The organism is Bacteroides finegoldii DSM 17565, from assembly GCF_000156195.1.
Lineage (GTDB): Bacteria > Bacteroidota > Bacteroidia > Bacteroidales > Bacteroidaceae > Bacteroides > Bacteroides finegoldii.
The window spans coordinates 45,161-102,831 of sequence record NZ_GG688333.1; the positions used below are offsets into that span (position 1 = coordinate 45,161).

The following is a 57,671-nucleotide window of genomic DNA, read 5'->3' on the forward strand; positions in this document are numbered from 1 at the left end:
GACGGACCTTCTTTTGCCATCTTGTTCAATTGTTCTACGACAACAGCAGACAATTTATCTTTCTTGGCAGGGTCTGTTTGGAATATAATCTGAAGAATGAGTTCTTCTTTCGGATATTTTCCGAGACTTCCGTTACAGCTTACTCCATAAGTTCCACCCTCTTTTTCGCGGATCTCTGCTGTATAAACCATATCTAGAGCCTGGTCAAGGAAGCTGAGCAGGATATTGTTGCGTAGATCGTATTTGCAAGTGCCGCTATATAAGAACATGATGGTAGCCATCGGAGTTTCCTGTTTCTTGGCAAACTCATTCTTGTATTTTCCCTTGCGGATATACATCTTGTTATCTTTGAAAGTCTCTTTGCGGTTGATAGTCGGCAGGCTTCCCAGATACTTGGCAATCATTGGTTTTATTTTTTCCAAATCCACATTTCCTACCAGGTAGAAAGTAAAGTCGCTGGCATCTTTGTAACGGTCTTTGTACATATCAATAATGCGGTCATAGTTGATTTTGTCTACCATGTTTTCTTTCATCTTGATAGCACGCGGATGATTGTTGTATAATGCGCTTGTAATCGTGTCGCTGAAAGCACTCATCGGATTGGCGTCCGCATTCTGAAGTTCAGCTTTCAGTCGGTTCTTATAAGATTCAAAAGCTTCATTATCCTTGCGTGGAGAAGTGAATGTCAGGTAAGTAAGCTGCATCATTGTTTCGAAATCTTTCGGAGAACAGCTACCTGAAATCGTTTCTGTCGTATTGCCGATACCAGCTCCTACGGATGCGCGTTTACCGGCAAGAGCCTTGCTTAAATCTACTTTGCTGAAGTTTCCGATACCGCCTACTAAAGCTACTCCGTTCAATTGGGCAATATCGATGATTTCATCGTTCGGGAATACACTGGTTCCACCGAGGCTTACACCTTTCATTACAATCTGATCAGCTTTGAAGTCAGTCGGTTTCACATATACGGTCACACCGTTGGAAAGTACTAACTTGGTAGACCCATAAATTTCTCCGGCTTTTTCGGATACGATTTTTCCACCTTTAAGATCTTCGGAGATTAACGGTTCATTAGAAACTTTGTCTTCATACGGCTTCAAGTCGAATGACTTCATTTGTTTCAATAAAGCGGTGATTTCGTCTTTAGTAGGATATTTTACTCCTTCTTTTTCCGGACCGGCCAACAGAACCACTTGATTGTTGTCTGTGATAAGTTGTTGCATCATCTTATTGATGGCTTCTACCGGAATATTCGGAGCCATTTGCTTGGTGAGCATATACTCGAATTCAATTCCCGGAATCGGTTCCTTATCAAGGAAGTTGTTTACATATTCGTTAACGTATGAACCGCTTTTTGTCTTTTCACGTTCATTGTAAGCAGATTCTACGCCTTGCATATAATTGGCACGTGCGCGTTCGTATTCAGTAGCGGTGAATCCGAAACGGCGTGCGCGTTCAGCTTCTTCCAATACGGTTTTCATTGCCAGGTCGATACCGTCTACCTTGCTTCTCGCATCCAGACTGAATGCTTCTTTTGTTTTGGCAAGGAAAAATTCTCCATATCCTGCACTTGCGTTGGTGAAAGGAGGGTTGGCTGTCTGGCGAAGTTCATTCAAACGGTTGTTCAACATAGTCATAGCCATGCTGAGCATGTATTGGCTAGCGTAATAGCTAATTGTATTTTTTAAAGAATCCGGGGTAGCTTCATGTTTGAAGAAGATGTTTACAGAAGGATTCTTCACCTCTTTATCAGTTCCGATATAAATAAGCGGTTCCTGGTTGTCTGATACCGGATAGTAGATACGTTCGGCAGGATTTACAGGAGCCTTCACATCTTCGAATACTTTTTTCAATTTGGCTTCCATCTCTTCCGCATTGATATCACCGACAATGACGATTCCCTGTAGGTCCGGACGATACCATTTGGCATAATAATCGCGGATGGCCTGATAAGGGAAGTTATTGATTACGTCAATGCTTCCGATGGGCATACAGTCAGCATATTTGGAATCCGGATATAGCGTGGGCTGTGCATCTGTCATGATGCGGAGTATACCACTGTTACGGCTTCTCCATTCTTCACGGATCACACCACGCTCTTTGTCGATTTCCTTGTCGGCAAGGTTGATGGCATTTGACCAGTCATGAAGGATGAGCAGACAAGAGTCTACTACATTGGGGTTTTCTGTAGGAACGTTACTGATATTGTAAACTGTCTGGTCCACACTGGTATATGCGTTCAGGTTTGTTCCGAATTTGATACCTTTTGTTTCGCACCAAGGCACAATGCCCAATCCGGTTTCATCGCCGGGAAAATTCTTTGTTCCGTTGAATGCCATGTGTTCCAGGAAATGGGCAAGACCACGTTGTTGCGGCTCTTCAAGTATTGAACCCACTTTCTGTGCGATGTAGAATTCTACACGCTTCTCCGGAAGTGCGTTATGGCGAATGTAATAAGTCAGTCCGTTGTCTAACTTGCCAATACGGACATTTTTGTCCACAGGCAGTTGTTGCATCGGTTGTGCAAGTACGGACTGGAAATTGCAGCATATCAGAAGAACTGCAATAAATAATCCACGTAATAAATGTTTCATGTTCTATTTAATTTAAATAAATGTTTCTGAGTAATTTGTCGCAGTGTTTGACGTGAAATCACAAATTGACAGCAAAATAGTTATTTTATAGCTTCTCTTATGCGGACCAGCTTGGTCAACAGACCTTCCAAAAGGTCCAGTCTGAGCATATTGGCACCATCACTTTTGGCTATGGCAGGATTCTCGTGTGTCTCGATAAATAGTCCGTCCGCTCCTACGGCTATACCTGCTTTGGCAACGGTTTCTATCAGTTGCGGCATACCACCGGTAACGCCACTGGTCTGGTTGGGTTGTTGCAAAGAGTGGGTGACATCCAGAATGACCGGATATCCGAATGACTGCATTTCAGGGATACCACGATAGTCTACTACTAAATCCTGGTAACCGAAAGTCGTACCGCGTTCGGTCAACATCACGTTTTTGTTGCCAACTTCCACCACTTTGTCGGCGGCAAACTGCATAGCCAAAGGAGAAAGGAACTGCCCTTTTTTGATGTTAATTGTCTTTCCTGTTTTAGCTGCTGCGACCAATAAGTCTGTCTGACGGCAGAGAAAAGCCGGTATTTGGAGAATATCCACATATTCGGCTGCCATTTCGGCCTCGTCTGCACTATGGATATCCGTTACGGTAGGAACCCCGAACGTGTCGCGTACCTTTTGTAGTATTTTTAGTGCCTTCTCGTCACCGATACCCATGAATGAGTCAAGCCGCGAACGGTTGGCTTTGCGGTAAGAGCCTTTGAATACGTATGGAATTTGCAATGTTTCGGTGATTTTTACTACTCGTTCGGCAATGCGCATTGCCATCTCTTCTCCTTCTATCACACACGGACCGGCCAATAGGAAAAAGTTACCGGCAGGATTGTTCTTAAGTTCTATCATTTTGTTATTTAATGAATTACAGGTTGTCAATCAATATTAGTTCGGAATAATAAGCGTTGTTTTTTCCGGAAGTACTCCCACCTCTAAAGGAAAGTGCTTGGGAAGCAGACGGCCATCTAAATCTACGGATGCGTTTTGTGCCCGAAGTACTTTTACCTTTTTGGTACGGTAGCTTTTCACTACCTTATGATTTAAGATTCTTCCTTGAATCAACATCCATAGTCCGGAAATAATCTGTAGAAATTCCGGACGATAGATTACGGAAACGTCCAACCATCCATTGTAGGGTACGGCACTTGGCGTTTGTCCCCATCCCCATGCACTACCCACACATACGGTCATGATACGTCCGCGGATATGCTCGTCGTTGATGCGTAAATGCATTCTGTATAGTTTTCGTTCGAATATCAAAGAAAACAGGGCTGCAACGTATGACAGGAACTTTACTCCCCAGAAACGTTTGGTCTGGTCGGTGATCTTTACGATTCGTGCACCCAATCCGATATTGACGGCATTGAGGAAATAACGGCGATGGTGTTCTTTGCCGTCATAGAAGTTGCAGTAGCCTACGTCTATTTTCTTCAGCCGATGATTGATGATGCAATCCACTGCCGGTTTGTATTCAGTGCTGAGTCCCCAATATTTAGCGAAGTCGTTTCCGATTCCGTTCGGAATCAGGCCAAGTGCGATATTTTCTTTGTCTTCGGCGTCGGATAGCATAATACCGTTGATGGCGTCATTCAATGCTCCATCACCGCCTACAACGACAATAGTACGATAACCATTGTTGGCTAGAATCTTTGCGAGACGTTCTACTGAACCGAAACCTTCGGATTGTACATAGTCATAATCAACACCTTTGTTGTCCATGTACTCCTTGATCTCTTTCCAGCGCTTTTTTACCTTTCGGGTACCAGCTTTCGGGTTGTAAATCACACCCCATTTGTTCGGTTCTACACTCATATTCGTATTCCTATCCTACTGTATTAAAATCTCACTTTAATAACCGACAAAGATACTAAATCTCTTTCAGTTTTTCTTTTACAAAAGCTATCTTTTCTTCCATTGGAAGTGTCGCATTCACCCAATGAATGTTAAATCCTCTTCTTTCCATGCCTCTGAACCAAGTCATTTGCCGCTTGGCAAACTGGTGGATGGCTATTTCCAAACCGTTGAACATCTCTTCATAGCTCAACTTGCCTATGACGTACAATGTCAGGTATTTGTATTCCAACCCGTAATAGATCAAATCATCCGGTGAAATGCCTTGTTCAATCAAACGTCGTACTTCATCTACCATTCCTTCTTCCAACCGTTGTTTCAATCGGCGGGTAATCTTCTCGCGACGTAGCTCCCGGTCGATATCTACTCCGATAATAAGGCTGTTCAGTGCCGGAAACTCGCGTTCGGGAACCGGATGGATGGCGTAATATTCCTCGATTTCTATGGCGCGAATGGCACGCTTTACTGTATCCACATCGGTAGAGTTATGCAATATTTTGTAGCGGCTTAATATTTCTGTCAGTTCCTCAAGGGAATGATTCGCCAAGCGGGTACGCAGTTCCGGATTTTCCGGTACGGGCATTAGTTTGTATCCTTTCAGTATGGATTCCAGATACATACCTGTTCCTCCACATAAAACGGGGAGACGGCCTTTTTGTTTAATTGATTCGTAAGAAATAAGGAAATCGCGTTGATATTCAAATACATTATATTTATATCCGGGCTCGACAATATCAATCAGATGATAGGGAATCGTATATCCGTTTATTGTATAGTCGGCAAGGTCTTTCCCTGTGCCAAGATCCATTCCCTTGTATATCTGGCGGGAGTCGGCACTGATAATTTCTGTGTTGAGTTCATAGGCCAAAGCAGCAGCAAAAGGAGTCTTGCCTGATGCGGTAGGTCCGAGTATGGTGATTAAATCATAGTCCGGCATAGCTTCATTCTTTATATATCCGCAAAATTACGAAATAAATTTAACCTATCCTGTATACAATTACTTTTTTATGAAGATTAGAGCTTGGGAAATTTGCAGAAAAGGGAGGAATACGTATTTTACTTTAAAGCGAACTATATAGCGTTTGAACAGGAATTTAAATCTGATTATATGATAAAACTATACTTCTTGTCTTTTTTTATTTCTCTGCTACTATGTTTTTTTATTCAGTTTTTATTGTCAATCTGTCAGGATAACAATTAATCCGCTGATTATCAGTGAAAATATAGCTGACAATAGAAACTGATAATAGGCTGACAATAGGAGATGAGACTTTTATTGTCAGCCTGCTTTTTGTCTCTTTCCCAGGTGAATTGTTTGATAAATACGTGGTTATGCGCTTTTGAAATACTGGAAGAATAAGGCTAAGCTGACGGTAAAGTGGTGTTGAAATGCCGGTATTATTCAGTTAGGGTGTCTTTATCTTTAACTCTCCACGACCGTGACGACTTCTCTCCACAGCCGTGGTAGCTTCTCTTCACAGCCGTGAGAAGATCTCTCCACGGCCGTGGTGAATTAACAATGTCGGTGTTTTAATGGAACAATACCGGTATGGTAGAACAAAGATAAAGGCACCTTAACACAGTAGTGCTTGCTTGATAGGGCAAGGATACCCTAATATAAAAGCTATTGAGGAGCTTGAACTGCTATCAATTGTTGATTGTTTGAACTATCCGGCATACCTTTCCGTTTTTATCCACTCCCTCTATGATTATATCTTCCGGTGCGGTACTGTCCGGAGTATAATATTCAATGGTTGCTTTTCCTTCTGCATTCAGTTGCAGTGCTGGATTCCAATAAATCGTACTTCTTAAATCCGAACGCTGCGCATTTTTCTTTTCAGGAGTATCGTAAGTGGGTTGATAGAATTCGACAGAATCGCTGTAGCCTAGCGGAGTGTATGTAATAATGCCTCGCGCGGGTCTTGCAGGAAGATCTTTGCCCTCTTTCAGTGTGATAACAATGGCGCCTGCCGCACCACGAGAACCTAATATGGCAGCGTCCGCTCCACGAAGAAGGCTCAGACTGGACATATCGCTAGTCTGTATCATAGTCAGGATATCATTGTCGTCTTCATACACAACGTCATCAATAACAATGACGGGTTGTTCGGGATTGTTCCGGATATGTATCTCATTGCCGTTTGTCACACTGACTCCCGGAAGTCTGCTGACTGCATCGAAGGCTGTCTGTGCACCATAATTCTCCAATTTATCCCCTTCGATAGTGTAAGTGTTGATACCTCCTGTGTATATACTCTCCGAACCGGGCTTTTTACGACTTCCCGTGACAAGTACTTCTTTCAGGTTATACACCCTCATACCTCCTTCCATATAGTATTGGTCACGTGTGTTGAGCAAATAGTCTTCCATAAAGGTTGCTGCTTCATTACGGAAAGGTGACTTTGGGGAGGTTGCCGGATATTTAGGAGTATCGATTTCTATGTCTACTCCGGCAAATCCCCTTTTGGTACGTGCCTGTACGAGGAAAGTTGTACTATCTTTGAATGATGTATTCACGATAAATTCTCCTTTTTCGTCCGTAGTAGTGGTAGCAACAATCTTTTGTTTGGGAGCTAAGACGCAGATAGGACCTTTTTTCACATTACCTCCAAAGAACCCTTTGATTCGTCCACTGATCGTTTGCCCCTTTTCTATGTAGTTGGCTAGATTCAAAGAAGGTGGAGTTACTACATTTTTGATATGATGTCTGCGCCACCCGTGTGTCATCATTAAGAAGTCCAGGGTACGTAGAGTTCTGAGATCTTGGTGGAGAAAATAATATCCGGGATTTTCCACATAACCTTTCAGATCGGAAGTCAGGAGAAGGTTTGATACGATATTATCTGCAAGGGAATCCGGCCGGATACTTCTCCGATCGGTAATGCTGATAGAAAAACTTCCTTCTATAGGATTGCCGTTATGATCTTTAGCTGCGATTTGCAGAGATACCTTTTCTCTTTTTCCGTATGTCGGTTTGTCGGGAAGGATTTGCCACTGATGTGGATTACGGTCGGGGATGAAAACCAACCGCTCACTAAGCGCATTGCCCTGTTGGTCGATAAGCATAAAATGAGTGATGCCGACATGAAACAGACTGTCATTCATTCTTCCGAAAGGCCTGTTCGCATTGATTGGTTGCAGAATAGCTAATTTGCCACGAGTATGTGCTATTAAGAATAACCTTTCAGGCCATTCGGTTGTACTTGTTTTCTGAATTTCATAACGTATTTCCTTTTTGTGGTGCGTCATAGAGAGGGTAATTCCTTGCTGTTCGACAGCGGGAAGATTGAATCGCTTGCTGATACCATCACCGGATTTGGCAATTACATAGTAGGAATTTCCATCACTTGGATTTAAGGTGAAAACTCCCATGCCATCGTGCTCGGAACGAAAAACGGTCAAGGTGTCTCCTTGTGAGTTGAACAGGAAACCTTCTATTTCTTTTGACAGACCGTCCGCTCCCTGCGCTTTGAAAGCTATATTCTGGTGGGGGACAGCTAATAATGCACCGCCTTCCGGGAAGAATTTGATATCAAAATCTTTTGTGAATGAAGGCAGGTAGAAGGTTTTCTTATAGATGTATTGGGGATCGTCAAATTCTACTATGATCTGTCGGGTGGCGGCAAGTTTTAAATCCGGCAGGGAAATAGAAATAAGACCATTCTCGTCTGTCTTCCTTTTTCCTTTGTCTTCCACTTTGCCATTTTCGATATAACGGTAACGAATCGTTGTATTGTTGAACGTTTCCTGAGTATTGCTGGTAAATTTTATTTTAGCGGTGTAATGTGTTTCATCTTCCTGTTGATATTCAATGGTGGAAACGATTGTATTATCAATCGAATTACCGATCTTCAGATTGTGAGAATAAAAGAATTCCGGTTCTTGGTTAAGCATCCAATTACTGTATCCTCGCAGGTAATAATCGCCTGCAGGGAGCGTGGGAGGAAGTGAGAAGGCATTATGGAATCCTAAGGAATCTCTGCGGATCTTTCTCCGTTCTATGATCGAGTCGGAACGATTGACAAGTTCTGTAATGATGAAGTTACTTTGTGTATTATCCTGATGTGTGACAGCATTTACCAAATACCCTTTAAACCATATTTTCTCCCCTGCTCCATAGAAAGGTTTATCCAGGTGCAGATATAGTTTCTCCTGAGGTACTTTTTCCAACAGATTAAAATGGGCTATGATGGTATCTTGCATGTTTTGTGCAGATACGGTTATCGATACTGAGGAAATACACAACAGCATTCCGATGAGGAATGCCATTGAACTTTGATTGATAGAAAACGTAGTCTTGCTTTTCATACTGTGTGCTTTACATTTACGACTTATGTGTCCAAATGGAAAAAATCTTCTTTCTGACTGTGAGTATATTGATTACAGATACAACGAGGAATAACAGAATTCCCATACTGACGGCTACCCATAATGAACCTGTTTCCAATTGCGGGAAAAGTAATTGGATACTGTTGAGGTAATAGCCACGTAACCAGTAAACTAGTCCGATGGATAGGACAAGTACGACAATATTTAAACCTACCGTGAGTAATTGATAAGGCAATGCCACTCTGTTGGGACTATAACCGATTAATAATAAGCTTTCCAATTTTGTGGTGTTTTTCTGTAATAACAAGAAGATACTTAGCATTAATATATAGAATGAGAGAATGCTGATAAATAAACCTACTCCCAATACTATTCCTACAATGAGGCGGAGAAAATAAGTGGTCTTTCCTGCATCTAGTTTTCCGTCTTCTGTTTCATATCCCTTTTTCTGGAAGTAACCGGCAATGGAAGAGTCGGCAGGGTTGTTGACTTCTATGATTAGTCGCGAAGGTTGTGCCTCTGCACCCGGAGCGAAGTTTTCATTAGCCCATTTCATAAATGATTGCGGCACGAGAATGGTGTTCAGACGATTGGAAAAGCCGACAATGTTTCCTTTGTATTGTTCTACCCGTCCGTTGCCTCGCATCATTATGTCCATTTGGATAAGGCTCATCAATCCTTCCGAGAGCTTGGGCAGATTGCGGCTTTGGGCAAATCCGAAATTATACAGGTTCAGATAATTGCGGGGAATAATGATAGGGATTGTATGAGTGGATTCGTCAAAATGCCATTTGTCGAGTTTGATGTCGACAAACTCGTCAGGAACTGATTCGAAAAACATATCTGTGGAAAGGTGGATTCCTGCTTCCTGCATTCCTAATCCGGCTGATACCTTGAATTGTGAAGGAGTGAAAGCTCCTATTGTTTTAGTAAACGGCTGTTTTTTCAGGTCGGTGATGTCTTCGGCTGTGAATGTATTGCTTTTTCCTGCGAAAGACCCCAGCGTGCTGATCTTCTTTGTAGCTATGATGAAATCTTTTTTCATAAAGCTGTCTCCTTCGGTGAATACCGGAATCACATCCTTATAGAATTGCACACTAAGCAATACAATCATCATTCCGAATAGGTTGGCCAAGAAGAAACCGGCCAGCTGGCCGATACTGATATGTTGGCGGAGGAGTTTCCAGACAAGAGCAGACATTTTATTTACGATTTTACAGATTACAATTAACGGTTCGAAAGAGTGTGATAGTATTTTCTTATGAGACAGCCGGTCATAGTTGGAAGATGTGGTCGTAAGGTAAATCAATATGCTTACCAATGGAAGTTGCGATGACTCCGGCTCCTTGCCTTTCAACTTCGGCTGTGATAATTTCTCCCATGATACGGCTGTTCTCATTGTCCAGATGGCTGATCGGCTCATCCAGGAAAAGAAAATCGAACGGTTGGCAGAGTGCACGGATAAAAGCAACGCGTTGCTGCTGTCCGAAAGATAGTTTACCGACTTTTACATTGATTTTATCTGCAATACCCAACTGCTCGAAGTATGCGAGAACTTCCTTCTTCTTTTTATATCCGGTAAGGTTGTTTTTCAGTTGTACGTTTTCGAGAGCGGTAAGTTCGGTAAAGATGCGCAAGTCTTGAAAAAGCATACTCAATGAATGTTTTCTCAAGTCTACCCATTGTTTCACGGAGTATGCTTTGATATTTGTTTCATCGAAATTGATAATCCCTTGATAATCGTTTCGATAGCCATAGATGTAACTGCACAACGAGGACTTACCGGTGCCGGAAGCTGCTTCAATCAGATACATTTTTCCTTTTCGGAAGAAAAGATCCTGATGCCATATATCCGAGACTATCGAATTACGGTCAGCAAACACTTGGGGAAGTGTTTGCTGTAAGTGAATACTATTCATACCGTTTGTTTACAGATTATATGCCGGCAAATTGCTTGGCAAAGTCAACGATTTGTTTAAGAGCATTGACATCTTTATCTTTCAGGCAAAGGTCGATTTCGCTGGTTTCACCTTCTGAACTGATAGATAGATAAGATACTTTGTTGGCTAATTCAAGGTAAGTCTTTACTTCCTTGCCTCCGAAACCTGTTATCATTTTAACAACGGGCAGGTCGAGTATCGCTTCGGCATTGATAGCCATAAATACGGTTTTACCCTTCATGTCAGAAGCATAAGGAGTATCTTTGATGGACTTGTCTACTGCTTTGCCGACATTTTTGTAGAGTAACTCATCATTCGTCGCATACATTTGTTTGTCCTTGATTCCATAGAATATATTCATGCTTTTTGTTTTGTAGACATATTCATCTTTTCCAAGTTCCAGAATGTCTTCACCTCTTTTCAGTCCCAACGACTGCTTGTTCTTATAAAGAGTTTCAAGCGCATTTCCATTTTTGACATCAGCGTATACCATAAAGGTCGGAGCGCTGCTCATCGTGAAATTGATAAGGCCTCCGGAAACATCTCCATTGAATGAACTGAATAATTCTTTCACTTCGTCGGCTTTGGCAATGGATACCGTGTTGCGGAATTCTTTATTTTCGCTTAGCAGATTATAAAGTCCTTCTCCTTTCACTCCTATATTGCAAAACATTAGTGTGGAAGCAGGGAAATATTTGACAAAAGTATTGTTGGCTTTCCCGAAAGATTCCATTTGCTTTTTCAGTAAAGCTTTTACAGCGTCGTTCTCGGTATAGTTCTCTGTCTTGAGGGCAATCTTGCCTTTCTCAAAATTCAATCCTCCCACAAGAGTAATATCTTCTGGTTTTACTTCGGCAGGTAGCCCCATGCTTACTTGATTGCGGTAATTGGAAGGAATGGCTGTCATGGATGCGAAGAAATTAATGTCGTTTTTCTGCTTTTCCATTTTCTGGAAAGCTCCGGATTTTGCGATACTGTTCTCTGCTGTCTGTTTCATTAGAGTAACAATGCCTTCTTGGGCTTTTTCGGTCTGGGAAGCTCCGTTTACGTCGATGATCATCACAGTGAGGTTATTGAATACAAGCAAATCTCCGTTTGTTGTCGTAAAACTGTATCCATCGGCTTCGCTCACCGGCTGGCAGATCTGTTCTTTTGCCATTACATCCAATGAAGCATGCAAATTGTCTTCGTTGCTCACTTTTCCTACGATAGTGGGGTATGGGAAAGAAGAGGAAGAGAATACATAGACCGGAGATTCCACGTCAATTCCCGATTCACTGGGGTTTTTCATAATCTTCTCCAATTGTTGGAAAGTAGCGGCGTTCATTCCACTCTTCAGTGCTTCCAATATTTTTTGTTTGGCAGCTTCATTTTCTTTATCGTCCAATCCGGCTTTGCTTGCGAGGGATTTGAGGTTGATAGAAGCAACTACCGAAGCATCAGCCGGTATCACATTTGTGTACTCTGATGTCTTGGAGCATGCTGCCAGAAAAACAATCAGTACTGCCAGTACCGAGAGTCGTGAAATCATTTTCTTTACCATACTTATGTTATTTAAAAGTTGTATAATCATCTATTCAGTCGATTGCTGTGTTATTGGTTTTGAAGATTCAATATATGACAGGCTGCCAAAGCGGCTGTCTCCGTACGAAGCCGTGATTTGCCCAGACTGATTGGGACAAATCCTTGTTCAATGGCTTTCTTTACTTCCTCTTCGCTGAAGTCTCCTTCGGGACCTATCAGGACAAGCGCGTCTTCTCCGGGTTTGAGAATGTTTTTCAATAAAGGTTTGTCGCCTTCATAGCAATGTGCGATAAACTTCTGTCCTTTGAACTCACGGGTAATGAACTTGTCAAAATCGGTCATTTCATTCAGCTTCGGCAATCGTGCTTTGAGTGATTGTTTGATGGCCGATATGAGAATCTTTTCGATTCGTTCGGTCTTGATAACCTTACGTTCCGAGAAACGGCAGTTGAGGAAGGTTAATTCGTCAAAACCTATCTCGGTGGCTTTTTCTGCAAACCATTCGTTACGGTCCATATTCTTTGTTGGTGCCATGCCAATGTGAAGATGACAAGGCCAGAGCGGCTCCTGAAATACGGTTTCTTTGATAGCCACCAGACAACGCTTGTTGGTCGCTGCCGTAATCTCTGCTTTGTAGAAGTTCCCTTTACCATCCGTAAGGGTGATTTCATCTCCGATATTCAACCGTAAAACACGGATGCAATGTTGTGCTTCCTCATCGGGCAGTTCGTTACTTTTCTGTATATCGGGAGTATAAAAAACGTGCATAATGTTAATTACTGATTATTGTTTCTTGAATTAATCTGGTCCCGTATCCGGGCAGCCAGCTCGTAGTTTTCCTCTTTAATGGCCTGTTGCAATGCTTCTTCATCCGATATTCCCTCATCATTTATCTGTCCGGAACGAGTTCTTTCTTCTCCCGACAGGTGCAGGCATTCTTGTTCAAGAATGGATTCATAGATAAGAATCGGGCAATCAGCACGTACAGCCAATGCTATCGCATCCGAAGTACGTGCGTCGATTCGTATAATCTCGTTGTCTTTTTTAAGATAAATATAGGAGTAGAAAATACCGTCTTTGGCTTTATAAATCAATACACGTATCAAGCTTGCCCCTAGTACGGTGAGGCTTGTAATGAATAAATCGTGTGTCAACGGACGGGGAGTTTTCACTCCTTTCAGGTATAAAGCGGTGGCTTGGGCTTCTGCCGGACCGATGATGATAGGCAATTGCCGCTCACCGTCCACTTCGCCTAACAGCATGGCAAATGCGCCTATCTGTGCCTGACTGTTTGTAATATTTATAACTTGTAATTCTACCTTTTTATCCATTGTTTTTTCTTACTTAATTAGTTTTGACTTTCTCGCTGGTGTTTGTATTTGAATACTAAAGCAAACAAAACACCTATAACGAGTGCATAAGCTGCAAATATCAGCCAAATATCTGTCCACTCGCGGCTTACCAGCCTGCCATCGGCATATACGGAGAATGCGTCCACCACAGCGCCGCTGGCATATCCGCCGATAATCGCTCCCAATCCGTTGGTCATCATAAAGAACAGTCCTTGTGCGCTGGCACGAATGGAAGAATTGGTTTCTTGTTCAACAAACAATGAACCGGAAATGTTGAAGAAATCAAAGGCCATACCGTAAACAATCATAGAAAGGATGAGCATCCAAAGTCCGGAACCCGGATCTCCGAACCCGAACAGTCCAAACCGGAACACCCAAGCGAACATACTGATCAGCATTACCTGTTTGATTCCGAAATGTCTCAGGAAGAAGGGGATAGCGAGAATGAATAATGTCTCGGACATTTGTGATATGGATAACAATATAACCGAATGTTTCACTCCAAAAGAGTCGGCAAATTCCGGAATGCCGGCAAAACTACTCAGGAAGAGATCTCCATAAGTGTTGGTGATCTGTAGTGCAGCCCCCAAGAGCATGGAGAATAGGAAGAAAATAGCCATTTTCTTTCTTTTGAACAACACCAATGCATCCAGTCCGAAAGCTGAAAGCCATGATTTGTTTTCAGATTTGGTAGGTCGGCAAGCCGGTAGGGTGAATGAATAAAGGCCGAGCAATAGCGCGGAAGCACCACCTACATAAAGCTGCGCGCTCGAATTCTTGAAACCGGTAAGGTCTACCGCCCACATGGCACAGATAAAACCGATAGTTCCCCATACACGGATAGGAGGGAAGTCTTTGATCAGATCGCATTTATATTGTTCTAATGCATTGTATGAAACAGTATTGGCGAGTGATAGGGTAGGCATATATACCAGCAGATTAAGTAACATCGCCCAATACATATGATCGTAGTCCGTTGCTGTAGAGGCGTAGAAAAGGCAAGCGGCTCCTATGATATGGCAAAGTCCGTATAACCGTTCTGCATTAAACCATTTATCGGCTATGATACCGATGATACCGGGCATTACTAAAGAAGCGATTCCCATAGTGGCGAAAATGGCACCGATCTGTCCTCCTTCGAAGTGGAGTTCTCTGCCCATATAACCACCTAATGATATTAACCATGACCCCCATACAAAGAATTGCAGGAAGTTCATAATAATCAAACGAACTTTTATACTCATGACTTTTTAAATTTGTGTTTCTCTTTCTCGTTGATAGTTGATAATAGATGCAAATATAATATTTTCATTGGATAGGTGAACTAGTAATCGGAGAAAAAGGTACAAAAAAAAGAAGGCTATCTATCCCAGGTAGCTTATTTTGCTCTATAACTTTCTGAATATCAAATGCAAACTAAGGTAGCTGAGTCGAAAAATCGCATATTAGCCTACATGAATACAATTAATAATCAAATTTTCGCAAAGACGGATGTATATAGTTTACAACTTCTAAAAGGTTAGAAATGAATTATTTTTGAAAATCCCCCCCCCCTATACAGAGCAAATTTCCTTCCTTGCCACTTCTGCAAAAAAACTACATAATCTATTAATATTGAGCATTTCATCTCTATGTAATAGTTTTATGGTGAAAGTCCAATAGCTGTACTATACCTCGAAAATAGACTGTACAATCAAACGTAATCAATCATAATAACATCACAACTTCCTGTCGAAAGCAGGTATGATGTAATTGGTGATCCTACCCTAGCTGACGCAATACTGGACAGAATTGTACACTCTGCACACAAGATTGAACTTACTGGAGATTCTGTAAGAAAAATAAATGCCAAAAAGAAGTAACATCTGTGGTAGATAATTATAACTAAAACTGACCCGGGTTAAAATGCATTTTTCTTTTCATAAATCCAATGTTTTTTTTGATGGATCAATTGGGAATATAATAGTGGGTCAACGGGCTTTATATTTTCCAGGGGGCATATCTATTTTGAAGGACAAATTCATGAAGTGACACGCTCCATCAGCGGTTACCGTAAACCATCAACAGCCATTTATTAGGAAGAGTGTTCCGATGCCAATATCAGTGTGACACAGGTGGTAAATTACTCCCTGTTCGGTACTTACTATCTGGGTGATAAGATCAGTCATAATGGGGTTTTCTATACCTGTCTTTTGGAGAATGGATACAAGTTCAACGACATACGTATCCCGCTAGTCAATGGCTGGAAGGAAATAGAAACGCCATCATGGCAGCCCGTGGAATATCCATTATGGAGCGTGGTCGAATATAGCGGAGAGTTTTACACGTTGACGACACTTGACAGCTTTGACAGCAACCTCGACCCAATAGTTTCCGACAATTGGGGTGCCGTCGCAGATTATGATCCGGCATACAACACATATGAACTTTCGGATCACGAGTATGTAGTCTACAAAGGACGGGTGTTCAGTCCAGAAACAGACGTAAACGCAGATATTCCACAAGCAGGACAACATTTTGTGTTACATGACCCACGTAATTCTAACCTTAAGAGGCACATGGTAAGACTGGCTGTTTATGAACTTACAAAACTCATAGCTCCCAATAATGTAAGTGTTGTACGGATACGGGATTATGAGGACAGCATGAAATGGCTTAACGATACGGTCCGCTTGCGGCTCAGCCCACAAATTCTCCGTAAGCTTGATGAAATCAAAAAGCCAGTTACCGATTGGCAACTGGCTACATTGCAGACTGACTATAATCCGCATCGCAATCCATGGTTTATATGAAATCTTTAACATTCATGCATCTTGCAGATGATGCTGTGGATTGTATGGAACCATAGTCCCGGATATTATTTATTTTCCTGCAAGGTACAGATACTGACCCTGTTCCAGTCAGGTTCAGAGAACATATCCCCTATGCCTTGTCCTTCCGCAGTAATGCGTGAGGCGGCTATCCGGTATTTCTTCGTAAGAATGGATTTGACTGACTCCGCACGGGCACGGGCTATTCTTTCGTTCACCTCGATACTTCCTTCCGGTGAAGAGTATCCTTTGATCACAACCTTGGATTCAGGATGCCTGTTCATATAGGAGGCAATCCGTTCCACATTGGGGAGTTGTGAGACGTCAACCTTGGAACTACCCTGGCGGAAAGTTACAATAGACTCCAGTGTCTTGGCTTTTTCAATAACAGTTTCAATGACCGGTTTCTTGTTCTGACATTCAGCCAGCTGCTTCTGGAGCATGTCCGCACGGCCAACTGCTTCCTCTGTCTGTTTACGGCTGTCCGAAAGTTGGCCACGCAGACTGTTTACACTTGCATTCAGGTTGTCCACCTCTGTCTGATTATATTCCTTTACGAGGGTGGCATGGTGCCTGCCGGAACTTCCCTTTATATAATAAGTAATCCCTGCGAGCAGTTCAACACGTGCATTATTGGCATTGAAACGGCTCTTGTGTCGGTTAAAGTCACCTTCCATATCATATACCAATGATGGTTTCAGACTGATTGCCCACGCTTTTTCCTTCCCTATATTAAAGTTGAAGTCCATTCCCAGCCGTGTACCCCAGGAATTATCATCCCCCGTACCGTTGACGTAGCCATGAAGCCAGCCTACTCCAACTACGGCTTCCATTTCAAATGTCCGGGGTGTTCCAGGATAACCACCGAAAAGATTCATCATATTAAACTTGCTTAAAAGCTCAACATTCGAAGCGTCAAAAGCCGTTTTACTACTGCTTGTATTGATATACCCCATGACTGAAGTCCCCAGGCTCAGAACTGGTGTTATCCGTTTTGATAATTCAATGCCCATAGCAGGGCGGGAGTTCTTCCAAAAAGAGCAGTGTGTCATCGGAGTGGTCACGCCACCATTAATTCCGACAGACCAGTTGTCCGTAAATTTAATACCTTTCAATAATGTCTGTCCATTTGCAGCCAGGGCAGATGCTCCAAGCATACATAAAATCAAGATGTTTTTTTTCATCAATTCTAGTTTTTAATTAAACATAGGGGAATTATCCCGTTTTATCAGTATATCTATTCGTTTTAAAAATAAAGACAAGATATCAATTATATCCATAGTCATTTCAAATGTCTGAATATAGTTCCTGTATTCTTTATGTATTTTACACAAAAAGGTAGCGGAACAGCATACAAGTTTCCTTATCTTCCAGAATTTTCCTCTCTTTTAAATTCTTGTACAACTGCTCAACAGATTTCATTCCTATACCGGGTATTCGGCACAGCGCATCAAATCCGTTATATTTTATAAAGCGTAAAAGATCCTCAAGCTGATAGATATTGTATTTTCTAAGCGCACGTAACACCCTGAAATTTATATCCAAATTTCCTAAAGGTGTAATCAACAGGTCTACACATTCCGACGGAATATCCTGTTCCCTTACAACTATCACTACATTCTTGAAATTCTGTCCGCCACACTCTTGGGAATGTGTCAGGAGTGCCGCATAATTCCGGCATCTGATATATACACGGTCCAACTCTTGTTTCCATTCAGAATAAGGTTTCCATTCCAAATGAACCTGCCTGCTCGCTTTTTTATACATATATGCCAGATTCCTGGGGGCAACACCTGTTTTCTTGGAAACTGTCTGTACATCTATCCCGGTAGAAAGAGAGTAAAAAACATCCCGCATCTGAGAGTCCTTTATCACTTCTGCCATTTCCTTGACAACCTCTCTGTAGACTGGTATACAGATCTTCGGCAACTCCACACAGGAAAGCCCTGACTGCTCACAGACCAGACCGGTATTTAAATATTTCATAGTTTCTCCGTTAAAATGTAATTATAAAAATCCGTTCATTTCTTATTTTTTTCTCTCAATAGGGTGGGAGGCATCCCGTACATTCTGCGGCAATATGCCGTAAAATGGGAAGGTGAACTGAAACCTAACCTGTCGGATATTTCCTGAAAGGAAAACTCCGGATCACAAATCATTTCCAACATTTGTTCCGCCCTTTTCTTCTGCATCCATTTATAAGGACTTTCCCCGAAACAGGAGTGGAACTTCCGGCTGAAGGAGCGTTCGGAAACATAGTATAAATCAGCGAATTCCTTGACAGAGTTCACTTTCTTATAGTTTTCCATGACAAATTTCTCAAAACGTTGTCTGATGCCGGTCGATGCGGAAAAGAACGCTGTCAGTTCTTTCTTTGTATAAAAGCCCTTCAACACCAAAAGCAGTTCCTGCTGCTTCAGCAAATGCATATGTTTACAAAGCAACCTTGCCTCCAGATACATTCCGACAGAATCCAGCACTTCAGCAAGAGGCTTCCTGACGGGAAGAATAAAATTATCAGCCGTTCGGTCCTCCCCTCTGGCAGACAACGAGCCCAAAAACAATTTGTCACATACACTCATGTTCCTGTCCCAAAATAAAAGCATACATTTCGAACCGGTTATAGACTTCATCCGGGTTCCTATGTTTTGTGGAATGAACACCATCTGGTTCTGTAAAATTCGTAAACCTTTATATTTACCCAGATCAAAAATCACATCACCTTCAATCATAAAAAGAGTACACGACGACTTGCTATTATCAATCCGGTATACCTCATCCTTCTCCAGTTGCTGACAAGTAAATCCTACATCCGAATTCATCTGGTAATTCAGACAGGATAAATGTTCATTCAGATATAGTAATTTCATATTTCTTATTTTTTATTACAACAAAAATCAAGACATAGCTGTTTTTGTGAAAACAGACAATTTCTCAACTAAAACAGACAAATTAAATACACAAAACATATACTGGTCAATCAATCGGTCTTTGATAGGTCATTGGGACATAAAGAGTTTTGGAGGTTATAAGACCATGCATTTTTATGACTGACTACCATCCGATGGTATACCGATTCCTAAAACAGTATTCATAAAATATGTCTCTGAGTTACCAAACGCTCGTGTAAAAGTGATATGAAACAAAGTTCTCACAATATTTATTTCGTGAATATATGACTATAAAAAGACACCAAAATATGATACGTTACAGAAAAATACAACAAGATTTTTTACTCCGTGCAAGCAAAAGCTCACACGGAGTATGACTTATTCTGGCAAATACTTTTTGTAGTCTTCCTGCACATCCGGATCAATGACCGGACGTACGGAATAGGTCATGCAACGCCTGTAAACAGCGCTTGTATTGGAAGTAGGCGCCCAACCGGCAGGACCTCCAGTGGAATTAAGCAGATAACGCCCTGCATGAGTATCGCTTCTGGCTTGTGCCACGGCGAAAATGACTTCATTACCCCCAGACTTGCCATCTGTAAAACTGCCGTCATAAATACTTCCAGGCAGCGGTGTGTTAAGGCCGGAACGACTTGCATAATAATATGCGTATCTCAAAGTCACGGCCTCTTTCTGTGACATAATCCGGAATCCGTAAGGAGAAGGGTCAAATACGGTTTTCCCGCCTACATCCTCCGGACTCCCTGTCTGGGAAGGCCGGTTCCATGGATACAGGAACACCCAACGGTCTTTGAAATAACTAACCAGCCCATGCGGGAAACATTCATACTGCCAGAAACTTTGATGAGAGACGATAGCGTTTGGATGTTCGATGCTCTGTTTCATCGTAAGAGCAGCCCCTCTCGCCTGCTGAGCATCTGTTTTTCCATAATCCACATCATTTCCTCTCTGTTCCCAAAGGAAATCAAATAGCTTGCCACTGCCGTCATAAAAGTTTTTATTGACACGAACATCATGTGCCGGGAACGGGTCTTTCCTGCCCCATTGATATTGCATACCAAATTCCCTATATGCATCTGCACTATACTGTGATTGGACCCTTTCGTACGCTCCCAACAGATGCGACATCAATTGAACCGTTTTCGGACCATCACCTCCCTGACTCGCAACATCCAAGACTGTCGGATAGTTGTCAACAATCCAGATATGCCAGGACCAGAGTGTCGGATTCCCCTTGATCCTGCCAGATTTAATTTCTATCAACACATTTCCCGGAGTCTGCCCTGGCTTGACATAAATATATGATCCCGGACCGGAACCTCCCTGTTCGGACAATTCACTGAGTCCCGCTTTTTCTATATCATTATGTCCGCCAGCCTCTTTAATGTCCGTCCACACGATATTGACTCTCCAATCATCATCTGCATCCAACTTATTCAACATAAAATCCTCTTTGCTACCGGGAAGTCCCTGCTTACCACTCAAAACAGCGTCATGGTCCAGAAGCTTTTTGTAATACTCATAGGCAGTATTTACCCGGGAAACAGGAATAAAGATCCCTTGCTTTGCTCCCGCTTTAAGCATATATGTATTCGCTTCAGGCTGTACAATTCCGGAAACCAGCTCCAACTCAAATTCTCTTTCCGGAAAAAGACCATCAGGGGAATAAATCTTGAATTTCGCCTTACCGGAGTAAAGACGCGGAGACGTCATATCGTCAACAGCTATGAAAGGCACAGGTTTTCCAGAAAGGGAAGGATCCTTCTCATAGAAAAGCGTAAAGTCTTCTATCACATTACCAGCATTGTTGTCAGACAAAGCCGAAACCAACTCAATTTTGTATTCGCTGTTGGCTTTGACATAATATTGCTTCTGTTTGCCATCCATCAGATAGATACTGTTATTGGATACCAGCAATGACTGATGCAGGAATTTGTCAAAAAAGGGGATAGCATTATATTCTTTCTGCAAGAGGCTGAGTTTCCCCGACGCACTTCTACCGGTTTCCGCATGTGTGACGGTGAAAGTATAAGTGGTATTGAAATTATCGAAATACTCCGTATTTCCTGTAATGTCGGGAGCCGTCACCGTGTACTTCCATATTCCCCCGGCAAGTTGACCCGCTTTCTCTATCTTGAATGGATTGGCGGCTTCAGCATGGAATACGGGTTCCAAATCATGCGGTTCTGTCTTTACATAGAAAGTAACCCTGGCACCTGCCTCTTCCGCCGTAAGCGTCCGCCCGTCTTTCGTTGTCACCTTATCCGCCTGCCCATAGCTCTCGCCATACTGATTGACCTCAATAAACTCCAGCGGTCGGCTGCAGGCCTCGTCCGCAAAAATCTGTAAGGTGACATTGATATCCTTAGACTGCTCAAAGCCAAGAAACCATTTCATACGCCCCGCCTTCACATAAGCGGCTTTCAACGTATTCTGAGCATCTTCCGGCTTTTCCGGCCACCTTCGGGATGCATCCACATGCTCTGTGACCGTAAAGGTCACGGTTTTCTCATCCGTCGGTGCGGTCTTATCCGGATCCGAAGGTTTTATAGAATAACTGATCCATGCAGGCAGTCCCTCTACCGTAAATCCTTCCGGCCAGGAAGTCTGCACTTTCGCCGTCAGGCTGCCTCCCTCCCTATAAAAAGTGAAATGGTCGGCACTGACCCCCAGCATATATTGCCCATCATACAATACATCAGACATAGTGGACTCGTTCCATACCACAACATTGTACATAATGTTGGCGGCCGGTCCTTTCCTAGCATCCTCTTCCGTATCGAATCCCGGACCACCTACAGCCTTGATATTCACCAGATAACGGTAGTTACGCAGCAAGGGAAGGTACTCGTATGTCGCATCAGCCTCGGCTCCGGTACGTTTCAGGTAGTCTATCCGGAAGAAAGTTTCCTTGTCAGGACGGCTCTTATCTGCACCGGTCAGTCCGACAATGATATAAGGACGTTTCAAGTAATTTTCCGTATTATTCTCAGGAAGAGTCTCTCCGTTGGCTCCTTGCGTGGCAGCCGTCGGCACATTGACCGCCTCCGGAACATATACCTCACGTAACAAGATTTTCTCATCCACTATGGAAGATGTTTTATCAATCTTTCCTGTCACAGCCGGAGCAGGATCAGGAATAGAAGGCTGTTTCGCCTTTCTATTGGCCTCATCCCAGTAAATCCCGTTCTCGAACGGAGAGACCCGTCCCGTCGTATTGGTATTATAAAAAAATACTTTAGTCAGCGTTATCCCTTCAATCCCTCCGGCTTTCTCGTCGAATGTAGAAGCCCCTTCCGATATGTTGCTCAAGTTAAGTCCCACATCCACACGTGCCACGGCACGGACCAGATAGACAGTTCCAAGTTTGGGAACGGCACCGGCACTGTGATCCACCCTGACTGGGTCCGAGGCACCCCACATCGGCAACTCCCCGTCTTTCCATATCCCCTTGTCCGGCATGGAGAAAGTGAAAAGTTGCATGACTTCCTCCCGTGTCTTTCCAGTCAGTCCGTCTGCGTCTGTATTAGCTGACCGGGTGACATTGGCCAGCATCACGAATGTACTGGTATCGCCTGAAGGAGTATTTTTCGCCAACAAGGTCATGGTACCCTTGTCTTTCTTGTCAGCCGGATTACCGGAAGGAATATAGGAGGTCACTTTGGCCTCATATGAAAACTTGTTGTCCTTGTCAAACACAAGTACCCTAATCCTCTCCGCTGCCGTGGAATTCTCCCCCTCCGGTGTAAGGGACCGTGTCAGGGGATTTCGAAGCCCAAGTCCTTCGACAGACATGCTGACAGACGTCCAGCCTTCCCTGACAGGCATTTCTGTCCCGCCGTTTCCATACTTATCGAAGGGATCACTGCACCCTTGCACGAGAGGGATTCCCATAGATATCGCCAGAAAAGCGACTATCAAAGTGTAATGTTTGATTCTCATATGTATCTATTCTTTAAACTGTTTTTCTTCGTGATGGCATGACTGACCATACCTTAGTTACCAGGGGATAGCCACCTCCGTATCCTCCCATTCGTCCACAACTATGTCATATTCCATATTTCCGGGTCCTTTCAGTGTGGCGAAGACACGGTAAACCGTATTACGCCGGATGTTGTAATAACCCTTATCATTCTCGGAAAGATCCGGATTATAGAGTTCGATCCTATACGGCTTATCGGGGGTTCCCATCCGATAATCGACGGATAAGACCAAGGTCAGCGCCCCCTCTTTCCCTTTCCCGTAGACTCCCGGAGCCACATAGATGTAGCTAGGTGTCTTACCCATATATGGAAGCAGTCTTTCTTTGCATTTGGTCACAAAAGCGGATTCTCCGGACCCCTCGTTGGCACCGTCATGGAAACTGGCTCTTTCCGGTAATAATAGGGGAGTCCCCGCATAATCTACTCCTCTCATATCCGGATTACCCCCACCAGTTGCCGTATATTCCCCGGCGGAAGGCAGGACAGAATAACCGCTGACCTCATTATTCAGAGAGAGTTTTGTCACTTTGGAAAGAGGTAACAAAGGAGACAGATAATTCCCCCTGTCATCAACTGTTGTAAGTATGAACTCAATACGGGCATGCATACGTTCCAGAAGTATGCAGGGAGAAAGGGTAATCCTATTATTACTAACTACATTATCCGGAACATGGAAGTTACACTGCCCAGTCATGGGAAGATACTTCCGGTTTTCTCCTTTCAGATCGTCAGATGTGAAAATTTCGGTCTTTTCCATTAATTGCTTCGGATCAGGAATTGTATGTCCATTCCTGATTTTTTCCAATCCGGATTCACAATTAACCAACAAAACAAAATTATAATCGCCTCCCATCAACTCCAGGTCCAAGGCTATATTGGATTCGCCTGTATTCACTCTACCCATCTCTCTCATCTCAAAATGCTCAATGCCGGTTATACCCGCCAACGGGTTGGTTGTTCCTTGGGAATAATAGAAAATAACTTTTTCCGGAGAGCTCTCCATATTCTTAAAAGCGAAGAGAAGAACATGTTTAACAGTTTTCTCATATTCCTCTGCACCGATATAGTTCTCTTTCCACTCTCCGGATGAACGTACAGACGCCTTTGTCATCTGAGAAATACCGGTTCCTCCATTCATTTCCGCCACAATCCGGATGGGAATACCCGAAACTGACTTTTCTAACTCTTCCGTATCAGACGAACATCCGGTCAATTGTACAATTGATACACAGGCCACCATCAACAGCTTTATCACAATTCCGTATTTCATTATCTATCATTTTTATAATAATACCAATTCCTTTCTAATATTACACGAATCATTAGTTTTAAAATCTGTCTGATTATCAGTTTTCCAATTCTATGGGGCGGGAAACGACATTCCAATCCAGAACGGTCGCTTGTATCAGCATCCATGTTTCCTTTTCGTACTTGAGTTTCAGGGTTATGGGAAAATCATGGTCACATTCCAGGCTATACGGCGGTTCGCCCGCATCTCCCCGGAACATGAGGATGTCATCAACCAGATTAGCGGTATAAAGAATCTCCCCGGTTGTCTTGTCAATCAGAGATACGAACGCATTTCTTCCCTCTTCCAGTTTCATCAGCGTGAAATCCGCTTTCAATGCCCCTTCAGCGTCATGTATGGCTTCGGTCGCGTATTCAAAACGTTCACAAAGGGCGATCCGGCCGTTGAAATCATACACACCGTTGTCATCTTCTATCCTGATGATGAATTCCTCGTCTATGGGGAAAGGGGAACCTATGGAACTGATTGTGAAGTGTACCCGGTATGTCAATTCCTGCATATTGAAAGCCACCCGTTCATACACGCTTCCCATATCCTTCCGGTTCTCCAGTGATATGGAGGCGAGACCGACATACAGAGGCCCGGGGGCTGAGGAAATCCGTCCGTTTTTCAACCGCAGTGACACCTGCATTTCCTGTCTGGTAGTAACGCCTTCCTGAAAATCTGAAAAATCATAGGCCTCCAGGTCACTGCCACCCCATGCGACAAACGTGAGTTTCCCCGTATGCCGCAATGTGGCGGACAAAGAATAATCTGCCGAAAGGACTGCCTTCTTGTCAGAAAATTCGCCCACCAGCAGATCATCATCATCAAAGACAAATACCCGGACTTCTCTGATATCTGACGGATATCCAGGAAATTGTTCGCAAGGGGTCTGTCTATAGAACTGGAAATAAACACCTTGCGGACAACCACCCAAGTTATCAAATACCGCAGAATTACATCCTATAAGACAGTAAACCAGCAACATGATAAATGCGATGTAATGTACACTTCTGATTCTCATTTGATATAGTTTATGTTGGGGTTATTTAACAGTTTGAAACCAAACTGTTTGTTGATTGGAGAAAGAAGAGGAAAAATTCCTCTTCCCTCTCACAGCTATGTAAGAAATTGCAGGCTGAATTTATCAGCAATCTAATATTAAAATTACTCCAAAACGACATCACGTGAAACGAGGTTCCATTGGAGCACTTTAGCCTCGACACGCATATAGGTTTCTTCTTTCTCGATATCCGGATTTTCTGGATTTGTCGGTTCAATAGGATCTGTCGGTTTCGGCAGATATGGATCTTTTGGATCGGAAGGATCCCATGGCATGCCCAATCCTTGGAAAGCCTTGATTGTCAACAGATAGGTGTTGTTACGGCGTGTGTCAGCGTTCACAATCGATTTTCCATCAGCTGTAACAGTCTGACGGTTCCACAACGCACGGTATGCACATTTTCCGTTCATGTAAGTATAAGCTCCTTGATCCGGATTTAACTGGCTTTTCTTTGCGGCTTCCTTGCTAGCATAGATAAGACCGTCTTTTTCCCCCCGGAAAAATGTTGTCCCTTTTTGAAAATTAGTCTCTTTGACCAATTTGCCGTCTTCAAGTTTCCATACTTCATTCGGAGTATAAGTGGTATAGACCTTGGCATAGGGCAGACGGTAGTAACCGAAATTCTTGTTTTTAGCAGTGAATGCATCCTTTTTTACGGAATTTTCCAGAAAATAAATGCCTGCTCCTGTTTTAGCTTCAGAGGCGCTTGCTGCAGCATTTTTAGCAGCATACATACCAAGATCATCCTGCTGTGGATTGTCTTTTGACAGAAGATTCCCCAAACGGATTAAATTTTCTTTAGCTGAACCTTCCGGTTCTTTGGCCATCTCAAAATCGGTATATCCATCAATGGCTGATGCAAAGCCCTCGTAAAGGCCGTCGGCATCTCCAATTGTACGCTTTCCCGCATGGTTACGGAAAAGATATGTCTTTGTGGCACCGTTGATGGCAGTATACGTGATGTCGGTAAGATCAACCTTTCCTTTTCCATCCGCGGTTGTTTCTTTCAATGCAGCATCCTTCGCGACCAGTCCTTGTGCCACGACACGCTCCACATCAAAGGAGAATACATTTTGAGCCTCACTTGTACCCGTTTTGGCTGCGTTCTCGGTGATGCCGGGAGCAATGGTTTTCTGCTCGGCTTTCGAAGTCATGACAAACTTGTTGTCTGTGGCAAGAGCGGCAATATCTTTTACTGCGGTAGCTGTACTGCCATGCGTCTTGTCCGGGGCTGTTGCAATATCGGCGGAAAGGGTCCCCTTGTTAAACAACAGCGCCATGGATTGAGGACCGGGATTCGTCTTCCATGGAGCAACCTTGAATGTACCGGCTGTTTGCGTTTCCCAAAACTTGCCTGTTTCATCAGCTGCCGTTCCTAACGTCCATGTTTGAGGCAGGACATTTGAGAGAAGCTGTAATTCCGTAAGCTTACTCTCTTCCGTTCTTCCTCCATAATCTTCCTGTTTGTCATTCACCGCTCTGGTTGAGACATCCTTCATAGAGGAAATATACATTCCTGCAAATGTTGTTCCCTCGCCCGGATTGTTTACCTGAGGGACATCCTCATTATTACAAGCTGTCATGCCCAGACTTAAGGCTGCAACTCCCGCTAAAAATAAATTGTTTGCTTTCATAACTTAAACTGTTTAGTAAATAAATAATTTAATTATTAATACATTAAATGCTTGCTATTTATCCGTTAATCCTGTCATGGAAAGTCCAGAAGTTTTCATTCCCGGGACTCCATGTCTTTTTCCAGTAATTCCTCCGCCTTCCGCCAGTCTCCTTTCATACTATGGGCAATTGCCATAGGATAAACAGAACGGCTGTCACTCTTTACTGTGTCCAATATCATCAGAGCCTTATCCGCATCCTTTTCATACTTTAAAAGCGCATTGGCATAGTTGAGTGCCGCCAGCGGATCAAGTGCAAACTGTTCATAAGCCTTCTTGTATATGTTTACCGGATTTTTTCCCTGTTCGACATACTGTTGCGCCAACCTACACATCTCATACTGGCTCAGGCATCCGGGAACGGTAATAAACATTTCCTCCAATTCGTCATCCGTATAGGAACGAACATCAAATCCCATGTGAAAAACGGTACGGCGCAAAGTGGGATAAACTGTGGAAAGCAACTCCGCATAAACCTTTCCCTCATCTAAAGAGCGTATAGCCGCTTCACGGGCCACATCCGTATGATGCCTCTTAATAGCGGATAAAATTTCATCCTTATATGCCAAAGAAGATACATTTATAATATTTTCCAAGCCTTTCCAGTCTTCACCCACCCCTTCTATTTCGTATATGGAGGCTTTCTTGAGCTGCGGGTACTTACTCAGTACATAATAAGAAAGCGTATGAGTACGACGTTCCGCCAAATGTTTATTATAGCTAAACTCACCTTCCGGAGAAGCGTATCCCATGATATGTACCTCACGAAGCCTAGCCCCTTTGATCCGAAGCCCTTTGGATACAAAATCATCCAGACGGGCTAATTCTTCCTGATTTTTACCAAATCCAAGAAGAAGTCCATGCTGTGCGGATTTGAAAGTGACCTTACAGTCAAATTCTTCTTCATAACATTTTATCTCCACCTTTTCCGGAGTATAAAAAATGTATTTATAGTCTTCCGGGCCAAAAAGGTCTATCCCGGTTACCGGTATATTCAACTGGCTCACACCTTTACCGCACTCGGCACATCCATACACCTCTTCACGAAGAAAGAGATGGCCGGAAGCCATCCAACGTTCAAAAGGCAATGCTTCCTTGACGGAGATTCCAGGTTCCCTCAAATCTTTGGAACTGCGAATATCCTTCACAGGAAGTAATGTACCCGGGTTACCACCCAGTCTTTCCTTACGGGCAACAACTTTGTATCTTTTCTTTCCGGAAATACACAAAGGCGAGAAAGCAGTCCTGATATTGCCGTCAGAAGATACCAGAGAAGGATAGATATAAACAATTTCCTGTGTCCTCAACCGATTGATAGATTCTACTATATTGAAAGAAACGGTAAACATTTTCCCTTCCGGGCTACGTCCAGTTTTCACATCTGTATATTCCAAACGAGGATTCCCCTTTCTGACAACCTTATCCTCCACCTGTCCTACCACCGGCAAACAGTATACATATCCCAGCACAGAGAGTATTCCTATATAATATTGTATTGGTTTCATTGATTCTGTTTTTAATGTTTATATATGCAAAGCATCATTTATTTAATTATATAGATAATCGAAACGGCAAGCTTTGTAGGTCCCAGATAATCAGCTTTCCCCTTACCATCCTTTTTCCCACAAGAAGTACATCTGAACCTGTCATATTTAACACGCGCATAGCCCAGTCCTAAGGATGCCTCTACACTGAATCTGCTGGACAGTATCCAGTGGTAGCCCGTACTAATACCCCCACCGTAAAAATACCCCTCATAACGGTAATCTTTCATTTCTTTGGAGTGGTTTTGAATAATAAAAGGAATATTTATGCCTCCCACATTCATCTGCCCTCCATGGGCATGAAGGCCAAGAAACCAGCCATTGAATGTTTCACAGGTCCAATATCTTATCTCCGGCTGTACAAGCCAGTGACTCCATTTCTTTGTTTTGTAACCGTTTGCCGTGGCATCATTTTCATAAAAAAAGAAATTCATACCGATTTGGGTATCCAAGGTCCATTTCTTCCCCAGAGAAAACTCTACAGAAAGATTGGGTGTCAGCAGGGCATCATAGACAAGGTTGTTTTTTAGCACAACCTTCTGTGAGAAAGACTGCAAGCTGAACAGCAGAAAGAAAAAAAAGCATATTTTTTTCATATTGTCGCTGATTGTTTTTGAGATAAAAATACTTGTTTTATGATGTTAATTATGATGCTGCAAAATTAAAAATGAGCAATCGTATTTTTATTATATACATTAGACATAGAATTATGTAAAACAGTCTTTTTGTTTATACAAGGTAGCCAGACAGATATTCTTTTTAATATTATCATAAATTCGAAAAGAAGTTATCATTCTTATCCCCATGTCCGCATCATCCTCAAAACCGGCATAATAGTTCAGATTGAAAAATGGTTATGCTCGCCTTGTACCCAAAAGAACAGCGTGAACTCATTTTTCTGCCGTAACAGCTGGAGAACAACCGGCATCTACCATACGGGAGATAAATGTATCTCGTGCGGAATACCAAGTTATATTCTCTTTTATATCCAGGATATTGCAAACTTTAGTCAACGTCTTGCTGACTCTATTAGAGATTTGAATGACTCTATTACGCATTTTGGCCTCCGTGGTATGTTTTTTTGTGAATACGGGGAATACATAGTTGTCAATGCCTTGACCTTCATGTTTCTCAATAATTTGTTTTGATTTCTCTATCAACAAGGGTTTTCCAATTTTCGGGAATTTCATCCGTTCATAGATAACCTGGTTTCCTTGAATCATATTGTACGTCAAATGGCAGACATCCACATTGACCATACCTCCTGCGTAATAACTGAAAAGAAATAAATCCAAGCAAAATTCCTCTTTAGGTGTAAGCAAGCTTCTATCCACATTCTCAATTAACTGTATCACTCTCTTGGAAACAGTTCTCGGTTCAAACTTGTGCCATTTCATCTTATCCTCTACACAGTCGAATATTTCCGGATCAGCACCGTGCATATTCAGCCCTTTGGCATAGTTGGCTATGGCTCTCAGTTTACGCAACTTCTGGTTCAAGCCTGCTTTATTACCATTGGCAATCCCTTTTTTTGTGTATATAGAACAAAATCCAAGAGGAACTGTTTTGTTATGTCACTGAAATAAAACACGGATGATGGTTTATTGTATTTCTATTGTGTGAATTCTTCCAAAGCCTTCTTTATGATTTTATAGTCCTTTACACTCGCCAGGCTTTTCGCAATCTTGTCATTTTTCTTTTCAGAGAATTTTTTAATCAAATAATCAATCATCTGGGAAACGGACAGAGAACGGTCTTCCTCTTTCATTTCCTTCCCTTTCTTTTTATCAAGACTAAGTGCCAATTCGGCCGGACTCCATTTACGTCCTTCCTCTTCCCATTCTTCCGCAATCTTCTGATACTTTAATTTCAGATCAAGCAACATCTTGTTCTTTTTGATAGCATCGCTTGATTTGGAAATAAATGATTGTGACGCATTGTCCCAGTCTTTGATGGGACCGGTGATATTTAGCACTTTAGAAACTCTGTTGTAGCCTGTTTGGAAGAAGATCATTTCCTGTTTCACCAGTTTTTTGTCTTTTGAGGTCACTTTTCCTTTAATGTTGATTGAATACATTTTAATTAGGTTTTACGTGTACTCATGTAGACCAATTTTTTGCCTACATAACAGCCTACATAAGAATAGAGGTTACCCGCTATTTTTGTTTATTTCGGCTATTTATCCGTTCTACTACCTTTAATTAATTATTTGATAATCAGAATGCTAATCTTTCCTCTTTATATATGGGCATAAAAAAAGGCTATCTATCCCAGACAGCCAATCTTTGTTAACCTTAAATCTAATACCATGAAAAACACAGTGCAAAGATAAGTGGTTTTATGTTATACAACATAATGTTTTGCTATAAAACTTCTGTTTATTAACTCTAATTAACTTTGAAGCTTTCTTTTTTCTGCTATTGCTTGCTGTTTCACCACAGATTACATGGATTCGGTTATTCTACATAGAGTACCAGCCCTTTCAGATATTCTCCTTCAGGATGATAAATGTTTACCGGATGGTCGGCAGGTTGGGTCAGTTGATGCAAAATGCGTACACTACGTCCTGACATAGCTGCGGCTGTAAACACGGCTGTACGGAAATTATCCTTGCTGACTACTTGCGAGCAGGAGAAAGTAAACAGAATGCCGCCCGGCTTGATTTTCTCGAAAGCTTTGGCATTCAGTTTCCGATAACCTTGCAGTGCATTTCGTAACGCATCTTTATGTTTGGCGAAAGCAGGAGGATCAAGAATGATTAAATCATACTGATCGCCCATACGGTCAAGATACTTGAAAGCGTCTTCGGCAAAAGCTTCATGACGGAGATCGCCGGGAAAATTCAATTCGACATTCTTATTTGTCAGGTCGATCGCTTTAGCGGAACTGTCAACAGAATGAACGAGTTTGGCACCTCCACGCATGGCGTAGAACGAGAAGCCACCGGTATAACAGAACATATTAAGTACCGAACGGCCTTTGGCGTACCGTTCCAATAAAGAACGGTTCTCACGTTGGTCTACAAAAAAACCGGTCTTCTGACCTTTCAGCCAGTCTACATGGAATTTCAAGCCATATTCTTGTGCGATATTATCGTTGCTTCCTCCTTTCAGAAAACCGTTCTCTGGGAAAAGGTCTGCTTTAAAAGGAAGGGTTGTTTCTGATTTATAATAGATATTTTCAATCTGATCTCCCATCACTTCGGACAAAGCTTCGGCAATAACCATACGGTCTACGTGCATTCCTGCCGAATGTGCCTGCATAACGGCAGTCTTGGCATAGACATCGATAACCAATCCGGGAAGATTGTCTCCTTCACCGTGTACCAGACGATAGGTATTATTGGCCGGATTCGTGGCGATACCGATACTGCGGCGCATATCGTATGCTATTTCCAGCTTACGCTTCCAGAAATCGTGATTGATAGGTTCCTGTTGAAAAGAAAGCACACGTACAGCGATACTTCCGATTTGGAAGTGTCCTTCGGCTATAAATTCTTTTTTTTGAGGTGTATACTTCTACTACTTCACCTTCTTCAGGCTCTCCGTCAAAACGGGAGATAGCACCTGAGAAAATCCAGGGGTGAAATCTTTTGAGAGACTCTTCTTTGCCGGGTTTGAGGTATACTTTATGCATGATATTTTATTTATCTGATTCAATTAAATGTTCTTCTTTCTTCTCTTCGGGAGCAATTTCATAATTGCCCGTTTGCTTCAGTTCCTGCAATAAGTTGTATATGTTGAGGCAGGCCCATGCGTCGGTAGCGGCATATTGCTTTTGGCCGTCGCTCAGCACATCAGCTTCCCAATTAGACAAGCGTTGTGACTTGGAAATCTTCTCCTTGAACAGGATTGCATAAATCTTTTGCAGACTTTTATCCTGGATGCCGAACTGGCGTACGTAATCCTGCAATTCGATGCAATTTTGCTGGTTGAAAGGAGCACGTTTGTGCAACATCATAAAGTCATCCTTTAGTGAGAGACCGACTTTTATCACGTCCGGATTCTCTAATAAATCGACTAACGGTCGGGTCAGTCCGGTCATGTTGAGGCGAAACAGGAAACAACATTCTTCCGACGAAATCTGAAGGAGTGCCACTTTATGTGATTGTCCCTTTGTAAAGGAAGGGCGCGTTTCGCTGTCAATACCTATCACAGACCGGGATTGCAGATAAGCCACTGCTTTTTCCGTTTCCGTTTCCGATTGGATGACATAAATCCGTCCCGGAAAAACCGTTTTTGGGAGCTCCTTTACTTCATCTTTATTTATAGTTCTTCTTACAATCATTTTTATTTATTCATCATTGGTGACAATGACAGCCGTTTTCGTGACAGTGGCAATCGTTATCGTGGCAATGGCACTCATCGTCTTCGCAACAGTTACCGTCGTCACTTGGTTCGTAAAATCCTTCTTCATTGTCCTCTTCGTCCTGTTGGCTGTACTTTACGTCGTGCAATGCGCGTAACGTGTTGACCAATTTCTGTCCCCATAACATTCCGAAGTTTTCCTGGCAGATAGCCAATGAATCGTTCATCGTTTCGTTCAACCCCAATTGGAAAACAAAGATAAAGTCTTTGATATCCTGATAGATATCCGCCAGATCTTCCGAAATGGACTTCTTGATCGGCTGGTCGCTATAAACCATATCTTGTACGAATACATCCAGATAGTCATCCTTGTCACCCATCAATTCCGCAAGGTTGATACGTAGAATCTCATAGATTTCCTCCGTTACATACGTTTCGAGCACTTCCTCTCCGATAGTCTCACATTTGGGGAGCATAGATGCTTTGAGATAGAGTAGGGGAAGTATTTTAAGGGATGTGTCAACGAAATCGCTACGCTTCATGCGTTCGGCACGTTCGAGGAATGCGCAAAATTCAGCGGCTACCGTTACGAACTCTATTACATTCTTATCAAATATCGTTTGGCTTTCTTTTTCCATAATCAGCATTGATTTGAAACGCAAAGGTAAGAAAAAGGATTGAATGAGCGTAGCGCTCGTTATTTTTTTATTATTTTTGCAGCTTAGATTATGATCCCGGTTTTATAAAAAGAATAAAAAGACTCATGGCAAAGAAGAAATTAGATAAGGAGACGGAACGTACTCCCTCTTCCCCTAGCAAAATTATTGCAATATTCAAGAATGAGACTGTCCATTTTGTGATTGGACTGATGTTGGTTATCTTTTCTGTTTATTTACTTTTGGCTTTTTCCTCTTTCTTTTTTACGGGAGCGGCCGACCAGAGTATTATCGACAGTGGAAATCCGGCAGATTTGTCGGTCGTTGATAATCATGTGAAGAACTATGCTGGTTCACGCGGAGCACAGTTGGCCAGTTATCTGATCAACGACTGTTTTGGAATTTCTTCTTTCTTTATCCTTGTCTTTTTGGCTGTGGCAGGATTGAAGTTGATGCGTGTACGTGTCGTACGACTGTGGAAATGGTTTATCGGATGTACCTTGTTGTTGGTCTGGTTCTCCGTTTTCTTTGGATTTGCTTTTATGGAGCATTATCAGGATTCTTTCATCTATCTGGGGGGAATGCACGGATACAATGTCAGCCGTTGGCTGATTTCTCAGGTAGGTGTGCCCGGTGTGTGGATGATTCTGTTGATAACAGCTATCTGCTTCTTTATATATATCAGTGCGCGCACGATTATCTGGTTGCGCAAACTTTTTGCTTTGAGTTTCCTGAAACGTAAAAAGAAAGAAGAAGTTGAGACGATTCCGGCAGGCGAAGATAATCCGGAATTTACTACTTCTCAACCTCAGGAAGTAGAATTCAATTTGAAACGGACTTATAAGCAGACTCCTCCTCCGGCGGCTGTGGTGGATGTTCAGTCCGAAGAAGAGGAAGAGTTTCCTACAGAGCACGCAGAACCGGATGAGCCTTCTTCTCCGGCAGATGAGAGTGAAGGAGTAACGATGGTATTTGAGCCGACTGTTTCTGATTCGGTTTCGTCGATACATAAGGATACCGAAGATGAAGAAGAACCCGGATTTGAAGTGGAACCGGCAGTTACAGAAGAGGAATACCAGGGCCCTGAACTGGAACCTTACAACCCGACTAAGGATTTGGAAAACTATCGCTTTCCTACGATCGACTTGATGAAACATTTTGAGAATGATGATCCTACGATTGATATGGACGAACAGAATGCGAATAAAGATCGTATTATCAATACATTACGTAGTTTCGGAATTGAGATTAGCACCATTAAAGCGACGGTTGGTCCTACGGTGACGCTGTACGAGATTACTCCGGAACAGGGAGTTCGTATCTCCAAGATTCGCGGATTGGAAGATGACATTGCATTGAGCCTATCTGCCGATGGTATTCGTATTATTGCTCCGATACCGGGTAAGGGAACTATCGGTATTGAAGTGCCGAACAAGAATCCGAAAATTGTTTCCGGTCAAAGTGTGATCGGAAGTAAGAAGTTTCAGGAGTCTAAATATGATTTGCCTATCGTATTGGGTAAGACTATTACGAATGAAGTCTTTATGTTCGACCTTTGTAAAATGCCGCACGTGTTGGTGGCAGGTGCGACCGGTCAGGGTAAGTCTGTGGGGCTGAATGCGATTATCACTTCCTTATTATATAAGAAACATCCTGCCGAACTGAAGTTTGTGCTGGTCGATCCGAAGAAAGTGGAATTTAGTATCTACTCGGTAATTGAGAATCATTTTCTGGCTAAACTTCCGGATGGAGGTGAACCGATTATTACGGATGTAACTAAAGTGGTACAAACTTTGAATTCGGTTTGTGTGGAAATGGATACTCGTTACGACCTTCTGAAGATGGCTCATGTGCGTAATATCAGAGAGTATAACGAAAAGTTTATCAATCGCCGCCTGAATCCGGAAAAGGGACATAAGTTTATGCCGTATATCGTAGTTGTGATTGACGAGTTCGGTGATTTGATCATGACGGCAGGTAAGGAAGTGGAACTTCCGATTGCGCGAATCGCACAGTTGGCACGTGCTGTCGGCATTCACATGATTATCGCTACACAGCGTCCGACTACGAATATTATTACGGGTACGATTAAGGCCAATTTCCCGGCACGTATCGCTTTCCGTGTATCTGCTATGATGGACTCACGTACTATCCTTGACCGTCCGGGCGCGAACCGGTTGATTGGTAAGGGAGATATGCTTTTCTTACAGGGAGCTGATCCGGTACGTGTGCAGTGCGCTTTTATTGACACGCCGGAAGTGGAAGAAATAACGAAGTTCATTGCCCGTCAGCAAGGTTATCCTACTCCGTTCTTTTTGCCTGAATATGTGAGTGAGGATGGTGGTAATGAGGTAGGGGATATTGATATGGGGCGTCTTGATCCTTTGTTTGAAGATGCCGCCCGATTAGTCGTTATTCATCAGCAAGGTTCTACTTCGTTAATCCAACGTAAATTTGCTATCGGATACAATCGTGCAGGCCGTATTATGGATCAGTTGGAGAAAGCAGGTATCGTGGGCCCTACGCAAGGCAGCAAGGCGCGTGACGTCTTGTGTATTGATGATAATGACCTTGAAATGCGTTTGAACAATTTGCAGTAACAGTTCGTTTATAAATCAAATGAAAAAGTACATTTTTAGTGTTTTAATAGCTTTACTGTCATTGCCTGTGATTGCTCAACAACAGCAGTCGCAGGCTAAGAGTATTCTGGATAAAACTGCTGAGGCTTTTCGGAAAGCAGGAGGAGTGAAGGCTGATTTTACGGTAAAGGTTATAACGGATGGTCTGATAGAAGGTGTCGAGCATGGAACGATCCAATTGAAAGGAGAGAAATTCGTATTGAAAACAACCGATATTGTAACCTGGTTTGATGGGAAAACGCAGTGGAGTTATGTAGCGAAGAATGATGAAGTGAATGTTAGCAACCCGACTCAGGAAGAGTTGCAGCAAATCAATCCTTATACATTTCTTTATATGTATCAGAAGGGATTCTCTTATAAGCTGGGAACAATGAAAACTTTTCGTGGCAAAGCCATTTGGGAAGTGGTGTTGACGGCCAAAGACAAGGCACAGGATTTGGAACGCATTACTCTTTATGTGACGAAAGAGGGATACGAGCCTTTATATATATTGCTTCAGCAACGTGCGCATCCGACACGTAACGCGATTACCGTTACGGGGTATCAGACCGGACAGAAGTATGCGGATACTCTTTTCACTTTTGACAGAAAGCAATATCCGAGTGCGGAAATTATAGATTTGAGATAAAATGTTTTTGATTAAATAAAACGATAAAGGTATAATAAAATGGCAGAAATAGAAAAAGTTAAATGCCTGATTATTGGTTCAGGACCTGCCGGATACACGGCAGCGATTTATGCAGGACGTGCAAACTTATGTCCGGTGCTTTATGAAGGGTTGCAACCCGGCGGTCAGTTGACAACGACTACGGACGTAGAGAACTTTCCCGGTTATCCGGAAGGAATCAGCGGTCCGCAATTGATGGAAGATCTACGTGCTCAGGCCAGCCGTTTTGGAGCCGATGTCCGTTTTGGCATTGCGACTGCGGCAGACTTAAGCAAAGCGCCTTATAAGATTACGATTGACGGTGAGAAAGAAATAGAAACGGAAGCATTGATTATCGCTACTGGAGCTACTGCTAAATATCTGGGGTTGGAGGATGAAAAGAAATATGCCGGAATGGGTGTCAGCGCTTGTGCCACTTGTGACGGTTTCTTTTATCGTAAGAAAATCGTGGCTGTTGTCGGCGGTGGTGATACAGCTTGTGAAGAGGCTGTTTATCTTGCCGGTCTGGCATCTAAAGTATATCTGATTGTCCGCAAACCTTTCCTGCGTGCATCAAAGATTATGCAGGAGCGTGTGATGAATCACGAGAAGATTGAAGTGCTTTTTGAACACAACGCTGTTGGTTTGTATGGTGATAACGGAGTAGAAGGGGTGAACCTTGTAAAACGTTGGGGCGAACCTGATGAAGAACGTTACAGCCTGCCTATCGATGGTTTCTTCCTGGCTATCGGTCATAAACCGAACTCGGATATATTCAAAGACTATATCGATACGGATGAAGTAGGTTACATTATTACGGATGGAGATAGCCCACGTACGAAAGTGCCGGGAGTATTTGCTGCAGGAGATGTTGCCGATCCGCATTACCGCCAGGCTATTACTGCTGCGGGAAGTGGCTGCAAGGCTGCTATTGAGGCGGAGCGTTATCTTTCTTCGATAGGAAAGATTTGATAGTTTGTTGCATTAGAGGAAAAGACGGAACTTAAAACTTATTTGAACTGCCCCCTAAAAGTTGAATAAAAAACTTTTAGGGGGCAGTCATTATGAAGTATTCGTACTAAAAGTACTTGCAATTATTTTATCTTTCTATTTCAGTAGTTGTTCTTCGATGATTTGTACGTACTTCTCCGGAGTAGCTCCGACTTCAATAATCGGTTTGCCGCCTGCAGGTATGAAGAATAAAGTAGGCAATGCCTGTACACCAAAGTGATTGCATAAATCCTTTTCTTTGTCTGCATTCACTTTGTAGAACATCACTTTCCTTTTGTATTGCTCCGCCATTTTTTCCATTTGCGGAAGTCGAAAATGTGGTCGATGAAGAACTGACGGGTGATGGGAGTCAGCTTGCCGTCTTCTACTTTTATTTCTATCACTTTCGATTCATTTTCCGGGATAGGAGCTAGATCGAACGGCTGGAAATACATCTTGTGCAATATCTTTGCAAACTTCTTTGTCTTCGATATAATGGTTGGAGAAAACACAAAGAATAGGGTGGTAGTCATCAAATAGCTTTTTGAAAGCCTGTTTGTTGCTACGTTTTATGTCTGCAATTATATTTTCTATATGTATGTTCACTTTTAGGGTGGAGTGATTGGTGTAGGAACACTTTTACCCAATCTTGCTTATTTTCTTTAACTTTTCTTCTTCGATGATTTTGATCTTTCTTCCATCGATTGTAATCAGCCGTTCCGTAGCGAATTGTGACAGTGTGCGGATGGCATTCGAAGTGGTCATATTCGACAGATTTGCCAGATCCTCACGTGATAAGTAAATACTTAGGGTAGAGCCGTCTTCTTCCAGTCCATAACTTTCTTTCAAGAAGATCAGAGATTCGGCTAAACGTCCTCGAATGTGTTTTTGTGTCAGGCTGACGGTTCGTTCGTCAGAAATGCCGAGATCAATGGAAAGCTGGCGGATAAAGAACATGGCCAAGTCATTGTTTTGGGCAACTAAAGCCATGATGGCACCCATGGGAATCAAGCAAACAACAGAAGGTTCGAAAGCTGCTGCGGCAGTAACAAAATCCTCTTTGGCAAAATAAGCACGATATGCAAAATATTCGTGTGGCTTAATCATACGAATAATCTGACTTCTACCTCCTACACCATCTTTGAAGATTTTGACTTTACCATTGATAAGACACATTAGATGCGATGGCGTTTCTCCTTCACAGTAAATGGTTTCATTTTTTTTGTAGGTTTGAATCGTATAATTATTCATCAGAAACTCCTTTTGTTCATTGTTTAGAGGAGCTAACATATCGGATAACGGTTCCGAAATATCGATGTCTGACATATTCATTTTTACCATGAGTGCTACAAAACTGTGTTATACAGCACAAAAGTAGAAATAAAAAATGAAAAAATAAACGAATCTATAAAAAGATTGCACAAAAGTGAGAGCTTTCGTGCAATCTTACGGACGTTTTATTTGGTAAATAACAGTTCCCTGTATTTAGGCAATGGCCATATTTCATCGTCCACTTCCATCTCCAAGTGATCGATGTGGTCGCGAATCTGGTCAAGATATGGGCGTACCTTTTCTTCGTATGCAAAGGCTCTATCTTTGTAGTTGTCCATATGGTTGGCAACTTTTCGTGCCTCAGTCATTTCGCGAACCAATACTTTAATGGAAGTCACCCGGTGTGAAATCTCACGGATCAGTTCTTTGCGGTCGGCACTCAATACTTCGTATTCTTCAGCCGGGAATATTTCTTTCAGTCCGCGAAGGTTTTCAAGCAAACGGTTCTGATAGGCAACCGCGGTCGGTACAATGTGGTTGATAGCAAGGTCACCCAATACGCGGCCTTCAATCTGAACCTTCATAGTATATTTTTCCAGTTCCACCTCTAGACGGCTGTTCAATTCGGTTTCGTTAAAGATGCGTTCGCCGATAAGCACCGATTTAGACTGATTGTCGACGTAATGCATCAATGCTTCCGGAACGTGGCAAATATTGGTCAGTCCGCGTCGCGCGGCTTCCTGTTTCCATTCTTCGGAGTAACCGTCGCCTTCGAAACGGATTGGTTCGGAAGCGATGATTGTTTCTTTCAGCAACCGGAAAATGGCTTCATCTTTTCCAACTCCTTCTTCCATCAGTTTCTCTACCGATGCACGGAACTCGTTCAATTGATTTGCCATGGCAGCGTTGATCGCTATCATTGCGGCAGCGCAGTTGGAAGACGAACCTGCGGCGCGGAATTCGAAGCGGTTTCCGGTGAAAGCGAAAGGAGAAGTACGGTTGCGGTCGGTTGTATCGAGCAAAATCTCAGGAATACGTCCGATACCCAGTTTCAGTGTAGTCTTTTCTTCCGGTGTCATTTTATCGTTTCCTACTTGGCGGACAATTTCATCGAGAGTGGCGGAGAGTTGCGAACCCAAAAAGCAGGACAGGATGGCGGGAGGAGCTTCGTTGGCCCCCAGACGGTGGCTGTTGCTGGCACTCATGATGGAGGCGCGCAGCAGGTTCTGGTTCTTATAGACCATCATCAATACGTTGACGAGGAAAGTCAGGAATAACATATTCCCTTTCGGATTCTTTCCCGGAGCAAACAGGTTGATACCTGTGTCGGTACAAAGAGACCAGTTGTTATGCTTGCCGGAACCATTGACCCCGTTATAAGGTTTTTCGTGTAGAAGTACGTTGAAGTGATGTTTGCGGGCGATTCGTTTCATCAAATCCATGACGAGCTGGTTGTGGTCGTTCGCCAGATTACAGTTTTCGAAGATAGGAGCCAACTCGAATTGATTGGGAGCTACTTCGTTGTGACGGGTTTTGGCGGGAATCCCCAGTTTATGGCATTCAATTTCGAGTTCCTTCATAAAGGCAGTGACACGTGGAGGAATAGAACCGAAGTAATGGTCTTCCAGCTGTTGGTCTTTGGCGGAAGAATGTCCCATCAGAGTCCGTCCTGTCAGGCAAAGATCGGGGCGTGCATTATATAAGGAAGAGTCCACAAGGAAATATTCCTGTTCCCATCCCAGATTCGTATATACACGTGTAATATTCTTGTCGAATAACTGGCAGACTTCCGTTGCAGCTTTATCTACAGCGGCTAGTGCTTTCAGTAGCGGAGTCTTGTAGTCCAGCGCCTCTCCTGTATAAGAGATGAAGATGGTCGGGATACAGAGAGTCGTATCTACTACGAACGCAGGTGAAGAAACATCCCATGCTGTGTAACCGCGTGCCTCGAAAGTATTGCGGATACCACCGTTAGGGAAAGAGGAAGCATCGGGTTCTTGTTGGATCAGCAATTTTCCCGAAAAACGTTCAATTACTCCACCGTCTTCTCCGAATTCGATAAAGCCGTCATGCTTTTCGGCTGTTCCGTCCGTCAAAGGTTGGAACCAGTGCGTGTAGTGTGTGACGTTGAGTGACTTTGCCCAGCTGTTCATGCCGTTGGCAACGAGGTCTGCCACTTCGCGGCTGATAGGTGTACCTTTTTCGATGGCATCGATGACAGCTTTATAGGCTTCTTTGGGAAGATACTCCTGCATCTTTTTGCGATCGAACACATGGCTGCCATAATAATCAGAGAGTTTGTTGGAAGGGGCAGTCACTTCCAAAGGTTTCCGGTTGGAAAGTTCTTGTAATGCAAAAAATCTCATTTTAGACATAAATGGTCTTCTTTTTATCGGTTGATGGTGCAAAAATATATGTTTTTTCTGAAAGCACCCCTATTTTAAAGGGGGTATTTTTGAAAATAGATATGTTTTTGGACGTATACCCCCTTCTTAGGATTGTACTCCTTTAGTTTGATTCGTCCGGTGATGATTCGTAGTCTTTAAGGTTATTCTGTGCAGGGAATTTGAAATTGCAGTGCAGAAAACTATAATAGTTTATGCACCCGAGTAGTGGTCCCCTTACATGGTGACCAATGTCACATTGTAACGTGACATTAGTCTGCTTATAACGTGACATTAGTCATTATGCAAGGTGACCATCTATATCTGAAAGGATGGAAACCACTAAAGATACGAAATTAATCAGTAAAAAGCAAGAGGGAGTATAGAAAATATGAGCTGTTCGGACACAAATCTGTTTATTTCCGTACAGTTATGTATTTATGCCATGTGAAGGTTTTCTTTTGATAACTCTTTTTAGTGTCTAACTCTTCTTGCTTTTCGATATTCTTTTTTATATTTGTCTCCGTTAATGAAGGAGATACGACGATTGAGATATAAAATATTGATAGTATGCATATTGGGGTTGTTCTTTTTTACTTCAAAAGGAACGGCTCACGATTATGTAATGAATCCGTATACGCGTCAGGAGATCTCCGCCGATTCCATCATAGAGCGTGTCATGACCTTTGCCCCTCTGTATGAAACGATCGTCAGTGATTATCGTGCCAGCCTATATATAAAAGGTAAGATGGATATCCAGAAAAAGAATTTTATTCTTCGCTATGTGCCCTCTATGTTCCGTCTGCAGAAAGGTGTACGCGAATATTTGCTCGAAACTTACAGTGATCTTCATTATACGGCTCCTAATATTTACGATCAAAAAGTAAAAGCTTATCAAGGTACTGTGCGGGGAAACAGAGGACTGCCGGGTTTGCTTGAATATTTCAGTGTCAATATCTATTCGTCTTCGCTGCTGAATGATGAACGGTTACTGTCGCCGCTTGCCAAGAACGGACAGAAATATTATAAATATCAGATAGATAGTGTGATGGGAGATCCCAATAATCTCGATTACCGGATACGCTTTATCCCTCGGACAAAAAGCGATCAGTTGGTCGGCGGCTATATGATTGTCAGCAGTAATGTCTGGAGTGTCCGGGAAATACGTTTTTCGGGACGGTCGGAGCTGATAACATTTACATGTTGGATTAAGATGGGAGAGGTGGGTAAGAAAGATGAATTTTTGCCGGTCCGTTACAATGTGGAGGCACTTTTCAAGTTTCTCGGAAATAGGGTAGATGGCAATTATACCGCTTCTTTGAATTATAAATCGATTGAACTGAAAGAAAAGAAAGTACGCAAGAAAGAAAAGAAAAAGTATAACTTGTCGGAATCATTCTCCTTGCAGTGTGATACGAATGCTTACAAGACAGATGCTTCGACCTTTGCTGTCATGCGTCCTATTCCATTGAGTGAGAGTGAGAAGAAACTCTACCGTGATTACCTGCTCAGGCGTGACACGGCGACAACGCATAAGCCATCCAAAAGTCAGGCTTTCTGGGGAACGATGGGTGACTTGATGGTAGAGGACTATAAATTCAACCTGGCTAATATCGGAAGTGTACGTTTTTCTCCATTCATTAATCCTCTATTGTTCAGTTATAGTGGAAGCAATGGCTTGTCATATCGGCAGGATTTTCGTTATAACCGTCTTTTTAGGGGAGATAAACTGCTCCGTATTGTTCCTAAACTCGGATATAATTTCACACGCAAGGAGTTTTATTGGTCATTGAACGCAGATTTTGAGTATTGGCCGCAGAAACGGGGATTTGTCCGCTTGAATGTGGGGAATGGTAACCGAATTTATAGCAGTAAGGTGCTGGATGAACTGAAAGCCATGCCGGACAGTATATTCAATTTCAACTTGATTCATCTTGATTATTTCAAGGACTTGTATTTCAATTTCCGCCATACAGTCGAGGTTGTCAATGGATTGGATGTCAGTGTCGGTTTCTCTGCCCATAAGAGAACTGCCGTAGAACCTTCACGTTTTGTGATAACCGGTGATTATCCGATGCCTCCTCCGGAGTTTATGGACAAATTCAAGAATACTTATATAAGTTTCGCCCCTCGTGTCCGGGTGGAATGGACACCGGGACTCTATTATTATATGAACGGGAAACGGAAGATAAATCTGCGTTCATTGTATCCTACTTTCTCGGTTGATTATGAACGGGGAATCAAAGGCGTATTCAAGAGTACGGGCGAATATGAAAGAATAGAATTCGACCTTCAACATCAAATCCGGATGGGATTGATGCGTAACATTTATTATCGTTTCGGATTCGGAGCATTCACCAATCAGGATGAGTTGTATTTTGTGGACTTTGTCAATTTCTCCCGCCATAACCTTCCGGTGGGCTGGAATGATGAAATCGGTGGAGTGTTTCAGGTGCTTGACTCACGTTGGTATAACTCCTCCCGCCGTTATGTACGGGGGCATTTCACCTACGAAGCTCCGTTCCTTATTCTCCGGCATCTGATGAAGTACACCCGTTATGTGCAGAATGAACGTATTTATATCAGTGCCCTCTCTATGCCGCACCTTCAACCTTATCTGGAAGTGGGATATGGCATCGGTACGCATATTTTTGACGTGGGAGTTTTTGTGAGCAGCGAAAACTGGAAATTCGGGGGAATAGGCTGTAAGTTCACGTTTGAGTTGTTCAACCGATAGTTTTCTTCGTTCCGGTTGTTTTATCGAAAGATTTTAGTTATCTTTGTATAAGAGAGGATGAGGGCAGAATTTAGCATCAAAGAGGTGTAGTCGCTTCATAAGCACAGGTATTTTCCTAGAAAATAAATTCTAAGGTATAAATACCTAAATTTATTTTAGTAAATAACTCATCCTCTCTTCTCTCTTTTTTATATGCATATACAAAATGGACGGAATTTTAATAACGATCATTGTTATCACCGCTTTTCTGGTTTATAAGATGATTTCCTCAAGCAGGAAACAGGAGGGGTATAAAAGATGGAAAGCAACAAGCAGTGGTAAGGAAGAAAAGACTACTAAGGTAAAATGGGAGCACGGAGCCTGGCTTAGGCATGCTTTGGGAGAAACTGTTCCGAGAGTGCAGTATGTTCAAAGGTTTGATGAATCGGCTGTTGTCTGGTGTGCCAACTTGTTGGGAGTGGAAACGGCACAGTTGAAGGAAATTCTACGGGATGTTTCCGAACATTACCGGGAGTTCTGGATGAGAAAAAGAAAGGGAGGTTATCGGATGATTTCTGCTCCTGACAAAGAATTACAATCTATTCAAACCACTATTAATTCTCGAATATTATCATCTGTGACAATGATTCATCCGGCGGCAGTAGGTTTCCGGAGCGGTCATTCTGTGGTTGATAATGCCAGTCCCCATCTGGGAAAACGGTGTGTCTTGAAAATGGATATTCATGATTTTTTCTTTTCGATACGGAGCCGGAGGGTGAAAAAGACATTTGAGAAGATTGGTTATCCGGAAAATGTGTCTAAAGTATTGGGAGTGTTGTGCTGCTTGTACAGGCACTTGCCGCAGGGAGCGCCTACAAGTCCGGCGTTAAGCAATATCGTGGGGTATGAGATGGACAAGAAATTGGCGGCACTGGCAGTGGAATACGGACTGACTTATACCCGCTATGCCGACGACCTGACTTTTTCGGGAGATGTGTTCCCCAAAGAACAAATCATTCCCCGGATCAAACAGATCATCCGTGATGAGAAATTCGAACCGAATCATAAGAAGACCAGTTTTATCAATGAGTATGGCAGGAAGATTATTACAGGAGTATCTGTCTCTTCCGGTGCGAAACTGACAATCCCTAAAGCCAGAAAGAGAGAGATCCGGAAGAATGTCTATTTCATCCTGACGAAAGGCTTGGCGGAACATCAGCGCCGGATTGGCTCGAGTGATCCTGTTTATCTGAAACGGCTGATTGGAGAACTTTGTTATTGGCGGTCAATAGAACCGGACAATGCGTATGTGTCCGATTCTATTAACCGTTTGAAATGTTTGGAGAAAGGGTATTAATCTAATTGGCAATCGTTACCCGTTCATTTTCTATCTTGGCGTAATTCCTTTTCACAGCTTCGCGAATACCTCTTTGCATGGCAGCGTCTATGTTCGATCCCATACGGGCAAAGCCGAACTGTTGTGCGCATGCTTTTATCAAATCTGCCGCAGGCAGGCTGATGGAGTCGGTCAATAGTTGCCGGATGGCATTGGCTATTTCTTCAGGTGGTATGTCTGTTGCTTCCCGGTCGGAAACCGGGCGATAGATTGAATAGGAAGCGCATTGCTCTTTGTCGTTCCAGCAGAAGACAAGTTCTTCGTATTCTGTGCGATAGATATTCAATGTGTCGAGTGCTGTTTCTATCTGTGCCTCTATCCGTGTTCCCAAGCGGCTGATTCCCCATTCGGACAGGATTTTCTTACAGAGCAGGGATTTACTGATTGGCGCCTCGCTTTCCATAATCTTCCGTATTTGGGAGAGGAGGATAGAGTAACTGTCCGTAAAGAAAAAGTCTTCCGGTGAATAACTGTATGGAGTAATCTTTGCAAACTTGTACTTTTGTTCTATCCGGTTTTGCGTAGAAAGAACGGAAGCAGCTTGCTTTTCAGGAGCAGCAGGCGATGCCTTGAGTACGAATGAAATCTCATTGTTGGTCATCTGTGTCGTCGGTGCAGGTTCTGTCACTTCTGTCGGAGTAGAATTGATTTCGGTTGCTGTCATTGAGCCGACCTTTGAACTCTTTTTCCGGGCGATAGCCTCTTGGATAGTTGCCATTACTTCGTCCGGCTTTTCCCACCAGTCCATTGTCCATATCCGGTAGATGTCCCATCCGAGTGCTTTCAATACATTATTCTGCACAATTTCCCGGTCACGTGCGGTCTTGGTACGTTTGTAGTTTTTGCCGTCGCAGATAATACCTAACTGATAGTTAGAGGTGTTCTCGGTGTCGACGATACCTATGTCTATCTTGTATCCGGAGCAACCTATGTCTGTATGCACGGTGTAACCCAATGAGCGCAGTCTGTCGGCAATGATCGTTTCGATGGAGACTGTTGTTTCCGACAGTTGTCTTGTCACGCTGCTGATGGTGCTTCGGGTTCCCTTCTCCGCATATTCGAGGAAACGTTTTAGTCCGGCTACTCCAATAGAAGAAGTCCGGTTCAGGTCGATCATCTCCGACCTTAGGGTGGAATAGATAATCATCTCATACCGGGCACGGGAAACGGCTACATTCAATCTTCTTTCGCCGCCTGCCCGGTTCAGTGGTCCGAAATTCATGCTGACGCGCCCTTCTGCATCCGGGCCATAGCCCACAGAGAAGAGAATAACATCGCGTTCGTCTCCCTGCACATTCTCCAGGTTCTTGATAAATAACGGTTCGTCGCATTCCAGCGCAAGAGTTTCCAGTTCGGGGTAAAAGATAAAAAGGTCGGATAATAAGTCTTCTATCAAGGCTTGTTGGACAATGCTGAAAGTGACTACACCGATACTTTTCTTTCTTAATTCCTCGCTTCTCAATCTTCTGGCTATTTCGTCCACTACTGCTTGAGCTTCCGCCCGGTTCTGGCGCGACTTGCCTTTATCATAGTAACCGTTGATGTTGACTATTCTGACTTTCGATTCAATGTTGTCCGGTGAGGGGAAAGTCATCAGTTTGTTATTGTAATATTCGGAGTTACTGAAAGCGATGAGGCTCTCATGTTTGCTTCGGTAGTGCCATAATAAATATTTGGAAGGGATAGACAGGGCGAGACAGTCGTCAAGGATACTCTCCAAATCTTCCATTTCAATGTTGTCTTCATCAATGGTGTTGACCGAGAAGAAACTGGTAGGGGGCATTTGTTTCGGATCGCCTACGATAATGACGTTTTTACCCCGTGCAATGGCGCCCACCGCTTCATAAGTAGGCATCTGTGAGGCTTCATCAAAGATAATCAAATCAAATTTATCAGCGTCCGTATCGATGAATTGAGCGACGGAAAGAGGACTCATCAGCATACACGGGCACATGCGCGACAACAAAGTGGGAATCTGATCGAACAGCTTGCGGATAGATATGCCGCGGGCATTGTTGCGGATATTCTTTTGAAGGATACCCACTTCGGAACTTTGGATGGCTTCGTGAGTGAAAGACGGAATGTTGGAGGCCAACCGGGCAAATAATTCTCTTTGCGTCGTTTCTTCGAATTTGGCGGATATTTGTTTGTATTTAGCAATGATATCATTGAATATCTTACCGTTGAATAATTCCAAAGTCGGCTCTTTGGCGATGATATACCGGATAGCCGCCTGATAGAAACTTTTGTGGAAACTGTCTGTAAGTTGGCCGGTAGGAATATTCTTTTCCTTATATTCCGTCGCGATAAATCCTATTCCCAGGCTATGCAGGGTTTGGTAGGCTTGTAGCCACTGATACCAGTCTTTGAGCTTGTCGAGGTTCTCTTTCCAGGTTCGGGCTTTTGACAAGGCAATCGTTATCCAGTCGGCTGAATCGGTATAAAGTTCTTCGATCGAGATACCCAACATGCCGGACAATTTCTTTTCGGTGGCTGTGAGTGTATCTGCGAGCTGATACAGTTCATTGAAAGAATGAGCATGGATGTCTCTGAATGTTTGAATTCCTTCAGTGAGTTGTGCGGACAAATTCTGCTTGATTTGCGAAACTTTGGCAATGTCTTTTGCGTAGTTCAACAAATGCGAATGAAGGGAAGTCATGTCGTCGATTATCTGCTCAATGGTGTTCCAATCCTCGTTCTTGCCGGGGCGTCCGAATAGGGAGGGAAGTTGCCCGATGTATTTCCGGACGGCTTCTGCTTCTTCCTGATACCGGATAATGCGGTGGAGCAGAGGTTTGATGTCTTCTGTTTCAATCGTTTTTAAAGCATATACGTTGATTGCCTTTCTGATTTTCCGTTGTCCGAAATATCTGGGAAGGAACCATTGACCGGATACCCGGTTCCATTCGGCTAACATCTGCTTTGCGTTGATGGACAGGATTTCTTGGGTGAATCCGGTTTCTATCTCTTTCCTTTGTTCATCCCGTTTCCGTCCGTGAACCACTACTTCCCGGTATTCATTCAGTGTTTCGTTGAGCAATGGCAAAGTCAGCAATCCGGGAGTCAGTTCCGGAATGTCGAGTATTCTCCGGATGATGTGGGAGATTGTCTGGAAATCCTTGCGTGTAGGGTGTATATCCGTATCTTTTAGAAGTATGGAGAATACATCCAGCTTCTGCCGGATGGTGGTCAACAGGTCGATAAATCCGGTGAGCAGTTGGGAGGATCCCTCCTTAACGGCTGATGAATATTCGGTAATCGAGATACCGGTTAATGGATGCTGGTAAGGATGTCCACACGCATTGGCCGTCCGGACTAGCAGCTCGATGGCATCTTCCCATTGGGCAAATGTGTCTTTATCTAATGTATCCAGATAAGCTTGTGGAATATCAAAACAAGATTCGACGTCCACGGATTGATAATGAATAATGGCGTCGTATAATGAAACCCCGAACGGGTATTCTTTATGCAGGGCTTCGATATATTGATTCAATTCCGCCCGTAAATTCAGCAGGCGTTCCGCTTCCTTTCTGAATTCTTCGGGAGGTGTCTGCCTGATAATTTCCGTGGTTTCTTTCAGTTGCGAGATAACGGCGGATTTCTTTGTTTTGTTGGAATGAATTTCCAGACAGAACGGAGCCAGGCCGATAGCCGCCAGCCTGTTTTGCACAACGGAGAGGGCAGCCATCTTTTCCGCTACAAATAAGACACGTTTTCCTTTGTAAAGCGCGTTGGCGATGATATTGGTAATCGTTTGCGATTTTCCTGTTCCCGGAGGCCCGTGCAGGATGAAAGTCTTGTCGTGTACGGCTTCGTAGATGGCTTCCAGTTGCGAAGAATCGGCGATGATGGGTAATACAATGTCTGCGGGCGACACTTGTTTGTCCATATCCGTTGCATCTATTTCCTCTGTGGCGGCTTCCCATTCTATCTTTCCGTTGATGAGGCTGGACACAATCTTGTTCTGAACCAGTTTGTTGGCATTGTTGTGAATATCATTCCACATGATGAACTTGTTGAAAGAGAAGATACCCAGAATCGCTTGCTCTTCCACGTCCCATTTACGCTGGTTCTTGATGCTGTTGCGGATAATGGAATAGATCAGTTTGACGTTTACACCGCTTTCGTCGGTAGGTAACGGGTCCAATCCTGATATGGAGATTCCGAAGTTTTGGCGAAGCATTTCCAATAAGGTGATGTTCATCATCGTTTCTTCTTCCCGGGTACGGATTACGTAACCTTTGGCTGCCGATTTACGGATAATTTCAACCGGTAATAGCAAGATGGGGGCATAGCGGGGACGTTCGCTGGAAGGTGTCTCGTACCATTTCAAAAGTCCGAGAGCCAGATAGAGCGTGTTGGCTCCATTCTCTTCGATAGAAGTACGCGAAGAGCGGTATAAGTGAGTCAGTGCCTTACCTAAATCGTTTTCGGGCAGATAGAAACGTAACCTTTTCTGTGAAAGTTCCGAGTTGATGAAACCAACCACCGGATCCGACTCCGGTATGGAGGAATAAATCCCGAAGTCCATCGCCGGACTTTCCCAATCGGCAGGGCGGTGAAGGATGCGGAATTCTTCTCCGTCGGCCAATGCATCTTCCAGACAGGATAGATTAGCCGGGATGAGTTGGAGCGTGTTTTTGGTAATCCGGATATTCAGCAGGTTGTTGCGCAGGCTTAAATCCAGCAACCGTCTTTCCCATAACAGTTGTTTGGTAATCACAGCCTGGGTTTCATTACCCGATAAATCATAAGGATTGATACTTTGCGGAGTGGCATGAACGGCACTTCTTTGGATGTCGGTCTCCTTTTCTTCTACTTCCCATACCTGCCCGTGCAGAGTACGTTGGGGGATGGGGCGGATGCCCGAATGTCTCGCTCTTTTCACATCTATGGCAAGAATGAAACTGTTTCCATCCGTCAGCTTTCCGTTCGCTTTCTTCACTGCATTGTCGAAATCGGACGAATGTCCCATGTTCATGCAGGTCGTTTCAACTAAAGTAATGTCGTATATTCCTTCGGCTGTCCGTTTGGTTAACAGGGAAACATCGTCAATGGTAGGATCCGGAAAAGTCTCCGGCACTAGCCAGGCTCCCGCAAAAGCATGCCCTTGAGTGATGATAATGAGTGCATTCAGACCGATTGCTTCCAGGCAGGAAGCATAGAGCAAGGCCATATCCAGACAGGTTCCCAGTTTTTGTGCCATTACGGAGTCGGCTAGCCGTACACGTTGCCCATATTCCTCGAAGCTGGCGGGGATGGTGCTGTATATAATCTGTTGTTCCGTGATAGCCGTGTAGATGGCGGCCATCTGTTTCCTTACCCGGTCCGGAGTGCGGCTTTGATATTCGTCGAGGGACGGATTATCAGTCCATTGTCCCAGGATGGAAGCGGCTCTCTTGATGATTGGCACAATGGCTGTATGATTGGGGGTGATGAAAGCGGCCAGCATTTCGGGCAATACATTGAGCCCTCCCCATTGGTCGTATGCCAGAATGTCGATAGGGTAGGTTTGGCAGAATACGGATTCTGCTTCGGAAGTAATTTCAATTTTCAGATTGCCGGATAAACGTTCGGTCAGCTGTGTGAAATAGTTGGCGGATAAAGTGAGATTGAATGACGACAGGCATATCGATTCATTGGGCGGAATCTGTGCCACAGCTATCGGAGCGGCGTTTCCGAAAGTCGGTTCTGTCGTGATTTGTACCTGAATGTCCTTCAGCGGGGCAGGCGTTGTATTCTCAATAGAAAGCTGATGAATGATTGATGCACCGTTTTGTTGTATCGCAAAATTAATAAGCGGTAAATAGTCGCATTGCACCTTGACTTTGTCCAATCTCTCGTTCATGGCAAAAACTGTATAAATTAAAGATTGCAATATTACAAAAAATACGGATATAATTCTCTTTTCTTCTGCCATTCTTTTGTCAATCAAGAAAATATTCCTACCTTTGCGCCCGATTTATAGATAATATAATGTCTTATTTAATTAAAGTATTAAACAATTTATTTATTAATGGAAAACTTAAAGAACGTAGCTCCTATTGAAGACTTCAACTGGGATGCTTATGAAAATGGCGAAACAGTAACCAACGTTAGCCACGATGAACTGGAAAAAGCTTACGACGGTACGCTTAACAAAGTGAACGACCGTGAGGTTGTTGACGGAACCGTAATCGCAATGAACAAGCGTGAAGTAGTTGTGAACATCGGTTACAAATCAGACGGTATCATCCCTTTGAATGAATTCCGTTACAATCCGGACCTGAAAGTAGGTGATACTGTAGAAGTATACATCGAAAACCAGGAAGACAAAAAAGGACAGCTCGTTCTGTCACACAGAAAAGCCCGCGCTACTCGTTCTTGGGATCGCGTTAACGCTGCTCTGGAAAATGAAGAAATTATCAAGGGTTACATCAAGTGCCGCACGAAGGGTGGTATGATCGTAGACGTATTCGGAATCGAAGCATTCTTGCCGGGTTCTCAGATCGACGTTAAACCGATCCGCGACTATGATGTATTCGTTGGCAAAACAATGGAATTCAAAGTGGTTAAAATCAACCAGGAATTCAAAAACGTTGTTGTATCTCACAAGGCTCTTATCGAAGCTGAACTGGAACAACAGAAGAAAGAAATTATCGGTAAACTTGAAAAAGGACAGGTTCTTGAAGGAACTGTTAAAAATATCACCTCTTACGGTGTATTCATCGACCTTGGCGGCGTAGACGGTTTGATCCACATCACTGACCTTTCTTGGGGACGTGTTAGCGATCCGAAAGAAGTGGTTGAACTGGATCAGAAGCTCAACGTTGTTATCCTTGACTTCGATGACGAAAAGAAACGTATCGCTCTTGGTTTGAAACAACTGACTCCGCACCCATGGGATGCTCTTGATACTGACTTGAAGGTTGGTGACAAGGTGAAAGGTAAAGTGGTCGTTATGGCTGACTACGGTGCATTCATCGAAATCGCTCCGGGCGTAGAAGGTTTGATCCACGTTTCAGAAATGTCTTGGAGCCAACATCTGCGTTCTGCACAAGATTTCATGAAGGTAGGCGACGAAGTAGAAGCTGTTGTGCTGACACTTGACCGCGAAGAACGTAAGATGTCTTTGGGTATCAAACAACTGAAACAAGATCCATGGGAAACTATCGAAGAAAAGTATCCTGTAGGTTCTAAGCATACTGCAAAAGTTCGTAACTTCACTAACTTCGGTGTATTCGTAGAAATCGAAGAAGGTGTTGACGGCTTGATCCACATCTCTGACCTTTCTTGGACTAAGAAAGTAAAACACCCATCAGAATTTACTCAGATTGGTGCTGATATCGAAGTTCAGGTATTGGAAATCGACAAAGAAAACCGTCGTTTGAGCCTCGGCCACAAACAACTCGAAGAAAATCCTTGGGATGTATTCGAAACTGTGTTCACTGTAGGTTCTGTACACGAAGGTACAATCATCGAAATGTTGGATAAGGGTGCTGTTGTGGCTCTTCCTTACGGTGTAGAAGGTTTCGCAACTCCGAAACACCTTGTAAAAGAAGACGGTTCACAAGCACAGTTGGATGAGAAACTTGAATTCAAAGTGATCGAGTTCAACAAAGACGCTAAGAGAATCATCCTGTCTCACAGCCGTATCTTCGAAGATGTAGCTAAGGCTGAAGAAAGAGCAGAAAAGAAAGCTGCTTCTGGTGCTAAGAAGTCATCTTCTAGCAACAAGAGAGAAGATTCTCCGATGATCCAGAACCAGGCTGCTTCAACTACGCTGGGCGATATCGACGCTCTTGCTGCATTGAAAGAACAGTTGGAAGGAAAGAAATAATAAAAAGTATTTCTAAATAAACAGAAAGGTGTATTGCGAAAGCGATACACCTTTTTTATTATCTATGTTTTTATGTTCTTTGAAGATTGTTTATAAAGCCGATACGGTAAAGTCGGCAGATAAACCTTCAGCGCTGTTTGTTCCTACCCATAATTTGAAATCTCCCGGTTCTACGTTGTAAGTCATGTTATAGCCCCAGAAAGCCAGCTCTGAAACAGGCAGAGAGAATGAAACATTCTTTGATTCTCCGGCTTTGAGTTCTACACGTTGAAAAGCCTTCAGTTCCTTTACCGGACGGGTTACAGAGCCTACCTTGTCCTGAATGTAAAGTTGTACTACTTCCGTGCCGTCATACTTTCCTGTATTCTTTAGATCTACCGTGACTGATATCTCGCCGTTAATAGCAAGTTTGTCGGAAGTCAACTTCAGATTGCTATATTCAAAGGTAGTGTAAGACAATCCGTAGCCGAACGGATACAAGGGGGAGGCCCCGGCATCGAGATAGAAGGAACGGCAGCCAACAGATGTTTGTCCCGCTTCGACAGGGATTTCATCAATGAGCATTTCTTTCGGGTTGGCCGGGCGACCTGTGCTGTTGTGAGCATAATATATAGGAACCTGACCTGTCATACGGGGGAATGTAACCGGAGTCTTTGCGCTTGGATTAACCTTCCCGAAAAGGATGTCGGCAATGGCAGGTCCTCCCATAGTGCCCGGATGGAACGCATAAAGAACTGCATCCGAAGCTTCAACTTCACTAGCGATTGTAAGTTGGCGTCCTGCCATCACTATGGTTACTAATGGTTTGCCGGTAGTGGACAGTGCTTGTATCAGTTGACTCTGTGCTCCCTGAAGATTTAGGTTTGCCAAAGAATGGGCCTCACCCGAAAGTATTGCTTCTTCACCGACAAAAGCAAGGACTACATCTGCGTGGCGTGCCGCGTTTACGGCTTTGGCGATACCGTTTAGGTTTTTGTCACGGCTATAACCGAGTGCAGGTTCGAAAATTACGTTGACCTGATCGCCATACATTTCTCTGATGGCTTTGAGAGGTGTTTGAGTATGGTCTTTTTCACCGTCGAACACCCATGTCCCCATCTGTTCATAGGGTGCGTCAGCCATCGGACCTACTACCGCTACAGTACGGATTTTGTTTGTAAGCGGTAATGTTTGTGTGTCATTCTTCAGGAGAATAACGGATTGCTCTACCGCTTCTTTTGCTATTTTCAAGTGCTCTTCCGCATATTTCACATTCTGTGGTGTAACAATATACGGATTTTCAAACAAGCCCATTCGGTATTTCAGACGGAGAATATTCCGTACGGCGTCGTCTATTGATTCTATGGAAACCTTATTCTCTGCTAAAGACTGCTTGAGGTTTTTGATGAACGTTTCACTCACCATATCCATGTCAACGCCTGCATTTACCGATTTCTCGGCAGCTTCCTTGCCATCTGCACAGAAACCGTGATTGATCATTTCGGCAGCCGAAGCCCAGTCGGTTACTACCATACCGTCATATTTCCATTCATCGCGCAATATATCTTTCAACACAAATTTATTTGCCGTAGACGGCACACCATCGTTATCGTTGAATGAAGTCATGAAAGTGGCACAACCAGCGTCTACCGCAGCTTTGAACGGAGGTAGATATACATTGCGCAGTACTCTTTCGGGGATAAATGTAGAATTATAGTCCTTACCGCCTTCGGATGCACCATAAGCTACAAAGTGCTTGGCACACGCCGCCATTGAAGTCGGACTGTTCAGCGAATCTCCTTGAAACCCTTTAATCATAGCTACTCCCATTACGGAAGTCAAGTAGGGATCTTCACCGCAACTTTCGGCTATGCGTCCCCAACGAGGGTCACGTGATATATCTATCATGGGCGCAAAAGTCCAACGGATACCATCAGCTGAAGCTTCTATGGCAGCTACACGTGCTCCGTTTTCTACTATCTGTGGATTGAATGTGGCTGCCTGTCCCAATGGAATAGGGAAGATAGTCTTGTAACCGTGAATTACATCGCGTGACACTAGTAGGGGGATACCTAACCGTGACTCTTCCATTGCGATTTTCTGTATTTTATTCACTTCTTCGGGATTCATATAATTCAATATGGAACCTATTTCTCCATTACGAACTTTGTTTGCCAGTTCGTTAGGATCCCACGGACTCAACTGATTCATCTGCCCTAGCTTTTCCTCTAAAGTCATCTTATCCAGTAAGGCTTCTACTTTGTTCTCTATCTCAGAATCAGAGTTGGTTCCTTTCGGAGAGCAGGCTGTTAATGCCAATGCTGTCAGTGTTGTGGTAAATAATAACTTGTTTATCTTCATAAATCGTCTTTTATTATTGTAAATATTTATTAGTTCTTGCTTTTGGGAGGAATGCATCAAAATGCACAGATTGGATAAAAAGCTTCGCCAGGTATGCCGTGCCATCCATTTTCAGAACCGCCCGTCATAAGGCGTAATCCATGGTCTCCGACACCATTGTAAAAAGTGACAGAAGGAATTGTACCTGCCAGTTCATCCGCATTTATTTTTTTCAATTGTTTGTTAATGTACTCTTGCCCCGATGTGGAACCTGTTTGAGTATTTTCACCTTGTATCAGGTATTTAAGTTCATTGAACGAAGGAGCATACCAAGCGGTACTATTGTTTAGTTTTTCAGTATGATTATTCAAAGCGATAAATCCCAGATTTTCAGTTCCTACTAAAATTTGTGTCAATTTATAACCGTTTGATGTTTCCGTATCAGTGTATTTCTCTACATTTCCATCAATAAAGGCTTGCTCTATATCAGCTGCTGCCACAGTGCCAAAATTATTTCCTTTTTTTGTAGAGACTACTAAGCCATGTTTTTCTTGATATCCATTTAAATTGGAGTCGTTTAAATCATTTGTAGATTTAAAAGTTTCAAAATCGTCTATTATGTGGAATACGATTCCTTTGCAGGTAAGACCGGTAGGAATACCGGCTGCATTTCTTGGAAGAATGATTGTTTTATTACTTTCTGTGGTACAGTAGAAGTCACCTACTGCAATATCTGCCGTTCCTTCGGAGGATGTTGGGCAAGGGAAAGTGTAACATTGGTTGGCTGCCAGTGTTATAGGATCTTTCAGCGTCTTTGAATAAGTAATATTATCAATCGTGTAGAAGTAGCGAAAATCATTTTTTACTAATTGTTCTTCGTCAACAAGACAGATGTACTTGCCGCTCATTGATTCGGGCGTGTACAGTTCGTCGCCAATGGAGAAAGATACATCGGAAAGATCTAATAAATAGGAAATCTCTTCCGTGTCATCTAGTTTAATGGTCGCTTCCGCAGAGAACGCTATCAATGAAAAGGCGTGCTTAAAGTTGATTGTCAATTGATGGGATTGAATATCATTGATTTCTGCTATCAGCAAATCTTTGTCTTTAAATTCCGTTGTTTCTTCCTCTTTCTTCGCTTCTTTTAGTTCATCAACAGATGAAGGAATAAACTCTTTTCCATTTTTCACTATTTGGGCATAGGGAAAGTAGGCGATGACTTTCTTGATTTTGCTGGTATAACTTACACTGTTTTTACTAACCCATTTGTTTACACCGTTTTCGTTTATATACTTAAAGGGTTCATTGGCGAATCCGATTCCATCTTTGTCTATCAGTAAAATACCGATTTCATCGCCGTTGACATCTTCCAAGCTGTTTCCTGCTTCGAAAAGAACTGTGACACCATCATTGATTACCCGTGTAGTAGAATTTCCGGTATCGAAATTGGCTACATTTACATTTTGAATAGTCAGAACATCAGAAACGGCGGTTTCGTTTTCTCCGATCTGAGGTAACATCTCGTCTTGGGTGCAAGCCGAAAATATTAATAGCGATACGGCTGCCAGTTTGATATGTGAATATATTTGTTTCATAATTTGTATGATTAATTAGAAAGTAAGAATAAGA

General features: G+C 43.1%; 37 protein-coding genes and 4 pseudogenes (1 of these 41 cut by a window edge). 8 read left to right on the plus strand and 33 right to left on the minus strand.

Annotated elements, in window-relative coordinates:
* The 11 genes from BACFIN_RS02725 to BACFIN_RS02675 all read right to left on the minus strand — a co-directional run.
* Positions 1–2,594 (minus strand): M16 family metallopeptidase (locus tag BACFIN_RS02725; protein WP_007757298.1); only part of this gene is annotated, 2,594 nt, incomplete at its 3' end.
* 80 nt (positions 2,595–2,674) lie between these two features.
* Positions 2,675–3,475, minus strand: coding sequence for a 3-deoxy-8-phosphooctulonate synthase (gene kdsA, locus BACFIN_RS02720; RefSeq protein ID WP_007757300.1), 801 nt, complete (start codon positions 3,473–3,475; stop codon positions 2,675–2,677).
* A 36-nt stretch (positions 3,476–3,511) separates the two neighbouring features.
* Positions 3,512–4,438 (minus strand): diacylglycerol/lipid kinase family protein, encoded by a 927-nt coding sequence (locus BACFIN_RS02715; protein WP_007757301.1) that lies wholly within the window; start codon positions 4,436–4,438, stop codon positions 3,512–3,514.
* Positions 4,439–4,493: 55 nt separating this feature from the next.
* On the minus strand, positions 4,494–5,414 hold the full coding sequence (miaA, locus tag BACFIN_RS02710) for a tRNA (adenosine(37)-N6)-dimethylallyltransferase MiaA (RefSeq protein ID WP_007757303.1): 921 nt from the start codon (positions 5,412–5,414) through the stop codon (positions 4,494–4,496).
* Positions 5,415–6,124: 710 nt separating this feature from the next.
* Positions 6,125–8,785, minus strand: a complete 2,661-nt coding sequence (locus tag BACFIN_RS02705) for a TonB-dependent receptor plug domain-containing protein (protein WP_007757306.1) — start codon at positions 8,783–8,785, stop codon at positions 6,125–6,127.
* A gap of 16 nt (positions 8,786–8,801) precedes the next feature.
* A complete protein-coding gene (locus tag BACFIN_RS02700; RefSeq protein WP_007757308.1) occupies positions 8,802–10,007 on the minus strand; it encodes a hypothetical protein in 1,206 nt (401 codons plus the stop codon).
* Positions 10,008–10,080: 73 nt separating this feature from the next.
* Positions 10,081–10,725 carry an ATP-binding cassette domain-containing protein gene (locus tag BACFIN_RS02695; RefSeq protein ID WP_007757309.1) on the minus strand — a complete coding sequence of 215 codons (645 nt, stop codon included), beginning with the start codon at positions 10,723–10,725 and terminating at the stop codon, positions 10,081–10,083.
* A 16-nt stretch (positions 10,726–10,741) separates the two neighbouring features.
* Entirely contained in the window at positions 10,742–12,289 is a 1,548-nt protein-coding gene (locus tag BACFIN_RS02690) for a DUF4836 family protein (RefSeq protein WP_022274908.1), read from the minus strand.
* A 50-nt stretch (positions 12,290–12,339) separates the two neighbouring features.
* A complete protein-coding gene (locus BACFIN_RS02685) occupies positions 12,340–13,038 on the minus strand; it encodes a 16S rRNA (uracil(1498)-N(3))-methyltransferase (protein ID WP_007757311.1) in 699 nt (232 codons plus the stop codon).
* Between the two features lie 8 nt (positions 13,039–13,046).
* Positions 13,047–13,601, minus strand: coding sequence for a bifunctional nuclease family protein (locus BACFIN_RS02680; RefSeq protein ID WP_007757312.1), 555 nt, complete (start codon positions 13,599–13,601; stop codon positions 13,047–13,049).
* A 17-nt stretch (positions 13,602–13,618) separates the two neighbouring features.
* A complete protein-coding gene (locus tag BACFIN_RS02675) occupies positions 13,619–14,866 on the minus strand; it encodes a nucleoside permease (protein ID WP_007757313.1) in 1,248 nt (415 codons plus the stop codon).
* Positions 14,867–15,325: 459 nt separating this feature from the next.
* On the opposite strand from BACFIN_RS02675, the pseudogene BACFIN_RS22040 reads away from it, so the two are divergent.
* Positions 15,326–15,484 (plus strand): annotated as a pseudogene (locus tag BACFIN_RS22040) (ATP-binding protein); the annotation flags it as partial.
* A 243-nt stretch (positions 15,485–15,727) separates the two neighbouring features.
* Complete coding sequence (locus tag BACFIN_RS21015; protein ID WP_007757314.1) at positions 15,728–16,414, plus strand: hypothetical protein; 687 nt, start codon at positions 15,728–15,730, stop codon at positions 16,412–16,414.
* A gap of 65 nt (positions 16,415–16,479) precedes the next feature.
* Here the strand turns inward: BACFIN_RS21015 and BACFIN_RS02665 are convergent, their stop codons facing one another.
* From BACFIN_RS02665 to BACFIN_RS02605, 14 genes and pseudogenes are all read right to left on the minus strand, one after another.
* Positions 16,480–17,616, minus strand: a complete 1,137-nt coding sequence (locus BACFIN_RS02665) for an OmpA family protein (protein ID WP_007757316.1) — start codon at positions 17,614–17,616, stop codon at positions 16,480–16,482.
* 142 nt (positions 17,617–17,758) lie between these two features.
* Positions 17,759–18,418 carry a hypothetical protein gene (locus BACFIN_RS02660; RefSeq protein ID WP_007757323.1) on the minus strand — a complete coding sequence of 220 codons (660 nt, stop codon included), beginning with the start codon at positions 18,416–18,418 and terminating at the stop codon, positions 17,759–17,761.
* Positions 18,419–18,453: 35 nt separating this feature from the next.
* Entirely contained in the window at positions 18,454–19,302 is an 849-nt protein-coding gene (locus tag BACFIN_RS02655; RefSeq protein ID WP_007757324.1) for a helix-turn-helix domain-containing protein, read from the minus strand.
* 399 nt (positions 19,303–19,701) lie between these two features.
* On the minus strand, positions 19,702–23,286 hold the full coding sequence (locus tag BACFIN_RS02650; RefSeq protein ID WP_007757327.1) for a BACON domain-containing protein: 3,585 nt from the start codon (positions 23,284–23,286) through the stop codon (positions 19,702–19,704).
* A 57-nt stretch (positions 23,287–23,343) separates the two neighbouring features.
* The gene (locus tag BACFIN_RS02645; RefSeq protein WP_007757329.1) at positions 23,344–24,597 is read right to left on the minus strand and encodes a hypothetical protein; all 1,254 of its coding nucleotides are present in this window, start codon (positions 24,595–24,597) and stop codon (positions 23,344–23,346) included.
* A 76-nt stretch (positions 24,598–24,673) separates the two neighbouring features.
* Positions 24,674–25,642: a FimB/Mfa2 family fimbrial subunit gene (locus BACFIN_RS02640; protein WP_007757331.1), complete on the minus strand. Its 969-nt coding sequence runs from the start codon at positions 25,640–25,642 to the stop codon at positions 24,674–24,676.
* 143 nt (positions 25,643–25,785) lie between these two features.
* A complete protein-coding gene (locus BACFIN_RS02635; RefSeq protein WP_007757333.1) occupies positions 25,786–27,315 on the minus strand; it encodes an Mfa1 family fimbria major subunit in 1,530 nt (509 codons plus the stop codon).
* 95 nt (positions 27,316–27,410) lie between these two features.
* Complete coding sequence (locus tag BACFIN_RS02630; protein WP_007757335.1) at positions 27,411–28,859, minus strand: hypothetical protein; 1,449 nt, start codon at positions 28,857–28,859, stop codon at positions 27,411–27,413.
* A gap of 38 nt (positions 28,860–28,897) precedes the next feature.
* Positions 28,898–29,494 carry a DUF3575 domain-containing protein gene (locus tag BACFIN_RS02625; protein WP_007757338.1) on the minus strand — a complete coding sequence of 199 codons (597 nt, stop codon included), beginning with the start codon at positions 29,492–29,494 and terminating at the stop codon, positions 28,898–28,900.
* A gap of 294 nt (positions 29,495–29,788) precedes the next feature.
* A complete protein-coding gene (locus BACFIN_RS21300; RefSeq protein WP_007757339.1) occupies positions 29,789–30,397 on the minus strand; it encodes a site-specific integrase in 609 nt (202 codons plus the stop codon).
* 113 nt (positions 30,398–30,510) lie between these two features.
* A complete protein-coding gene (locus tag BACFIN_RS02620) occupies positions 30,511–30,975 on the minus strand; it encodes a hypothetical protein (RefSeq protein WP_007757342.1) in 465 nt (154 codons plus the stop codon).
* 379 nt (positions 30,976–31,354) lie between these two features.
* Positions 31,355–32,534: pseudogene (locus tag BACFIN_RS21020) on the minus strand (class I SAM-dependent rRNA methyltransferase).
* Between the two features lie 6 nt (positions 32,535–32,540).
* Positions 32,541–33,185 (minus strand): 3'-5' exonuclease, encoded by a 645-nt coding sequence (locus BACFIN_RS02610; protein WP_007757345.1) that lies wholly within the window; start codon positions 33,183–33,185, stop codon positions 32,541–32,543.
* A 13-nt stretch (positions 33,186–33,198) separates the two neighbouring features.
* Complete coding sequence (locus tag BACFIN_RS02605) at positions 33,199–33,843, minus strand: DUF5063 domain-containing protein (protein WP_032839917.1); 645 nt, start codon at positions 33,841–33,843, stop codon at positions 33,199–33,201.
* A gap of 125 nt (positions 33,844–33,968) precedes the next feature.
* Between BACFIN_RS02605 and BACFIN_RS02600 the strand changes: the two genes are divergently transcribed.
* The 3 genes from BACFIN_RS02600 to trxB are packed head-to-tail and all read left to right on the plus strand — an operon-like array spanning position 33,969 to position 38,118.
* Positions 33,969–36,461, plus strand: coding sequence for a DNA translocase FtsK (locus BACFIN_RS02600; RefSeq protein ID WP_007757349.1), 2,493 nt, complete (start codon positions 33,969–33,971; stop codon positions 36,459–36,461).
* 19 nt (positions 36,462–36,480) lie between these two features.
* Positions 36,481–37,128, plus strand: a complete 648-nt coding sequence (locus tag BACFIN_RS02595; protein WP_007757351.1) for a LolA-like putative outer membrane lipoprotein chaperone — start codon at positions 36,481–36,483, stop codon at positions 37,126–37,128.
* Between the two features lie 39 nt (positions 37,129–37,167).
* The gene (gene trxB / locus BACFIN_RS02590) at positions 37,168–38,118 is read left to right on the plus strand and encodes a thioredoxin-disulfide reductase (RefSeq protein WP_007757353.1); all 951 of its coding nucleotides are present in this window, start codon (positions 37,168–37,170) and stop codon (positions 38,116–38,118) included.
* A gap of 135 nt (positions 38,119–38,253) precedes the next feature.
* Here the strand turns inward: trxB and BACFIN_RS22050 are convergent.
* The 4 genes and pseudogenes from BACFIN_RS22050 to BACFIN_RS02570 all read right to left on the minus strand — a co-directional run.
* Positions 38,254–38,603: pseudogene (locus BACFIN_RS22050) on the minus strand (thioredoxin family protein); the annotation flags it as partial.
* A pseudogene (locus BACFIN_RS23515) lies at positions 38,590–38,742 on the minus strand (RNA polymerase sigma-70 factor); the annotation flags it as partial. The pseudogenes BACFIN_RS22050 and BACFIN_RS23515, both read right to left, overlap by 14 nt.
* A 33-nt stretch (positions 38,743–38,775) precedes the next feature.
* Positions 38,776–39,477 carry a Crp/Fnr family transcriptional regulator gene (locus BACFIN_RS02575; RefSeq protein ID WP_007757358.1) on the minus strand — a complete coding sequence of 234 codons (702 nt, stop codon included), beginning with the start codon at positions 39,475–39,477 and terminating at the stop codon, positions 38,776–38,778.
* Between the two features lie 116 nt (positions 39,478–39,593).
* Positions 39,594–41,783, minus strand: coding sequence for a glutamine synthetase III family protein (locus tag BACFIN_RS02570; protein WP_007757359.1), 2,190 nt, complete (start codon positions 41,781–41,783; stop codon positions 39,594–39,596).
* Between the two features lie 538 nt (positions 41,784–42,321).
* On the opposite strand from BACFIN_RS02570, the gene BACFIN_RS02565 reads away from it, so the two are divergent.
* Together BACFIN_RS02565 and BACFIN_RS02560 are read left to right on the plus strand one after the other, a co-directional pair.
* Entirely contained in the window at positions 42,322–44,529 is a 2,208-nt protein-coding gene (locus BACFIN_RS02565) for a DUF5686 family protein (RefSeq protein WP_007757361.1), read from the plus strand.
* A gap of 205 nt (positions 44,530–44,734) precedes the next feature.
* A complete protein-coding gene (locus BACFIN_RS02560) occupies positions 44,735–45,865 on the plus strand; it encodes a retron St85 family RNA-directed DNA polymerase (RefSeq protein ID WP_007757362.1) in 1,131 nt (376 codons plus the stop codon).
* Between the two features lies 1 nt (position 45,866).
* On the opposite strand, the gene BACFIN_RS02555 is transcribed toward BACFIN_RS02560, so the two are convergent.
* Positions 45,867–51,824, minus strand: coding sequence for a DUF3320 domain-containing protein (locus BACFIN_RS02555; RefSeq protein WP_007757363.1), 5,958 nt, complete (start codon positions 51,822–51,824; stop codon positions 45,867–45,869).
* A gap of 96 nt (positions 51,825–51,920) precedes the next feature.
* Here BACFIN_RS02555 and rpsA point away from each other — a divergent pair, with 96 nt between their 5' ends.
* Positions 51,921–53,723, plus strand: a complete 1,803-nt coding sequence (gene rpsA / locus BACFIN_RS02550; protein WP_007757364.1) for a 30S ribosomal protein S1 — start codon at positions 51,921–51,923, stop codon at positions 53,721–53,723.
* A 90-nt stretch (positions 53,724–53,813) separates the two neighbouring features.
* Here the strand turns inward: rpsA and bglX are convergent, their stop codons facing one another.
* The 3 genes in view from bglX to BACFIN_RS02535 are tightly spaced (at most 56 nt apart) and all read right to left on the minus strand, a layout consistent with a single transcriptional unit that may run on beyond the window.
* Positions 53,814–56,063 (minus strand): beta-glucosidase BglX, encoded by a 2,250-nt coding sequence (gene bglX, locus BACFIN_RS02545; protein ID WP_032839911.1) that lies wholly within the window; start codon positions 56,061–56,063, stop codon positions 53,814–53,816.
* Between the two features lie 56 nt (positions 56,064–56,119).
* Positions 56,120–57,637 (minus strand): hypothetical protein, encoded by a 1,518-nt coding sequence (locus BACFIN_RS02540; protein ID WP_007757366.1) that lies wholly within the window; start codon positions 57,635–57,637, stop codon positions 56,120–56,122.
* A gap of 15 nt (positions 57,638–57,652) precedes the next feature.
* Positions 57,653–57,671, minus strand: partial view of a fimbrillin family protein gene (locus BACFIN_RS02535; protein WP_007757367.1) — the 3' end only. Its footprint extends 1,727 nt past the window's final position; 19 of the gene's 1,746 nt are visible here — the last part of the coding sequence; its start codon lies off the right edge, out of view; its stop codon occupies positions 57,653–57,655.

Coding starts and splice junctions, on each gene's coding strand:
- BACFIN_RS02705 (WP_007757306.1), bottom strand. CDS start 8,785: ATGAAAAGCAAGACTACGTTTTCTATCAATCAAAGTTCAATGGCATTC.
- BACFIN_RS02675 (WP_007757313.1), bottom strand. CDS start 14,866: ATGAGTATAAAAGTTCGTTTGATTATTATGAACTTCCTGCAATTCTTT.
- trxB (WP_007757353.1), top strand. CDS start 37,168: ATGGCAGAAATAGAAAAAGTTAAATGCCTGATTATTGGTTCAGGACCT.
- BACFIN_RS02560 (WP_007757362.1), top strand. CDS start 44,735: ATGGACGGAATTTTAATAACGATCATTGTTATCACCGCTTTTCTGGTT.
- BACFIN_RS02640 (WP_007757331.1), bottom strand. CDS start 25,642: ATGAGAATCAGAAGTGTACATTACATCGCATTTATCATGTTGCTGGTT.
- BACFIN_RS02620 (WP_007757342.1), bottom strand. CDS start 30,975: ATGTATTCAATCAACATTAAAGGAAAAGTGACCTCAAAAGACAAAAAA.
- BACFIN_RS02635 (WP_007757333.1), bottom strand. CDS start 27,315: ATGAAAGCAAACAATTTATTTTTAGCGGGAGTTGCAGCCTTAAGTCTG.
- BACFIN_RS02650 (WP_007757327.1), bottom strand. CDS start 23,286: ATGAGAATCAAACATTACACTTTGATAGTCGCTTTTCTGGCGATATCT.
- BACFIN_RS02595 (WP_007757351.1), top strand. CDS start 36,481: ATGAAAAAGTACATTTTTAGTGTTTTAATAGCTTTACTGTCATTGCCT.
- BACFIN_RS02540 (WP_007757366.1), bottom strand. CDS start 57,637: ATGAAACAAATATATTCACATATCAAACTGGCAGCCGTATCGCTATTA.
- BACFIN_RS02665 (WP_007757316.1), bottom strand. CDS start 17,616: ATGAAAAAAAACATCTTGATTTTATGTATGCTTGGAGCATCTGCCCTG.
- BACFIN_RS02660 (WP_007757323.1), bottom strand. CDS start 18,418: ATGAAATATTTAAATACCGGTCTGGTCTGTGAGCAGTCAGGGCTTTCC.
- bglX (WP_032839911.1), bottom strand. CDS start 56,063: ATGAAGATAAACAAGTTATTATTTACCACAACACTGACAGCATTGGCA.
- BACFIN_RS02715 (WP_007757301.1), bottom strand. CDS start 4,438: ATGAGTGTAGAACCGAACAAATGGGGTGTGATTTACAACCCGAAAGCT.
- BACFIN_RS02690 (WP_022274908.1), bottom strand. CDS start 12,289: ATGGTAAAGAAAATGATTTCACGACTCTCGGTACTGGCAGTACTGATT.
- kdsA (WP_007757300.1), bottom strand. CDS start 3,475: ATGATAGAACTTAAGAACAATCCTGCCGGTAACTTTTTCCTATTGGCC.
- BACFIN_RS02630 (WP_007757335.1), bottom strand. CDS start 28,859: ATGAAACCAATACAATATTATATAGGAATACTCTCTGTGCTGGGATAT.
- miaA (WP_007757303.1), bottom strand. CDS start 5,414: ATGCCGGACTATGATTTAATCACCATACTCGGACCTACCGCATCAGGC.
- BACFIN_RS02695 (WP_007757309.1), bottom strand. CDS start 10,725: ATGAATAGTATTCACTTACAGCAAACACTTCCCCAAGTGTTTGCTGAC.
- BACFIN_RS02565 (WP_007757361.1), top strand. CDS start 42,322: ATGAAGGAGATACGACGATTGAGATATAAAATATTGATAGTATGCATA.
- BACFIN_RS02680 (WP_007757312.1), bottom strand. CDS start 13,601: ATGGATAAAAAGGTAGAATTACAAGTTATAAATATTACAAACAGTCAG.
- BACFIN_RS02600 (WP_007757349.1), top strand. CDS start 33,969: ATGGCAAAGAAGAAATTAGATAAGGAGACGGAACGTACTCCCTCTTCC.
- rpsA (WP_007757364.1), top strand. CDS start 51,921: ATGGAAAACTTAAAGAACGTAGCTCCTATTGAAGACTTCAACTGGGAT.
- BACFIN_RS02555 (WP_007757363.1), bottom strand. CDS start 51,824: ATGGCAGAAGAAAAGAGAATTATATCCGTATTTTTTGTAATATTGCAA.
- BACFIN_RS02685 (WP_007757311.1), bottom strand. CDS start 13,038: ATGCACGTTTTTTATACTCCCGATATACAGAAAAGTAACGAACTGCCC.
- BACFIN_RS02700 (WP_007757308.1), bottom strand. CDS start 10,007: ATGTCTGCTCTTGTCTGGAAACTCCTCCGCCAACATATCAGTATCGGC.
- BACFIN_RS02625 (WP_007757338.1), bottom strand. CDS start 29,494: ATGAAAAAAATATGCTTTTTTTTCTTTCTGCTGTTCAGCTTGCAGTCT.
- BACFIN_RS02610 (WP_007757345.1), bottom strand. CDS start 33,185: ATGATTGTAAGAAGAACTATAAATAAAGATGAAGTAAAGGAGCTCCCA.
- BACFIN_RS02655 (WP_007757324.1), bottom strand. CDS start 19,302: ATGAAATTACTATATCTGAATGAACATTTATCCTGTCTGAATTACCAG.
- BACFIN_RS02645 (WP_007757329.1), bottom strand. CDS start 24,597: ATGAAATACGGAATTGTGATAAAGCTGTTGATGGTGGCCTGTGTATCA.
- BACFIN_RS02575 (WP_007757358.1), bottom strand. CDS start 39,477: ATGGTAAAAATGAATATGTCAGACATCGATATTTCGGAACCGTTATCC.
- BACFIN_RS02570 (WP_007757359.1), bottom strand. CDS start 41,783: ATGTCTAAAATGAGATTTTTTGCATTACAAGAACTTTCCAACCGGAAA.
- BACFIN_RS02605 (WP_032839917.1), bottom strand. CDS start 33,843: ATGGAAAAAGAAAGCCAAACGATATTTGATAAGAATGTAATAGAGTTC.